We start from the raw sequence: 57,671 nt of genomic DNA, 5'->3' as shown, positions 1-57,671 counted from the left end.
TTCATAGAATCCGCCTGCTCCACTACATTTTCCAGGCTCCACCCAAGCAGTACCGTAACTGTCTGCAGTGCATCCTTTGTCCGTGAAAGTATCTGTTTCCACCCACGCTCTTCTTCCGTTCCTTTTAACATCTTCTGACCGTCACGGATCTCTTTCATTTTTTTAGTCAGATCCGGGATATAATTCCATGCCATTGTAATAAGAAGTGCGCTGGATGGAGCAATTTTCCCAAAAAGATAAAGAAATTTATCATTTGTCATCACTTTCTGATAACAGGCAAACCATAAAATAATCGCCGCCATCGACAAGCCCGATGTCAAACCATACCCAAACGCTTCCAGTGTGATCCACTGATTTCCAAGTTTGAATAACCGAGTCACACCTCTGTGATTCAGAAGCGGATTGACAACCGCTATAAAAAGCACGACTGGAAGCATCCATTTACACCACGAAAATGCACGTCTTCCTTCTATATTATATAGAAAAAACAGTGCACATGCACACGCCAGCACCATTGCCAGCGGATGATGGCAGAGAAAAAACAGTACCATCACTGCCACGAAATATGAAAATAAACATGCCGGGTGTAATTCTTCAAAACTACTCATTCTTTTCCTTCCACTCTTTTGCTTTCTCTTTATCGGTTCCTTTCAGATCAGCACCAAGATCACAACTGTAATTCCATTGCACTTCATCGCCATCTTTTAATGTATATTCACCACAGCTTACTTTTGCATATTTGCCGTTCACACTGTACATCCAACCGCTCCAACGTCCACCGTCCTGTTCATACAGGTTGCCGATTCCCTGAATATAGGCTGTCTTTTTGCCGCCGGAATATTCCATCTGTATTCCTTTGGCATCCTGCACTTCGCAGAGCAGATCAAATACGGAACTGCCCTTCTTCACCTGCATTTTTTCCTTTTTCAGCATGCAGCCATCTTTCGGCAACACACCTTTCCACTTTTTCTGTTTTGTCAGACCCTTTTTAATCGCCGTATCACAACGGATTTCCACAGATACGTCCATCTTTTCTTCACTGGTCTTTGAAGATCCGGCTCTGTCCGGTGTCTCCTGTGCACATCCTGCCAGCAGCAGACAAACGCTCAATATCGCTGTGATTTTCCACAATTTCTGTTTTATTTTTATCATTTTTCCACCTTGTTCTTACTTTTTATCCCCAATATATCTGCCTTCCTCCTCTGCTTACAAACAAACTCATTCAGAATCAGACCTTCTAACCTGTTATAAACTATTATAAATAAGTATAAAAAATAAGCCTCCGTCTTCATGCCTCCGGACTTCTCTTTTATGATCTCCAGATACCTGTATCCTGTCTCGCAGTTCCAACCTACTCACGTCCCTTCTCAAGAATCTCTCGTTCTCAATGGATCTGACGCTTTCGTCCTGATTACAGTAGGGATAAAGTCTGTGGCGGAATCTCACCGCATGTTCCTTGAAAAATATAATAAGCCACTGCAAAATCTGTTCGGGCTTCTGTATTTTCCTGCATCTGTACAGACGACCATTTTCATTCTGTTAATCCATATGAATCTTACTATCCCTGCCTGTGTTTGTCAAGCACACCACAGTTCCTGCCACCGACAGTTTTCTCCGGCTGCTATGGCAACAGAGACGAGATAACAAAAAGCAGAAGGACTTCCTGCCCACCGGACAGGCTGCCTTCTGCTTTTTATTATTCCTATATTATGATTCCTCACCCATGCTCACACGCTCAATGTGCATGGCAAGATAACCGATCTCCATATCTTCCAGAGTTACCCGGAGCGCCCTGCTCATATGCTCACAGACAGTCTTCGCCAGTGCATATGATTCTGGAAACTTATACTCTACATAATCATTCATGTTAATTTTCAAAGATTCTCCGTTAAGCGCTCTTGCCACCATATATTTGACATGATTCATAAGACGGTTATAACTCAGTGAAATAATATTAATATGGATACCTTTCTTTTCTTCAATCAGGGATACACACTCTCGCACAGCTCTCGCCATTTGCATCGAAACAGAAACCGACTCCTCTTCCAACGCAGAATGAATATGAAGCGCCACATAACCGACTTCATCATCATCGATCTCTATATTTTTTTCCTTTTTCAGCATCTCTTTCAGCATGCAGGCAATCTTAAATTCACTGTAAAATAAAGCCTGTATATCTTCCGTCAATGGATTCGATATCTGCTCACCGCGTTTAATTCGCTCTACAGCAAATGCAATATGATCTGCTATCGGGAATAAAATACTTCTGTCTACTTTTCCAAATTGTTCCTCCGCTGCATTCAGGATCTGATTCGCCATCTGAAAATACTCCGGTGCTACACTTTTGATCAAATCTGCCGCGTCACCTTTAGAAGATGTTTCCTGCAGGGAATAAACGGTGCAGGTTTCCGGTTTCTCCATCCGTTCACCGATTTTTCTTCCAAATCCTGCTCCTTTCCCGAGTAGAACATATTCTTTCTGATCATTCAGGTCAATTACGATCACACCATTGTGATTTAACACTTTGCTAATACGATACATGTTTTTCCTACCTTTATCTGCCTTTGACAGATTTCCTTCACTATTCCTAGTCTAACATATATCCTTCATATTCACAAATCTGTTTTCGAAGTTTTAACACCATAGACGGTGCTACGGAAAGTTCATCCACGCCAATTTCCATAAAAGTATCCGTCAATTCCAGATCTGCGCCAAGCTCACCGCAGATTCCAACCCATTTTCCATGTTTGTGCGCATTTTCTGTCACCATTCGGATCATACGGATAATTGCCTTGTGATGGGCATTATAAAAATCATCCAGCTTTGCATTCTGACGGTCGATTGCCATCGTATACTGCGTCAGATCATTCGTTCCGATACTGAAGAAATCAACCATCTGCGCCAGTTCATCGCTGACCATCACTGCTGCCGGTGTTTCAATCATAATTCCCTGTTCCGGAATCTGATATGGAACTCCCTCTTTTGTCAATTCGTTTTCTACTTCTTTTACAATTTTCTGGATTTTGGCAACTTCCTCTTCCGATATAATCATTGGATACATCACAGACAAGTTCCCATATACCGCTGCGCGAAGAAGTGCACGAAGCTGTGTTTTGAAGATTTCCGGCTGTTTCAGGCAGATACGGATGGCACGATATCCCATTGCCGGGTTTTCTTCTTCACCCAGTCCAAAATAATCCACCTGTTTATCTGCTCCAATATCCAGTGTACGGATAATCACTTTCTTTCCCGCCATTGTCTGTAATACCTGACGGTATGCATGAAACTGCTCTTCCTCCGTCGGAAAATCTTCTCTTCCCAGATACAAAAACTCACTCCGGAACAGGCCAACACCTTCTGCATCATTTTCCAGTACGGAAGGAATATCGCCCACGTTTCCGATATTTGCATACAGATGTACTTTTTTTCCATTTTTCGTACAGGTTTCTTTTCCTTTGTATTTTTGCAGAAGTGCTTCTTTTTCCTCTTCCTCCTGCATCTTTTCCTTTGCAGCCGCACACTGTTCTTCTGTCGGCTCTGTGATAAATGTTCCTGCAAACGCATCCAGGACAGCGGTCATTCCATTTTCCAGTTTATCCAGATCCATTTCTGTTCCGATCATTGCCGGAATATTCATCATTCTCGCAAGAATTGCCGTATGGGAATTGGAAGAGCCATGTACAGTTACAAATCCAAGAATTTTCTCCTTATCCAACTGCACGGTCTCACTCGGCGTAAGATCATCTGCAACAATAATAGATGCTTCCTCTCCTGCTTCCATTCCTATGCTGTTTCCATTTAAATTCTCAACCAGACGATTAGAAATATCTTTGACATCCGCAGCTCTTGCCTGCATGTAATCATCATCCATTGCCGCAAACATCTCTGCAAAATTATCACCTGTCACTGCGACGGCATAAGAAGCACTGACTCTTTCTGTACGGATCATATTGCGGATGGCATCCTGATAATCTTCATCTTCCAGCATCATCTGATGCACTTCAAAAATTGCCGCACTCGCTTCGCCAACCTCACTTAATGCTTTTTCATATAAATGCTGAAGCTGTTCTTTCGATGTCTCAACTGCTTCTTCTACTTTTTTAATCTCCGATTCCGGATCCCCTGCTTTTTCTCTTTTTACCTGTACATCCTGTTTTTTAAGGACTGTAACCGGTCCAAGGGCAATGCCCTTGAATACCGGTTTCCCTTTATATTCCTGTGCCATAGTTTTTACCTCAACGATATTTTCCACTCTTTTGCATTCTGCAAACTTTTACAGATTTGCCTCCAAAAATGCTTTGATTCCATCTGCTGCCGCTTCTTCATCCGGTCCTTCTGCTGTCACACGTACTTCCTGTCCGCATTTGATTCCCAGTGCCATTAAAGCCATCAATCTTGTAACTTCTGCAGATTTTTCATCTTTGTAAATCGTAATCTTACTTTCGTATTTTTTTGCCTCTTTCGCAAGCATTCCTGCCGGTCTTGCATGGATTCCCTGTTCGTCTTTTACTGTGTACATAAATTCTTTCATTTGTTTAATCTCCTTTTTTTCATTTTTCTTTATATAATGTTGGATCCTCCAACGGGTTTCTTAATATCTGTCTATTGCAAATAATGGTTCTCCGGCTTTGATCTCTCCTTTTGCCAGAAGTCTTACTTTATCACTGTCTTCCAGTTCTGCACAAAGGACCGGCGAACACAGAGACGGGGCATGTGCTTTCAGAAAATCAATATCAATTTCCATCAGTTTTTCGCCCTTTTTCACTTTCTGTCCATTTTCTACAAATACCTGGAAGCCTTCACCGTTCAGGCTTACTGTATCAATTCCGATATGAAGCAATAAAGATAAGCCACTGTCAGTTAAAAATCCAATTGCATGTTTCGTATCAAATACAAACACGACTTCTCCGTCCTCCGGCGCAACAATCTGTGCATTTTCCGGTGTCACAACTGCTCCATCTCCCATCATGCGTCCGGCAAATCCTTCATCCGGTGCAGTAGACAGGTCGGCTGCCAGACCTGTGATCGGACTGGACACGATAATTGTCTCTTTTACTTCTTTTGTTTCATTTTCTGCAGTTGTATTTTCTTCTTTTGTTACAGCAACTTCTTCTGCCTGCGGAACGATTTCTTCGTCCGGTGCTGTTTCTAAATAGTCTTCAAAGTTTGACTTGATCACTGTAACTTTCGGTCCGTAAATGATCTGCACTCCATTTCCTTTATGAACCACTCCGGAAGCTCCTGTCGCTTTCAAAATGCTATCCTGTACAAGCTCCGGTTTATAAACTGTGCAGCGAAGTCTTGTCGCACAGCAGTCTACGTCAGAAATATTTTTCTTTCCACCAAGTCCTACAAGAATTCCTTCTGATACTGCATCCTCTGGATTTGCTGCTGCACCTTCTTTTCTTGCGTTGACATCTGCTCTCGTATAAAGCTTTACTTCTTCCACATCGTCACGTCCCGGTGTTTTCAAATCCATTTTCTTGATCAGGAAACTAAACAAGAAATAATAAACGATAAAATATCCAACTCCGATGATCACGATCCAGATCCAGTTTGTCTTTTCATTTCCCTGTAAAATTCCAAACAGGAACATATCGATCAGTCCACCGGAGAATGTCATTCCGACACCGACTTTAAAGACGTGCATCAGCATATAAGCAAGTCCTGCGAATACACAGTGAATTCCATACAGCACCGGTGCAACAAATAAGAATGTAAATTCCAGTGGCTCTGTAATTCCTGTCAGCATAGAAGTCAGGGCTGCGGATAATAATAAACCTGCAACTGCTTTCTTCTTTTCCGGTTTTGCTGTCTTATACATTGCAAGCGCGGCTCCCGGCAATCCAAAGATCATAAGTGGGAATTTTCCACTCATAAATCTTGTCACAGATACTGCAAAATGTTTTACAGACGGATCTGCAAGCTGTGCAAAGAAAATATTCTGTGCACCTTCGATAGTTTTTCCAGCCACCTCTAATGTTCCGCCTACAGCAGTCTGCCAGAATGGAAGGTAGAATACGTGATGCAATCCAAACGGGATCAGCAGACGCTCCATAAATCCGTAAACCCATGTTCCTGCATATCCGGATTTCAAAACAAGATCTCCGATGTGGTAAATACCAGACTGGATCACCGGCCATACAAAGAACATTAAAATTCCGACTCCTACATAGACCAGACCGGAAATGATCGGTACAAATCTCGTTCCGCCAAAGAATGATAACACCTGCGGAAGTTCGATCTTATAAAAGCGGTTATGCAGCGCCGCAACTCCAAGCCCTACGATAATTCCACCGAACACACCCATCTGCAGGGAAGTGATTCCACATACATCTGCAACTGCTCCTTCTAACATCGCGTCTGCTCCACCGTTTGCCGTAATCAGCGCCCCGATGGAAGCGTGCATGATAAAAAATGAGATTACAGATGCAAGTGCTGCAACTTCTTTCTCTTTCTTTGCCATACCGATTGCAACACCCATTGCAAAAATCACCGGCAGATTCGTGAAAATAATATTTCCGGCTGCACTCATAACCTGCAGGATCAAGTTCAGCACCGTACCCGGTCCCATAATCTTCATCAGTCCATACGTTTTCAACATTGTTTCATTGGTGAACGATCCACCAAGCCCGAGCAGCAGTCCCGCTACCGGAAGAATTGCGATCGGAAGCATGAAGGATCTTCCTACTCTCTGCAAAACTCCGAAAATTTTGTCTTTCATAGTTTTTCTTCTCCTTTAGTTTCTTGTTATAGTGTATCCGTTTTTAACATTTATATAGGAGAATTCTCCGCTTCGCGCGAGTGGGCATCTTTTCAGAGAGGTTTATGCAAGAAAAACAAAGTATCATATATACAGCAAAAAAAAGACATTACCCCCACATAAATATCAAAATACTTATGCACGGTTAATGCCTGCTTACTCAGTTACACACCATGTATGCCATATTTATAACATATCAAAAAAAGAAAGTCAAGATGTAAATTTTATAGAAATCACATACAAAATTTACGTCCTGACTCACCTTTGTTGTACTGCGCACAGCTTTGGCGTGCTCATAATTTGTGATATCCAGCTTCTTCTCTGTTTTCTTTACAGATAGTTCATAAGAAGTCGCCTCCTGCCAGGAACGGCAGCGGATGTAAAGGCCTTCACCGGCGTTGACTTTTTGCCATAAAATTGGCGCTGTCCCTCAGCCTTACAGTTGAACCTGACGCTCCGGTCAGCGGCAGGTATATGTCAATTATAGCAACACAGCACGACCTTGAAAAGTAAAGAAAGCCGGAATATGAATTTTATAGAAATCACATACAAAATTCACATCCCGGCTGACTACCGTTATTTGTTCTTATTTACTACAGTTTTATTTACCATAGTAGCATTTCAGATACATTTCTTTGATTTCTTTCATCAGTGGATATCTTGGGTTAGCTGCTGTACACTGATCGTTAAATGCCTGCTCTGTCATCTCATCTAATGTATCAAGGAAGTATTTCTCATCGATACCATAGTCTTTGATCGTCTTCTTGATACCGATCTTCTCTTTGAGTACTTCCAGTTTTGCAAGGAAGTTTTCAAATACTTCTTCATCTGTATTTCCCTGGCATCCTGCGAAACGTCCAAGCTCTGCATAGCGGGCAAGTGCGTGTGGATACTGGTACTGAGAAAATGTTCCCATCTTTGTCGGTACTTCTGCTGCATTATATCGCATAACTTCTGTTAAAATAACTGCGTTTGCAACACCGTGTGGCAGATGGTGGAACGCTCCTAATTTATGAGCCATTGAGTGGTTCAGTCCAAGGAATGCATTTGCAAATGCCATACCAGCCATGCAGGAAGCATTTGCCATATGTTCTCTTGCAATCGGATCATTTGCTCCGTTTTCATAAGCAGATGGCAGGTTTTCAAATACCATTTTCACTGCTTTCATAGCAAGACCATCCGTGTAATCTGTTGCCATGATAGATACATATGCCTCGATCGCATGTGTCATAACATCAATACCGGATGCACTTGTCAGTCCTTTTGGGGCTGTCATTGCATTGTCAACATCTACGATTGCCATATTCGGAAGCAGTTCGTAGTCAGCAATCGGCCATTTTACACCAGTCTCTGCATCTGTGATGATCGCGAAAGGTGTCACCTCAGATCCTGTTCCAGAAGATGTAGGAATTGCTACAAAATATGCCTTCTCTCCCATTTTCGGGAATGTAAATACTCTCTTACGAATATCCATGAAATCCATTGCCATGTCTTCAAAGTTTGCTTCCGGATGTTCATACATCACCCACATAATCTTTCCGGCATCCATTGCAGATCCACCACCGAGTGCGATGATCGTATCCGGCTCAAATGCGCGCATCTGGTCTGCACCTTTCTGTGCACACTGTAATGTCGGATCCGGTGCTACTTCATAGAAGCATGTGTGCTGAATTCCCATCTCATCCAGTTTCTCTTCAATCGGTTTTACATATCCATTTTTATATAAGAAGCTGTCGGTTACGATAAATGCCTTTTTCTTATGCATTACGGTTCCAAGTTCATCCAGTGCTACCGGCATACAGCCTTTCTTAAAGTATACTTTCTCAGGTGTTCTGAACCACAGCATGTTCTCTCTCCTCTCAGCTACCGTCTTAATGTTGATCAAATGTTTTACGCCTACGTTCTCTGATACAGAGTTTCCACCCCATGAACCACATCCAAGTGTGAGAGACGGAGCAAGTTTGAAGTTGTACAGATCACCGATTCCACCGTGTGAAGATGGTGTATTAATAAGGATTCGGCATGTCTTCATTGCTGCTGCATGCTTTGCAATCTTTTCTGTCTGTGCCGGATGCACATATAAAGAAGCTGTATGTCCATATCCACCGTCAGCTACAAGCTGAGCTGCTTTTCCAAGTGCCTCATCAAATGTCTTTGCTCTGTACATTGCGAGTACCGGAGATAATTTCTCGTGTGCAAATTCTTCTGAAATATCAACGGATTCTACTTCACCGATCAGGATCTTTGTATTTTCAGGAACTTTTACACCTGCCAGTTTTGCAATCTCGTAAGCAGACTTTCCAGGGATCTTATTGTTCAATGCGCCGTTGATGATGATTGTCTTACGAACTTTATCAAGCTCTTCGCCTGGTTTCAGGAAATAACATCCACGGTATGCAAATTCTTTCTTTACTTCATCATAAATGCTGTCCAGTACAGTTACAGACTGCTCAGATGCACAGATCATACCATTATCAAATGTCTTAGAATGAATGATGGAGTTTACTGCCATCCTTACATCTGCTGTGTCATCAATAATAACCGGTGTATTACCAGCTCCAACTCCGAGTGCCGGTTTGCCGGAAGAATATGCTGCTTTTACCATTCCAGGTCCGCCGGTTGCAAGAATAATATCTGCATCTCTCATAACGGTATTCGTCAGCTCCAGTGAAGGTGTATCGATCCATCCGATGATTCCTTCCGGTGCTCCTGCTTTCACTGCCGCATCCAGAACAACTTTTGCTGCTGCAATTGTAGATGCCTTAGCTGCCGGATGTGGACTAATGATGATTGCATTTCTTGTCTTCAAGCAGATCAGTGTTTTGAAAATTGCTGTTGATGTCGGGTTTGTTGTAGGAATAACTGCCGCAACCAGTCCGATTGGTTCTGCAATCTTCTTAATTCCATATGCTTTATCTTCTTCGATCACGCCACAGGTTTTTGTATTCTTGTATGCGTTATAAATATATTCTGCTGCGTAATGGTTTTTAATAACCTTATCTTCAACGATTCCACGACCTGTTTCTTCGACTGCCTGTTTCGCAAGAGGGATACGCATCTTATTGGCTGCCATTGCTGCTTCGAAGAAAATCTTATCAACTTGTTCCTGCGTGTATGTAGCAAAGATCTTCTGTGCTTCTCTCATCGCTTTCATTTTTGCTTCAAGAGTTTCCACGCTATCAATGATTGTTGGTACTGTCTCTTTTTTCTTTGCCATCTTCTGATCCTCCTGTAAATGGTGTATGTGATTTCTTTCTATGTTTCATACTATACATGCTCGTTAATATTTTGTCAATTACTTTTGGTATTTTTTTAACATATTTGTTAATTTTTAAACAATCGCTTCGAAAAGCAATAATTTTCAGGAGGATTTTTGTATATATTTACCACACTATCAATGCGGTGTAATAAAGTAGCTATCGTTATTTGATCTTCTCATAAAGAAGTGCTTCCAATTCTTCGTAAGATTCTGTCCGGTTGATTTCATCTCTTAATTTGGATGAGCCTTTCATTCCTTTCGTATACCAAGCAACGTGTTTTCGCATCTCTCGGATACCGATAAAGTCACCCTTGTACTCCATCTGAAGTCTCGCATGTCTTAGCATTGTCTCGCGAATCACTTCCGGCGAAGGACGTTCCGGCAGTTTTCCAGTCTTTTCGTATTCCAGAAGTTCTCTGAAAATCCATGGATTTCCCTGGGCGCCTCGTCCGATCATTACGCCATCACAGCCGGTTTCTTCCCGCATCCGGATTGCCTGCTCTCCGGTTGTCACATCACCGTTTCCGATAACCGGAATAGACACTGCTGCTTTAACCTGTCTTATAATATCCCAGTCTGCTTTTCCGGAATAATACTGCTCTCTTGTTCTTCCATGTACGGCTACTGCTTTTGCTCCTGCTTCTTCTGCAACTTTTGCAATCTCCACTGCATTAATATGCGCATCGTCAAATCCTTTTCTGATCTTCACTGTCACAGGTTTCTTTATTGCTTTTGCCGTCTTTGACACAATCTCATAGACAAGCTCCGGTCTTAACATAAGTGCAGAACCTTCTCCGTTCTTCACGATCTTCGGTACCGGGCAGCCCATATTGATATCCAGGATCTGAAATGGAAGTGGTTCGATCATTTTCGCGATCTCACTGATGATATCCGGCTCCGATCCGAACAGTTGCAATGAAACCGGATATTCTTCCGGATGAATCGCCAATAAAGTCTTTGTATTTTTGTTTTTATATTGCAGTGCTTTCGCACTGATCATCTCCATACATAAAAGCCCTGCCCCCTGCTCTTTGCAGAGCAAACGAAAGGGCAGGTCTGTAACCCCCGCCATCGGTGCGAGGATATATGGATTTTCAAGCTTTACTTCTCCAATCTTCATGCTTAACGTTTCCTGTTCTTTTGATAAATAATATGAAGTCCTTTTAAAGTCAGCTGAGGATCATACACATCAATCGTATCTGTCTCTGCAGCAATGATTTTTCCAAGTCCTCCGGTCGCAACGACTTTTGCATTCTCATAACCAGACTCTTTTTTCAACTGATTGATGATATATTCTGTCTGTCCGATCTGTCCGTAGACCAGACCGCCCTGCATTGCCGAAATCGTCTCTTTCGCCAAAATAGATGCCGGTTTCTTAATCTCGATCGCCGGCAGCATATCTGCCTCACCCCACAATGCCTGCGCGGAAGTGCGGATTCCCGGAGCAATCACACCTGCTTCAAATGTGCCATCTGCTCCGACAATATCATACGTTGTCGCTGTTCCAAAATCTACAACAATAACAGGTCCTCCAAATAATGTATATGCTGCAACCGCATCCACGATACGATCAGCCCCTACCTGTCTCGGATTCTCTGTAACGATACGGATTCCGGTCTTAATTCCTGCTGAAACGACCATCGGTTTTACGCCAAAATATTTAATAATTGCGCTTCCTAAAGAATGCATGATATCCGGAACTACAGAGGCGATAATTACGTCTGTAATCTGTTCGCCTTCAATTCCATGTCTTTCCACCAATTCACGCAATGTGATTCCATACTCATCTGATGTACGCGGCTGTTTTGCCTTCATACGGAAAGTACCGGAGATCTTGTCTTCCGAAAAAATGCCGAGTGTAATGTTTGTATTTCCCGCATCTATAACTAATAACATATTTTCCTCCTACAGCTCTTCTCCCAGGAAGAACACTTTGTAATATAACTGCAGCGACTGCAGTAATTCCTGTTTTTCTCTCTGAAGCTGTTTGATTTTCAACTGGCTTCCAATATCATCAAACATCGGATCTCCCTCTTCAGATGTCACTTCAAAACACAGCTCTCCGTTTTCTTCATAGACCAGTGTCAGTATGCCACCTACGTCGTGTACATATAACACACACATGATTTTCAGTTCGTCTTTGATATGATCCGGTAGTCCTGAAAAATCAGGATTCAGATAATATTTTTCTTCATAAGAATTTGCCCCACAAAGGACGATTTTCTCTTCGTACATAATACCTCCGCTATTTTACAACAGTTTGTCCCGGCTGTCTATACATATCCGTAGATTCCTCGCACAGACACTTCTCCGGCATAGATTTCACGCTCAGTGCCATCCGGCAGAACTACGATCAGCTCACCGGTATCGTTAATTCCTTTTGCGTGTGCTTCATATGCTCCCGCCGGATCCAATACCCGCACATCCCGGTCACGATTAACCAGACACGCTTCATATGCCTCCCGGATTCCGGACAAATCTTCCTGCTGCACAAACTGTTCATAATATTGTTCAAATCTTTCCATAACCGTCGCAATAACTCCGGCACGCTTTACAGGCTTACCCGTCTCCACCTTCAAAGATGTTGCCGTCTCTTTGATCTCATCCGGAAATGTTTCCTGATTGACGTTGATCCCGACTCCGATCACAACATAATTGATATAATCAATTTCCGTACTCATCTCCGTCAGGATTCCGCAGATTTTCTTCTTATTCAGTACGATGTCATTCGGCCACTTGATTCCCGCGTCCACACCAAGCACATCCCTGATTCCATCTGCTACCGCAAGCGCCATTACAAGTGTCAGCATCGGTGCTTTCACCGGCGGTATCTCCGGTCTTAATAAAATAGTCATGGAAACACTGTTCCCAGACGGTGACTCCCAGCCGCGTCCGCGTCTTCCTTTACCGGCAGTCTGTCGATCTGCGACAAACAGTGTACCGTGTACTTCACCTTTCTCACCTGCCGCTTTCGCCTGATTATTCGTGGAATCCGTCTCGTCGTAGTAAACAACCTGTCTGCCCGCCCATTTTGTCGTAACCAGACTTTCAATTTCTGCTTTTGACAAAACATCCGGACTATCCAGAAGGCGGTAGCCTTTATTGCGTACCGCCTCAATTGTGTAACCTTCTTTTTTTAACTGTTCCATTACTTTCCAGACTGCAGTCCTTGACACCTGAAAATGATCACAAAGCTGCTGCCCGGATATATAAGAGCTGCTCTCTTTCAGCAGTCGTAAAATCTCTGCTTTCATCTTATCGCTCCGACTTTCTATCTCTCACCAAGTGTTGCAACCATAACCGCTTTGATTGTATGCATACGGTTCTCTGCCTCATCGAATACCTTGGACTGTGAAGATTCAAATACTTCATCTGTTACTTCCATATCTGTAAGACCATATTTTTCATAAATTTCTTTACCGATTTTGGTCTTCAGATCATGGAATGCAGGCAGGCAGTGCAGGAAGATTGCTTTCTCTCCGGCATTATCCATTACTTCCTTCGTAACTTTATATGGTGACAGTTCTTTGATTCTCTCTGCCCATACTTCATCCGGTTCACCCATAGATACCCACACGTCTGTATAAATAACATCTGCACCTTTGGTTCCGGCTTTTACATCCTCTGTCAAAGTAATGGTTCCGCCGCTTTCTTTTGCATAGCCTCTGCATGTTTCAACAAGCTCTGCATCCGGGAAATATTTTTCAGAAGTACATGCTGTAAAATGCATTCCCATCTTCGCACACGCAATCATCAGAGAGTTACCCATGTTATACCTTGCATCGCCCATGTATACAAGATGGATATTTTCCAGTGTTCCAAAATGCTCACGGATCGTCAGCAGATCTGCCAGCATCTGTGTCGGATGATACTCATTTGTCAGGCCATTCCATACCGGCACACCTGCATGTTTTGCCAGTTCTTCTACACGTTCCTGACCGAATCCACGATATTCGATACCATCAAACATTCTTCCGAGTACTCTTGCTGTATCTTCAATACTCTCTTTCTTGCCAATCTGGGATCCACTTGGATCCAGATAAGTGGTTCCCATTCCCATGTCATGTGCCGCCACTTCAAAAGAACATCTGGTTCTTGTACTTGTCTTTTCAAAAATAAGCGCAACATTCATGCCTCTGTATTTATCTACCGGAATTCCTTTTTTCTTCTTATCTTTCAGATCTGCTGCCAGATCCAGCATGTAGGTAATCTCTTCCTTTGTAAAATCTTTCAGTGTTAAAAAATGTCTGCCTTTTAGGTTCATCCTTCGCGTCCTTCTTTCCTTATTGTCCAGTCAGCCTTTTTGGCCGTTGTTTAGCCGTTGTTTATTTTATTTATCTTTTCCACCAATCTCTGCCATGGACTTCACCAGTCCTGCCATGCCCTGGATCTCGGATGGAATAATAATCTTGGTTGCTTTTCCGTCTGCTGCCTTCTCAAATGCTTCCAGGCTCTTCATTGTCAGCACGGCTTCATCTGCTCCTGCTTCTTTCAGGAAACGAATACCGTCTGCATTCGCCTGCTGCACCTTTAAGATTGCTTCTGCTTCACCTTCTGCTTCACGGATCATTGCTTCCTTCTGTGCCTCTGCTTTCAGGATTGCTGCCTGTTTCTCTGCTTCCGCATCAAGGATTGCCGATTCTTTATGACCTTCTGCTACCAAAATTGTTGACTTCTTCTCACCTTCTGCACGCAGGATTGCTTCACGTCTCTCACGCTCTGCTTTCATCTGTTTCTCCATTGCGTCCTGAATAGCTGCAGGTGGTATGATATTTTTCAGCTCTACACGATTTACTTTAATTCCCCATGGATCTGTTGCCACATCCAGGGAAGCACGCATCTTCGTATTGATCGTCTCTCTGGAAGTCAATGTCTGGTCAAGTTCCAGATCACCGATAATATTACGAAGTGTCGTTGCTGTCAGATTCTCAATTGCCATGATCGGATTGGCAACTCCATAACAGAACATCTTCGGATCTGTGATCTGATAAAACACAACTGTATCGATCCGCATTGTTACATTATCTTTTGTAATAACCGGCTGTGGCGCAAAATCTACAACCTGTTCTTTCAGATCAACACGTCTTGCCACACGGTCAAAAATCGGAACTTTAAAATGAAGTCCCGTACTCCATGTTGCCTGATAAGCCCCCAGTCTTTCGATTACAAGTGCCTCTGCCTGTCTGACAATCTTCACACAGGATATAATAAGCATCACAACAATCAATATTAATATTGCTAAAAAAATCGTATTTAGTGCCATCATCTTTACTCCTCCTCTTTTCTTCTCTCTCTGACAATAAGCTTCACACCTTGGATACCTTCCACTACAACGATCGTATCTTTTGCGATCTTTCCATCCGGTTCGTCTGTCTTTGCCGACCATTCCTGTCCACGGATTTCTACATGTCCTGCTGCCTGCAGTGTATCAATATCTTCTGTCACCAGTGCCTGTTCCCCAATAAGACTCTCAGCGTTCGTCTTCTGCCGCTCTTTATTAAAATACTTCACGGCAAGTGGTCTTGTAAGCACCAGTAATATAACAGAAACTATGAGAAATGCAACAACCTGCACAGGCAGACCGAAGCCGATCACTCCGCTCACAAATGCCACCAGCGCTCCGCCGGCAAACCAGATTGTCGTAAGTCCCATAGTCAAGATCTCGATAATTAATAATATTACAAATAATATAAGCCAGTATACAGTCTGCATAAATATTCCTCACTTTGCTCCGTGCTTCGCACTCCCTCATATCGGGGCGAGCCCCAAAGTCTTGCATCCACTTATGAGTAAACTCATGTGGATGCCGGACTTTTTGTCTCTGGTATCATTATCTTACTATATTTTCTCCGATAACGCAATTCTAACTGTCTACTGACTTCCTTATGATTTTATGAATTTTTCTCTGTATTTCTTCTCTGTCTCTTCACTTCAAACATCAATACCGAAGCGGCTATTGCGGCATTTAACGACTCCACCTCTCCGCTCATCGGAATAATGATATAGTGATCTGCCATTTTCGAGGTTTCTTCACGCAGCCCGTTCCCCTCATTTCCAATCAGGAATGCACAGGAGAAAGCATAATCTTCTTCATCATAAGACTTCTCCCCGTCCAGATGCGCCGCGTATACTTTAATCCCGGCATCTTTGATCTTGCGGATTGCCTTCAGGATATCTTCCGCATAATAAAACGGCATCCGGTAAATAGAACCCATCGTTGAACGGATTGTTTTCGGATTGTAAATATCCACACAGTCACGGCTCATGATCACACCTGTTACACCTGCGCCTTCTGCAGTCCGCACGATCGTACCCATATTTCCCGGATCCTGCAAATTATCCAGCACTAGCAGATGCCTCTTTTCGCCTTTTAACAGATCCTCCAGCTTATAGGATTTCTGCCGCACAACACAGAGAACACCCTGTGGTGTCTTTGTATCCGATGCATGTGCAAATACAGTATCCGTCAGCACTTCTATGTGCACTCCGGCTTGCCCTGCAATCGCATTTACCAGCACTTTTTCTTTTTTATAAAAAGATTCAGATACATATACTTCCTGTAATTCATCCACCGGCACTTCCCGGAACATCCGGATGCCTTCCACAAGAAATACATGTTCTTCATCTCTTAATTTTCTCTTCTTTTTTAAATTAATCAGTCTTTTAACTTTTCCGTTTGCTGTACTTGTAATCATTCTCTCTGTCCCTTAATAACTATAATATTGAAGCACCCCTGATTATGGTGCCTGCAAATCGCTTTTTACTTCACCTTTTTCACAATAATTGTTATACTTTGAAACGGTATCCGACACCCCAGATTGTCTCGATATACTGAGGGTTGGATGTGTCCATCTCGATCTTTTCACGGATTTTCTTAATGTGCACGGTTACAGTTGCGATGTCACCGACAGATTCCATATCCCAGATTTTCTGGAACAGTTCATCTTTGGAATACACATGATTCGGGTGTGCCGCAAGAAATGACAACAGATCAAATTCTTTTGTTGTAAATGTTCTCTCTTCTCCATTTACCCATACTCTTCTTGCAGTCGTGTCAATCTTAAGTCCTCGAATCTCGATCACTTTATTTTTTTCTGCCATGCTTCCGATCAACCGATCATATCTTGCAAGATGTGCTTTCACACGTGCCACCAACTCGCTCGGGCTGAACGGCTTTGTCATATAATCATCCGCTCCCAATCCCAGTCCACGAATCTTATCAATATCATCTTTTTTTGCTGATACCATAATGATTGGTGTGTTCTTCTCATCTCTGACCTTCCGACAGATTTCAAATCCATCTACCCCCGGAAGCATCAAATCAAGAATCAGAAGATCATATTCTTCCTGAAGTGCTTTCTCAAGTCCACTGTCTCCATCATTTGCAACTTCCACTTCAAATCCGCTCAGTTCCAGATAGTCTTTCTCCAGATCTGCAATCGTCTCTTCGTCTTCAACTATTAAAATCTTACTCATTCAATGGTACCTCCTGATATTTTCTCAAAACAAAATACATCGTTGTTCCTGTGTCTTCTCTGCTGGTTGCCCAAATCTTACCACCATGCTCTTCCACAATCTTCTTAACAATAGAAAGCCCGATACCGCTTCCGCCTTTGGAAGAATTTCTCGAAGCATCCGTTCTGTAAAAACGGTCGAAAATATTTGGCAGATCCTTGGCTGCAATTCCTTTGCCGTTATCTTCCAGTTCAACCTGAATAAAGTCACCGACATCTTTTACACGAAGGTTGATGATCGGTTTTCTTTTATCCATATATTTCAACGAATTATTTACAATATTATGCACAACACGCTTGATCTGTTCCGCGTCTGCAATCACTTTCACTTCTGGATCTACATAATTAAAATATCCAAATTCTACATTTTTTGACTCCAGTTCCAGCGACAAATCTTCTGCACAATCTGTGAAATAATCATTTACAGATATAATATTGAAGTTATATGGAATACGGTTTGTGTCAATCTTGGAATACAATGTCAACTCATTGATCAGTGTATTCATCTCATTCGCTTTATTATAGATCGTGCGGATATATTTGTCCATTTTCTCCGGTGTATCCGCTACTCCGTCCATGATTCCTTCTGCATATCCTTTGATTGCTGTCACCGGTGTCTTAAGGTCATGGGAGATATTACTGATCAGCTCTTTGTTCTCCTTGTCAAACTGAATCTTCTCTTCTGCACTGTCCTTTAACCGCTTACGCATATCTTCCAGATCACTGCAGAGCTGGCCGAGCTCATCATCAGACTCCGGTTTGATCTCAAAATCCAGATTACCTTCTTTGATATTATAAGCTGCCCTCTTCATCTTTGACAACGGACGCATGATTCCGCGGTAGATCCACATGAGCAAAATAAATGCCGTTGCGATTAAAACAATAACAACCACACAGATCAAGTCTACAAAAAGCTCCTCCACTTCTGGTATAACGTTCTTCATGTCTGTAACGATAAATGCGCTTCCTTTTTCTCCGCTTCGATATTTAAAATCAATCTGCTTGATCAGTACCTGAGCATTGCCACCCAGATAAAGTCCATTTTTCGCATCGGCATCTGCCTCACCATACTTCGGAAGCTGACGGATCACATATTTTGTTTTCCCACTGTCTGTACCAATGTAAACAATGGTATTTCCTTTTCGCACAAGCAGATAGGCTTTTTTCTTTTCCAGTTTTTTATTTACTTTCTCAAGTCTGGTCGCATCGCCCATCTCTTCCGGATCTTCGGCAATAATCTTCTTTAGTTCTTCATACGGCTTCTCAGTTACTTTTGACAATACCTGCATAGAATTTGATAAGCTCTCCCAGGTTGTATCGGTAACTCCATATGTCTTTTCGATTGAGCTGATCTGATGTCTGCACAGGACTATTCCCATAGTTGTTGTCAATATAATCGGAATCAGCGTAATCGTTAAAAATGCTATCACAAGTCTTGTTCTTATTTTCATAGGAACACCTCCAGACTCAAGTATAGCATGAAAAAAGGCGCTTCACATCAAAGCGCCTGTAAACATTTCTAAAAATTTTATAAATATGCTTTCAGTACATCCACCTTATCTGTCTTTTCCCAGGAGAGGTCGATGTCTGTACGTCCAAAGTGTCCGTAAGCTGCTGTCTGCTTGTAAATTGGTCTTCTCAAATCCAGCATTTTGATAATTCCTGCCGGGCGGAGATCAAAGTTCTCGCGGATGATCTCAACCAGTTTTTCATCAGATACTTTACCGGTTCCAAATGTATCTACCATAATGGAAGTCGGATGAGCAACTCCGATTGCGTAAGAAAGCTGGATTTCACATTTCTTGGCAAGTCCTGCTGCAACAATATTTTTCGCAACGTAACGTGCCGCGTACGCTGCTGAACGGTCTACCTTTGTGCAGTCTTTACCTGAGAAAGCTCCGCCGCCGTGACGTGCCATTCCACCGTAAGTATCTACAATGATCTTGCGTCCTGTCAGTCCACTGTCTCCGTGTGGTCCACCGATAACAAAACGTCCTGTCGGGTTGATAAAGAATTTTGTATTCTCGTCTACCATCTCTGCCGGAAGTACTGTATCAAATACATATTTCTTAATATCTTCGTGAATCTGCTCCTGTGTCACATCCGGATCGTGCTGTGTAGATAAGACAACTGCATCCAGACGTTTCGGAACATCATTTTCATCATATTCTACTGTAACCTGTGTCTTTCCATCCGGTCTCAGATAAGAAAGCGTTCCGTTCTTCCTTACTTCTGTAAGTTTTCTTGCCAGTTTATGCGCCAGAGAAATCGGATATGGCATCAGTTCCGGAGTCTCATCCGTTGCGTATCCGAACATCATACCCTGGTCGCCGGCTCCGATCGCATCAATCTCATCATCGCCCATTGTATGCTCTTTTGCTTCCAACGCTTTATCAACTCCAAGAGCGATATCTCCAGACTGCTCGTCAATTGCTGTGATCACACCACATGTCTCTGCGTCAAATCCAAATTTTCCTCTTGTATAGCCAATCTCTTTTACTGTATCGCGTACGATTTTCTGAATATCAACATAAGCATTTGTAGTAATCTCACCCATAACGAGAACCATACCTGTCGTTGTTGTTGTCTCACAAGCCACACGGCTCATCGGATCCTGTTCCATCAGTGCATCAAGAATCGCGTCTGAAATCTGGTCGCACATTTTATCCGGATGTCCTTCTGTAACGGACTCGGATGTAAATAATCTTTTTTCCATGTCATTCTCCCTTCTACTTTCTCCCGGGGACGGGGATTTTCTAGAAAATCCCCGTCCCCTTTTAAAAAAGACCTGTCCCTTTTTATGTTATCCACATAATCATCCACAATGCGAAAAAAACAGTCCACAACAAGTGGACTGTTTATATTCTCATATATCAATCTTCTTATTGTTCGATTACTCGCTCAGGTTGGCACCTTCCCATGATGGGGGTTGCCGCAGCTTCACAGATCCTTTGTACCTCCACTGCTCTGAATAAGAGAAAGTTAGCAATATTTATTATTTTCTTTGTTACCTTATAAGACTTTACACGTTTTAACTGTTCTTGTCAACTGATTTATCCAACTTTTAATTTGAATTTCTGAATTTCTTTCTCAGTTTCTACTTTTTCGATGATACCGCCAAGACCTCTGAGCTTCTCTTCGAATCTCTCATATCCTCTTTGGATATATACAATATCATCTACAATTGTAATGCCTTCTGTTGCAAGTCCTGCAATACAAAGTGCAGCTCCTGCGCGGAGATCCGGTGCACTCACTCTTGCTCCGCTGAACTTCTCAACACCTTCGATAGTTGCTGAGTTGCCTTCCACTTTGACATTCGCTCCCATTCTGGCAAGTTCGTCCAGATATTTGAAACGATTTTCAAAAATACTCTCTGTAATTGTGCTTGTTCCCTTGCAAAGTGCAAGCGTCACACCAATCTGTGGCTGCATATCCGTTGGAAATCCAGGATATGGAAGTGTTTTCACATGTGTACTTGTAAGATCTCCCTTGGATACAACACGCACTGCATCGTCAAATTCTTCTACCTCACAGCCAATCTCTTCCAGCTTGGCAATCGTAGCTTCCAAATGCTTCGGAATGACATTCAATACTGTCACATCTCCTCTGGTTGCCGCTGCCGCAAACATAAATGTTCCGGCCTCAATCTGATCCGGAATAACCGAATACTCTGTACTGTGAAGCTGTCTGACTCCACGAATCTTGATCACATCTGTTCCTGCACCACGAATATTCGCTCCCATGCTGTTCAGGAAGTTTGCCACGTCTACAACGTGTGGCTCTTTAGCCACATTCTCCATAATTGTAAGACCGTCTGCCATCGCAGCCGTCATCATTACATTGATCGTAGCGCCTACACTGACAACATCAAAATAAATATGTTTACCAACAAGCTTCTCAGCTTCTGCCATGATCTTACCATATTCAATCTCTACTTCTGCGCCCAGTGCACGGAAACCTTTCAGATGCTGGTCAATCGGTCTGCTTCCGATATTACATCCTCCCGGCAGTGCCACTTCCGCATGTTTGTACTTTCCGAGCATCGCGCCAAGTAAATAGTAAGATGCACGGATCTTTTTAATATAATCATATTCTATACTGAAATCATGAATGCCTCTTCCGTTGATCGTCACAGTATGACGGTCAATTCTATTCACTGTCGCTCCGATTCCGGCAATTGCGTCCAGTAATACATTAATATCGTTGACATCCGGAAGATTATCAATCTTAACTGTCTCATCTGTCATGATCGCAGCCGCAAGAATTGCAAGTGCCGCGTTCTTTGCTCCCCCTATTTCGACCTCTCCGACTAACGGATGGCCACCTTTAATAATATACTGTTCCATTAACCACACCTCTATATAATATTGCTGTCTATGATATAAGCATATTGGATATAGCAGTTATGCCCATTTTGTTCTCTTAAAAATCTAAAACAGGAAGACTCCCACTTCCTGAGTCTTTGCTATTATAGCACAAATCCAACATTTGTAAAATATTTTTTAATTTTATGTAATTATTTTGTAACATTTAATCCGTTTTCAAGCACACGAAGAACTTCCTCGATTGTCTCTTCCAGATCCCGTCCTTCCTCACTGATCGTGAGATCTGCATACCGTTCAAATAATGCGGTACGCTCCTCATACAGATCTTTTAATGTCTGACCGTCTTTTAACACAACACCTCTGTTTTTAGCATTATGGAGTCTGTTATTTATTGTCTCATACGACGTATGTAAATATACGATCATTCCGGTCTCTTTGTAATGCCTCATTGCATTCTCACAATATACAACACTTCCTCCCGGCGAGATAACAGCACGCTCTTCCTGAATCTCCGCATTCACCCGGTCTTCAATCCGTAAGAAACCTTCATTTCCTTCTTCTGCAATAATCTCTTTAAGCAAACGCTTCTCCACTTCCTGGATTACCAGATCTGTATCTACAAACTTATATCCCAGTCTCTTAGCAACAACAACACCGACTGTGCTTTTCCCCGATGCCGGCATTCCGATAAATACGATATTCTTCATATTTTTCATCCTTTAGTCTGTATTTGTTTGAAATCTTTTGATACTTATTACATTTTAATCCTATCCATTTTAACATAAGATTCCTTTTTCGTCCACTTCTTGCTTCAGAATCTACTGCCTTTACAAGATTCGAACTCATTTTTTATCATTTTCTGACCAATTCTACCAATACCGCTCTGCCTGATCTGCCAACGGATACTTTACCATAAAAAATAAGAACCGGAAATCCTTTTATTCCTCCGGTTCTTATTTTGTATAAATTATCTCTTCAGGATACACTCTCATTCAGAAAATAATATTTTCTCTGAAAGTTTCTCCGCTCCTGCCTTCGGCGGCATATCTCCTGACAGGTCATTACCCACACCAGCTCACGAAGCCAGTCATCTTCCATTTTCGTCGGAAGATCATCTGTTTTATCCTTCTGCTTATCTGCAAAGTCGATCTGACCTTTCACATTTGCATAAACACGACCGCATATCATCTGTATTTGCAAACGATCCGGATACTCATCATAAATCATACTGACGTCATATTCCAGCCGGTCGCATTCTGCCTCTACATATGGCAGAATCTTTTTCACTTCGGCCGGATACATACTCTTCATATAAGATACATCCCGGCTGTTTTCCCGCTCCCAGGCTGTATCGATTGGCAGCTGATTTTGATATGCCATATAAAAAGGCAGTTTCTCGCTCATCGGTTCTGCTCCTTCCAGGGAAATTATCTGCTTTATTATATGCATTTTTTCATAAGCTGTTCCCTGAAATCTTTTCTGTTATTCATTTTTTGCGGCTTCAAAATTCCGATGCAGAAGTTTGTGTTCTTTTCCTTTCAGCAAGCCATCGTACAACGTCTGAACCAACGGATTTTCATTGGACTTCTTAATCTGGGTATTCACATCTGAATCATAAAGACCCTTCATTCTTGCTGATTTTGTTCTCGGTCCGGCCGGTACCGGCTGTCCACCACCCATGACACAGCCTCTGTAACATGCCATTACTTCTACGAAATCATAGTGTACTTCCCCGGCCTTGATCCGCTTCAAAAGTGCATCTGCATTTCCGAGACCACTTACGATTGCCGCACGAATGGTTCTGCCGTTGTAATCAAATTCTACTTCTTTCAGGCCTTTCTCTCCACGCACACCGCTGAATTTGATATTATCCATATCTACACGGTTATGTCCTTTACGCAGACGTCTCAAAACCGCTTCGGTCACACCGCCGGTTACACCAAAGATCACTCCGGCACCGGATCCGATTCCAAATGGCATATCTGACGCTTCAATTTCCAGATTCTCAAAACGGATACCAGACTTGCGAATCATGGAAACGAGCTCGGTTGTTGTCAGTACATAATCGATATCCTGCTTACCGTTTGTTGAAGATTCCGGTCGTAAAATCTCATCTTTCTTCGCTGTACAAGGCATAATAGATACAGATACCACTCGTTTTCCGAGATTCTTCTCCGGATCTTTATAATATTCCCGTACTACAGCGCCGAACATCTGCTGTGGTGACCGGCAGGTCGAAAGATTCTCGGCAAATTCCGGATAACGGTTTTCACAATATCTTACCCATGCAGGACAGCAGGATGTAAAGAGTGGCAATTTTTCTCCGGATTCCAGCCGATTCAAAAGTTCTTCCGACTCTTCTATAACTGTAAGATCCGCACCGTAAGATGTATCAAATACTTCATCAAATCCCATACGATGCAGGACATTTACCAATTTACCCATAACATTTTCGCCACGCGGCAGACCGAACTGATCTCCTACTGCCACACGGACTGCCGGTGCGATCTGTGCGATCACTTTAGTATCTTTATCTGCAAGAAGATCCCAGATAACATCCATGTTGGTCTTAATACTGATTGCGCCTGTCGGACATACAACCCGGCATTGTCCACAGTTCACGCAGTCGGTCTCTGCAATTTTCTTATCAAATGCAGGTGTTACCAGCGCTTTTGTTCCTCGATATGCAAAATCAATTGCATTTACTGCCTGCACATTGTCACACATACGTACACAGTCACCGCACAAAATACATTTATTCGGATCTCTCACGATCGCCGGCGAACTGTCATCGATCGGCTGTAATTCTTTCGTATTTTCAAATCGGACATCCATAACACCCATCCGGTGCGCAAGGCTTTGCAGCTGACATTCTCCACTTTTGATACAAGTTGTACAGTCTCTGCAGTGCGCTGCCAGAAGTAACTCCAGAATTAATTTCCGATACTTCATCAGGCGCGGTGTATTTGTATAGATCACCATTCCGTCTCTCGGTGGTTCGGAACAGGATGCAAATGTTTTTCCTTTATCATTTTCTACTGTACATAAACGACAGGCACCATATACAGACAGTTCTGAATGGTAACATAAGGTTGGTATATCAATATCTGCTTTACGAATGACGGTAAGAATATTCGGTTCATCCGTAAATTCTACTTTTCTTCCATCTATAGTCATTACTCCCATGACGTTTCCTCCTATCTGGCAACAGAAATTGCCTTAAACGGACACTGTTCCATACAGGCTCCGCACTTAATGCATTTCTCCTGATTAATGTGATACGGTGATTTCAACTCACCTTCAATTGCTCCAGCCGGACAATTTCTTGCACACTTGGAACATCCTTTACAGATGTCCAGATCAATCTGGAACTGTCTGAGATTTGTACAAACCCCTGTTTTACACTTCTTATCCTCAATATGTTCTCTATATTCTTCTGCAAATGCATTCAATGTACTGATAACCGGTTTTGGCGCACTCTTTCCAAGTCCGCATAACGCGGTACTCTCAATCATATCGGCCAGTTCACGCAACTCATCTATATCTGTCGGTTTTCCATTTCCGGCTACGATTCTTTCAAGAATCTCCAGCATTCTTTTTGTACCTTCTCTGCATGGCACACATTTTCCACAGGATTCTCTCTGCGTAAAGCTCATAAAGAACCGGGCTACTTCTACCATACAGGTATTTTCATCCATAATAACAAGTCCGCCGGAACCGATCATCGCTCCGATCTTCGCCAGCGAATCAAAATCCATCTTGCTGTCCAGCTGTTTCTCTGTCAGACATCCGCCCGATGGTCCGCCGATCTGAACCGCTTTGAACTTTTTACCGTTCTGAATGCCTCCACCGATATCATAAATAACTTCCCGGAGAGTAATTCCCATCGGCACTTCGATAAGTCCTGTGTTTCTTACATTACCTGTCAATGCGAATGCTTTTGTTCCCGGGCTTTCCGGTGTACCGATACCCAGATACCACTCTGCGCCGTTTTGAATGATCATTGGTACATTTGCGTAAGTCTCAACGTTATTTAATACTGTAGGTTTTGCCCAGAGTCCCTGCTGTACTGTACGCGGCGGTTTTACTCTCGGCATACCACGTTTGCCTTCAATAGATGCTGTCAGCGCACTTCCTTCGCCGCAGACAAATGCTCCGGCTCCTCGGTTGATATGTAAACGGAAGCTGAAGTTTGTTCCCAGGATATGATCTCCTAAAATTCCAATCTCTTCCGCCTGATGGATTGCCGTCTCCAGTCTCTGGATCGCGAGCGGATATTCGGCACGGACATAAATATATCCTTCCTGCGCCTGAACCGCATATGCAGCGATCATCATACCTTCGATCATGCGGTGCGGATCACCCTCCATAATACTTCTGTCCATGAATGCGCCCGGGTCACCTTCGTCACCGTTACAGACTACGTAACGAATCTTTTCCTTCTGGGATGCTACCTGTTTCCATTTACGTCCGGTACGGAATCCTGCACCGCCACGTCCTCTTAAATTTGACTCATAAATCATATCGATCACGGATTCCGGTGTCATCTCAAACAATGCTTTTTCTAATGCAGAATATGCTCCGACCACCATCGCTCCTTCGATGTGATCGGCATCGATATGTCCGCAGTTTTTCAATACAAGTCTCGTCTGCTTTGCGTAAAATGGGATCTCTTCCTGTGAAGCATAGACCTGTCCGTCCATATGATATAACAAACGTTCAATCGATTTTCCTTCGCAGATTGTTTTCTGATAGATCTCTTCACAATCATCCGGCGACACTTTAATATATAAATAATTATGTGGTTCGATTCTCACCAGCGGTCCCATTTCACAGAATCCGTGGCAACCACTCTTCATAACCTTGGTATGTGCAATCTCTGCGCCGAACTCCACCGATACATTCCCGTCATTCTTTGTCAGTTCCAGCATTTTCTGGTAAATTTTATCTGAACCCCCGGCCAGACATCCTGTTCCACCGCAGATCAAAACGCGACATTTCGCACGCTGCCGCTTCTGACATTCAGTACGATATTCTTTTAATTCCGTTCTGTTCTCTATCTTCATGTTATTCTCCTCTCAACTCTTTCAGCAGATCCACTACTTTTTCCGGTGACATCTTAGGATACACAACATCATTTACTGTAATCGCCGGTGCCAGACCACATGCCCCCAGACAGGACACCGTCTCCACAGTAAAATACAGATCGTCTGATGTATGCTTCTTATCATTTAATCCGAGTTCCTTATACAAACGTTCCAGGATCGGAATGGATTTTCTCACATGACAGGCTGTTCCATCACAGACTTTAATGACATATTTGCCTTTCTGCTCGAAAGAAAAATTCTCATAAAAACTTGCCACGCTGTACGCCTTTGCTTCCGTAATCCCGATCTGTTTTGCCACATATGTCAGAAGTTCCGGTGGCAGGTATCTGTACTCCTCCTGAATATCCTGGATAATCGGGATCAATGATCGTTCTTCTCTTGTGTGTCTTGCTATGATTTCATCTGCTTTCTCATAATACGATGTATCTAACATAATATCCTCATCCTCCTTTTTGTTCATTTTCCCCTGATATTGGCTATTTTTTATCAATTTATTGTATATTATATCATAGAAATTATTGATATGTTTATATCAATATCCGATGTCTTCCATATAGAATTTTATATATCCTAAAAAAAGATGCACCCTCAGGCACACCTTCTTTCTTCTAGACAATTATATTTCTTCAATTTTCCTTCTCAGATGCTCAAGAAATTCTTTTTCTTTCTGATTCATCACATATCCTTTTTTATATATCAGTGCATCCCTCATTTTATGTCTTAGAAATCCGACTTCCTTCTGCACAAGATGATACCGTTCCAGCATCTTTTCCGGCAGCGGAGATACCCACATATAACTGTTCTTCACTTCTCTTAAAATATCAAACTGACTTCCTCTTTCAAAAATATATATTTTCTTTTTCGGATGATAGGCTTCCCTTCCTTCCCGGTAAAATTCAATATATTCTCCGTTCGGGAGCCTGGAATCTCCATGTAAGATTTCTACTCCGTCCGATAATTCTCCCGGAGACTGAAAATCCTTTTCTGCAAGTTCTCCGTCTGCGGAAGTCAAAAGTAAATAATCAAATTCATTGATCACCTGCATTTCCAGATTCCGAAGCTGAAGAAGCGATTGGTAATCCTCCTGCTTTCTCCGCTGATACCGTATAATTCCAAGATCATATCCATTCTGACCGATACTGTCGATTGCCGTCATCGTACTTGTCTCCCGGAAATCCACATCCATCTCCATCTGGTCATCCTGGTTGCTGATATACTCGGCAAAAGCATGCGCAATATAGCTGGCCCGGGGCACACAAAATCGAAGTGTCAGCTTTTCACTGCGTTCTTTTCCATAATGTTCCCTTAGCTCATCAACATCCCGGATGACTTTTCTGGCATATTCCAGAAAATTCTGTCCGTCTCTTGTCGCCTGTACTCCTTTTGAGGAGCGTTTAAAAATCTGTATGCCAAATTCTGTTTCTACATTTTTAATTGCTTTGCTTAAGTTTGGCTGCGCAATGTAAATCTCTTTTGCAGTCTGTGAAATCGATCCTCTTTTATCTATTTCAATAATGTATTTGAAATCCGTCAAATTCATTTGTATCTCTTCCCTTTTCCATGATGCCGATGTTCCGTTCCGCCTTATTCTCTACGCGAAACGAAAAGGCGACACATCTTTTGTATCGCCTTTTCATTCTAAGCTCTTTCGCTGTAGTGATGTGCTTCTTCAAGCATCATATCTTTTACTTTCATCAGACGGATCTGAGAGCTTCTCTCGTTCTCGTCCAGCTTCATCGTGATGTATTTGATTGTCTCCTGAGCCTCCGGAATTGTCACATGCTCCAGCGCATTTACACGACGTCTTGTCTTCTCGATCTCAGCCGCCATAAGCTGGCATGCTTTTTCTGTCTCCGCAAGTTTCAACATATCCGGCAGAATGTCCGCCAGTGATTTTACAGCACCATCCAGATCACTGGATGTAAATGCAAATCCATAAGAATAAATATCATTGGCATCAGCAGTCCTTGTCTTCGTATTGAACACAGGAATGTCAACGCTCATAACATTTTTATTGCCTACTTCCAGATTTACTTCCTGTTTTGGTGCCATCAGTGCGGTATTCAACGTAGCCTCATCCATTCCGGCTTTGGCTATAACAAAGTTCTTATTTGCAGAGAGGATTCCGGCTTCTACTTTCTGACGAAGTGCCATGTTCTCCTTTACCAGCTCCAGAAACTGACGCATCAGCTCATCACGCTTGTCTTTCAGGAGCTTATGTCCCCTTCTTGCTGTAACAAGCTTCTTCTTCGTCTTGGTCAGTTCCATCCGGGTAGGAGTGATCTGTTTCGATGCCATTCGCTACCTCCTTATTTCCATTACCTGATTATTGCTTTCCATAATACTGGTCTAAGAATTTGTCGTCGATACGTTTCAACTCTGCTCTTGGCAGCATAGACAATAATTTCCAGCCAATTTCCAGTGTCTCCTCAATAGATCTATCGTTGTCATATCCCTGGGAAACATATTCTTTTTCAAATGCTTCTGCAAATTCTGCATATTTCAGGTCAATCTCTGTTAAGGCAGCTTCTCCTAAGATTGTCATCAGTTCTTTTGCATCTTTTCCACGGGAATACGCAGCAAATAACTGGTTCATCGTATTGGCGTGGTCTGCTCTTGTTTTGCCTTCGCCGATACCTTTATCTTTCAGACGGGAAAGAGACGGTAATACATCAATCGGCGGCTGTAATCCTTTACGATACAGCTCACGACTTAAGATTACCTGACCTTCTGTGATATATCCGGTAAGATCAGGAATAGGATGTGTCTTATCATCCTCAGGCATAGTCAGGATTGGGATCATAGTGATACTTCCGTCTTTACCTCTCTGACGTCCGGCTCTTTCATACATTGTTGCAAGGTCTGTGTACATATATCCTGGATATCCACGACGTCCAGGTACCTCTTTCTTCGCTGCGGAAATTTCACGCAGCGCATCTGCATAGTTCGTGATATCTGTCAGGATAACCAGAACGTGCATATCTTTTTCAAATGCCAGATATTCTGCTGCTGTCAGTGCCATACGAGGAGTTGCGATACGCTCTACAGCCGGGTCATTTGCAAGGTTGATAAACAGAACGGTTCTGTCAATCGCACCTGTCTCTTTGAATGACTCGATGAAGTAGTTAGACTCTTCGAATGTAATACCCATTGCAGCAAATACAACGGCGAATTTCTCATCTGTTCCACGTACCTTTGCCTGTCTTGCAATCTGGGCTGCCAGCTGGGAATGTGGCAGACCGGAACAAGAGAAGATTGGCAGTTTCTGTCCACGAACCAATGTGTTCAGACCATCAATGGCAGATACACCTGTCTGGATAAACTCTTCCGGGTACACGCGGGCTGCCGGGTTCATAGGCAGACCATTAATATCTCTTCTTTCCTCCGGCAAAATCTCCGGTCCATCATCAATCGGACGTCCCAGTCCATCGAAGACACGTCCCAGCATATCCGCAGATACACCAAGTTCCATGCTTCGTCCGAGGAAACGTACTTTACTGTTACTTAAGTTAATACCGGCAGCATTCTCATAGAGCTGTACTACTACGTCATCTCCATCTACTTCCAGTACTTTACAGCGTCGTTTTTCTCCGCTTGCGAGTTCGATTTCACCAAGCTCGTCGTATTTAACGCCTTCTACACCTTTTACCATCATCAGCGGTCCGGCAACTTCCTGTATTGTTCTATATTCCTTTGGCATAATTAGAAGTCCTCCTTCCCGATCGTTCCTGCTACTTCTTTACCGAGTTCATCCATGATCTTCTCATATTCTGTCTCAATATTTTCAGCTAATGTATATTTATAACGACCGATTTTCTCTCTGACATCCATTACAAGAAGATCTTTCATGGATGCACCTTTGTTCAGAGCTTCTGAAGCCTGATCATAGAATGCAAGAACCAGTTTCATCATCAGATACTGTTTACGAAGTGGTGTGTAAGTATCTACTTCGTGGAAAGAGTTCTGATGCAGGAAATCTTCACGGATAGATCTTGCTGCTTCCATCTTCAGACGGTCAGACGGAGACAATGCATCCATACCTACCATCTGTACAATCTCTTCCAGTGCTGCTTCTTCTGTCAGAAGGCTCATCATTCTCTGACGGTCATCCATCCAGTCCGGAGCAACGGTTTCATTAAACCAGTCTTTCATATTATCCAGATACAGCGAATAACTGGTCAGCCAGTTAATAGCCGGAAAATGTCTCTTATATGCCAGTGCGGAATCCAGTCCCCAGAATACCTTAACGATACGAAGGGTTGCCTGTGATACCGGCTCTGATGTATCACCACCCGGAGGAGATACGGCTCCGATTACGGACAGGGAACCTTCTCTTGCATCTTTACCGATGGAAACTACACGTCCGGCTCTCTCGTAGAACTCTGCCAGACGGGAACCTAAGTATGCCGGGTAACCTTCCTCACCAGGCATCTCTTCCAGACGTCCTGACATCTCTCGAAGTGCCTCTGCCCAACGGGATGTAGAGTCTGCCATCAATGCTACAGAATATCCCATGTCACGGAAATACTCTGCAATCGTAATACCTGTATAAATAGATGCCTCACGGGCTGCGAAAGGCATATCGGATGTGTTCGCGATCAGAACGGTTCTTTCCATAAGGGAACGTCCTGTCTTCGGATCCTTCAGTTCCGGGAACTCATTCAGAACGTCTGTCATCTCATTTCCACGCTCTCCACAACCGATGTAAACTACGATGTCAGCTTCTGCCCATTTTGCAAGCTGATGCTGGATAACTGTCTTACCGCTTCCGAAAGGACCCGGAACGGCTGCAACTCCACCTTTTGCAATTGGGAAAAATGTATCAACAACACGCTGTCCTGTTACAAGCGGTGCATCCAGCGGTAGTTTCTTCACATATGGACGTCCTGTACGAACCGGCCATTTCTGCATCATTGTCAGCTCTTTGTCTCCGTCCTTCGTCTCCAGAACTGCAACAACTTCTTCTACCGTAAATTCACCGGATTTGATCTCTTTGACTGTTCCGCTTACTCCATAAGGAACCATGATCTTCTGCTCAACAACTGCTGTCTCCTGAACAGTACCGAGCACATCTCCCGCTCCAACTTCTTCTCCGACTTTTGCAACCGGAACAAATTCCCATTTCTTGTCTCTCTTCAGGGAAGCAACTTCAACACCACGCTGTAAGTTATTTCCCGAAATCTTCATAATATCATCCAGAGGACGCTGGATACCATCATAAATGCTTGTGATCAGACCAGGGCCAAGTTCTACTGACATTGGTGCCCCTGTTGATTCTACCGGTTCTCCCGGTCCAAGTCCTGATGTTTCTTCGTATACCTGAATTGATGCCTCATCACCGTGCATCTCGATGATCTCTCCAATCAGACGCTTTTCACTAACACGTACAACGTCACGCATGTTAGCATCTCGCATTCCGGATGCGATGACCAGCGGTCCTGCTACTTTTTTAATCGTACCTGTACTCATTTGGACGAATCACCCTCCATTTCTTATTTTATTGTTGCGAAAACAGAATATCAGAACCGACAGCCACTTCCACAGACTTCTTAACGCCCGCGACTCCTGCTCCCGTATTACCGGCAATGCCAGGAATCTGGATGATCGCCGGGATGATTTCTTCCTGATATCTTGCAATTTCATGTTTTAACTGATCGGCCCAGGCTTCTGTAATATAAATAATTCCGTAACCACCTGTTGCCAGTTTGTGAAGCTCTTCGGCAGCTTCTTCATGGGTAGTAACCGGAAATGTGTCAAGCCCCAGTGTAGCAAAGCCGTAGATGCTGTCATAATCGCCTAATACTGCAATCTTATACATACATTTCCCTTACCCTTTCCCGAATAGAATCATCCGGCAGGTCGTTAAGCTTACCGGAAAGAATGATTCGTACCGTTTTTATTTCATTCTGTCTTGCAATTACATAGGCAATTACCGGTCCTATTGTAAATGCATTATATTTCTGCGGGCTGATCGTCTGGATGATCCGGTTGTCGCACCACCGTTCAAATGCGGATGGAGATTCCAGAAGTGCCTGCGCACCTTCTGCATATGCCGTTCCCATCAGATAATCACGAAGCGCTTCCTTACCGGAAAGTGCCGCTTTGGAAAGCTGATCCACACTGACACTGTCGCACTCCGCCATTGCCCTTTTCATAAAGTCTATAGATTTCGCGGTTTTCTGTGATCGCACTGCAATCTTAATATCTGCAACTGCAACCGTTGATTCTGCATAATCCCGGATGATCTGGGCTTTTGACGCTTTACCTGCCGCATATACGGCATCCAGCGTTGCTCTGTCGATCATCACGTCGCACAACTGACCATCTCTTGTATGAAGCAGTGTCTCATAAGCATCCGCTGCCACATGCTGCATGTAGTCCGGAAGTCTGGTAAACGCTTTCTCTCTTACGATCTCCAGCATCTCATCCCCCGGAATCGCTACATCATCATAGAAAATGTGCCGGTTCTTTTTCTCCGTGCATACTTCCTTGATCGCAGCTTTCAGATTATGGAAAAGTTTTGGATAGGAAAGTACTGCAAAGTTCTCCATGTCAATGGAAAGATCCTTCACTACCTCCCAGATTTTCTCTTCCTCTCTGGTCAGTATCGCCTCTGCATCTCCGGAAGTATCTGTGCCTCCCCACCCCTTCTCTTCCAGGAACTGCAGGCACTGATGATAATTCTGGCATGCAATCAGCTGGTCGATCGTGCTGTTTGAAAACAGTGACACTTCCAGTGCACGTATGCGCGCAACCGCGTAGGTATACTGTTCACTCATGTTACTTCCTCCTGTCACGCGTTACGCAAATAATATATGGTATACTTTGTCAGACAATTCGTCTTTTTTCTCATCGAACATTGCCTGTAAAGTACAGTTCTCTTCTATCCCGCCATAGGCAAGAACAAATCCATTCTCAATCTTTCTTTCTTCTGCGGAAATCTTAAGGCTTCCGCCTTTGTCCCGCGCAGTGTTCTCCACTGCATTTTTAAAGTCGTCAGACATTCTCTGGAGATCTCCTGCGGAAAAGAAGATTTCTCCGTCCTGCGGCAATGCATATCTTGCAAGTAATTTTAATAAAACTCCAAAATACTCTTCCTCATTCATAGACTCCAGAGACTGATATGCCTTATCCAGCACGTTCTGGATCATCTCCTGTTTTGCTGCCAGAAGTTTTGTTCTTCTCTGCAGATCCATGGAAGATGCCGTACGCTCTTTGTAATTCACTGTATCCAGTTCGGATTTGTGGGCAATCGTCTCGGAAATCTTCTTAGCATCTGCCTCAGCCTGCGCTACAATCTCGTCCGCTTTTGCCTTTGCTTCTGCAATCTTGCTGTCTGCTGCCGCTTTTGCTTCATCCAGGATCTGACTTTTTATTTTTTCTAATCCTGTCATCGCTTCTTTGCTCCTTCCTGTTTTATACCTGAATTGCTGTTACTGCCAGAATAGAAATCAGGAGTGCAAGAATTGCGTATGTCTCAACCATTGCAGGGAACAGCATTGCTTTACCGAACTGCTCCGGTTTTTTAGCTACAATTCCGATTGCTGCCGCTGCTGTCTGTCCCTGTGCTTTACCAGAGATCAGTCCAACGATTCCGATTGGCAGACATGCTGCAAGGATCAGAAGTCCTGTCTGTGGATCAAGATCTGCTGCGCCGCCGCCAAGGAGACCAATCTTGGATAATGTAATGAAACCAACCAGCAGTCCGTAAATTCCCTGTGTACCAGGAAGCAGCTGCATGATCAATACTTTTGCAAATTTGCTAGGGTCTTCTGTTACAACTCCGGATGCTGCCTGACCTGCGATACCAACTCCGATTGCTGATCCTGCTCCTGCGAGAAATACTGCTACTGCTGCGCCAAGTAACGCATATACAAGTCCTAAATTACTCCAAATACTCATGATAAAGTTTCCTCCTTAATATCTACATATTTTGTATCTGATTCAAATGGTTCAAATGGTTTTCCACCGCCTTCGTAGAATTTTCCGAAAAATTCCACAAACTGAAGACGGTTCGTGTGCACATATGCACCAAGTAAGTTGATCGCAAGATTCAAAGTATGTCCCACCACGAACACAATCGCAAATCCGATCGCACCAACCACGCCTTTTCCAAACATGCTACCCATCTGGTTTACAACAGATGCAATAACACCGGTTGCAAGTCCGAGAGCTAACAGACGTGAATAAGATAATACATCACTGAGCCATCCGGTAATATTATAGATGTCATACGCTCCAAGCGCGATCCTGAGAACCGGATTTTTATTTGCTCTTCCTGACATCAGAAGCAGTCCCAGTGCACCGATAATCGCAAGCGCTTTTGCAAGCGTATTCACAAACGGTGGAAATACGATTTTTGCCTGTGCTATAGAAGCAAAAATATCAGATGGGATCAGCATCAGTAAAAGTCCTGCCAGAAATACATACCATAAAATAACATCACAGAAAAAGTCTAATACTTTTCCTTCTTTCAGAAGCATGTAACCTTTGATTCCAAGGCCGACGAACAAATGTACAAGTCCGAATGCCATGGAATAGATCAACAGCTTCATCGGATTATTCAGCGGCGCAAACCATAATGGCTTGATCGTTATATCTTTATTAAAGAATGTCTTTCCTACAACATCGACAACGTCTCCGAAGTAACCGCCAAATAATACACCCCACACAAGTGTAGATAAACCACAGAACATAAACATCTTCATGGACTTTCTCATACTCTTGCTCATCCGTGGGAATTTCTTCAATACTACAAAACATGCAATTGCAATGATCGCACCGTATGCAGCATCAGATAACATCATACCAAAGAAGAATACATAGAAAAACGACATGATTGTCGTCGGATCAAACTCTCCTTTATGCGGAAGTCCGTAGGATTCCAGAACACCTTCTACACTGTCTGAGAAAGCATTGTTCTTTAAAATAACCGGCGGTTCTTCCTCTTCCTTTAACTCTTCCACATCCATCACACAATCGTATCTGTCTGCGATTGCTTTCTTAAGGACAGGAACTGTTTTCTCTGCAACATATCCGCTAATTACGAATGTTCGCTGTGACTGTGGAAGTGTGCCAAGCACTTCGTACTTCTCTGCACGGAGTCTGAAATAATCCCCCACTACTTTCAACTCTTCTCTGCTTGTGGCATATCCTTTGATCTCTTCCTCTGTCACTTCAATCTCTTTGTTCAGTTTCTGGATCTCGGCTTTCAGATTCTCTTTTTCCTTCGCCGGGATCTGGTTGGATATCTGCGATGGTCTTGCAAATCCTCCAGCTCTCAGAGCTTCTTCGGTCTTCTCTGCCTCTTTTTTCAGACAAAATACAGCAAGATAAACCGCGTCTGCATCTTCGGAAATGATCTGCACATCCAGTGCTTCAATCTCCGGACACTCTGCAGCTACCTTTTCATGAATAGCCGCTTCATCTGTGCCCGCCGGCATCGTTCCAAGTAACATTGCTGTTCTGGCTGTACCTGCATAATTCATAGGTGCATCCAACGAAAGCCACGGTTCAAGCGATTCAATCCGATTTTCAATCTTCACAATATTTGCTTTGATCTCTGCAATCTCTTTGCTCTTTGTGAGCAGAGCATCTGCTTTTTCGATGACTTCGTCTTTTTTCGCTGTGATTTTCTGGAATTCATCCTGACTGACAAGCTCTTTTCCCGCTAACCCGGACAACATTGACTGCTTCTGCGGTGCATATATATCAAGGATACCCAGCGCCGTCTCTGTAAGCTGTGCTTTCTTCTCAAAGCTAAGCTTCGCATTCACTGTGTCCATCTTTTCAAAGCCTTCTTCATCAGCGATCTGGTTCATCTCCATAACGCCGAGTGCCTGCAGCTTTTCCAGAATTGCTTTGCGGTCTTTTTTAAGTGCGCAGATACTGACTCTTTGCATCTGCAATACTGCCATAGATCTATCCCTCCTTTACATTTTCTTTCCGGTTAGATCTTGATCAAACCAGCTGTGCAATAACTGCTGCTATTGCTTCGGCTTCTTTACTGCCCGCTTCCCGCTTTAACGAAACAATCTCTTCATCTACTTTCTGAAGTGCGTCCTTTACCGCTTCTTCTCCGGCTTTCTTTGCTTCATTCATTGCGAACTGCGCATTTTCTTTTGCTTTTGCTTCTGCTTCTTCTTTTATCCTCCCTGCAGATGCATCCGCTTTTTCAAGAATCTCGGCACATGCTGCATCGGCTTCTTTCATGGCCTTATCTGCCTCACACTCCGTGTCCTTAATGGTTCTAATGGTCTCTTCTACCATTCCTTCACCACCTCCCTCGCGTTCGTTAAAACTTTGTTGTAAGTTTGATTATAATACCGCAATTATCAAATGTCCAGAATAATTTGTATTCAGGCAGGAACAAGCGCGCTTATTGTTGTGGAATTTACATAATTTTTATATATTTTTCAAATAATTCAGACATTCCAGTGCAAATGATGCAAATGTCCTTCCAGATTCATTCCCGGGAAATTATTTTGCCGCAACGCTTCATATAACACGATAGCGACTGAATTGCCCAAATTCAGAGAGCGTATGTCTCCCAGCATCGGAATACGGATGCAGTCCTCCTCATGATTCACTAATATTTCTTCCGGAATTCCTGCGCTTTCCTTTCCAAACATGATATAGCAGTCCGGCTCATACTGCACGTCTGTATATACTTTATGCGCCTTTGTTGTAGCCATATAGATCTTTGCTCCCGGATTCTTCTCCATAAAATCATTAAAATCAATGTAAGTCGTCACATCCAGATCTTTCCAGTAGTCCATTCCTGCTCTTTTTAAGTTCTTTTCATTCAAACGGAATCCTAACGGCTCAATCAAGTGCAGCCTTGCATTTGCTGCCACGCAGGTTCTTCCGATGTTTCCTGTGTTCGCCGGGATCTCCGGCTCATGTAATACAATGTTTAACATAATCTCTCCTCTTTTCTGCATAACTTAATTTTATAATACTATATAATGGATACACTTTCTACAGCAATAAAAAACGATCCCATACAAAAGATTCATCACCTTCATTTACAAGCGCAAATTCTTTATATGAGATCATTCTATTATTTTTCTTTTGGCTCTGAGAAAATACAATACACCGCATCCGGTGCCGGGCGGTCAATGTAACGTATTTCCTCTCCATTTCTTATAATCTTGTCATTGTTATCTGTAAAATATCCGATCATTGAGACCGGAATTCCTGCCTCTTCCATCTGACGCAGAAATGCTGACTGGTCCGATACTACCGCAAGAAAACTTCCTGTTGATGTCATCTGATACGGATTCAGATGGAACTGTTCACAGACTTCGACTGTCTCCTGCAAAAGGCTGATGTTATGAAGTTCCAGATCAAGACCCAGCCCTTCTTCCTTTGCCATCCGGTAAAGTTCGGCAAGAATACCGCCTTCTCCGATCTGGCGCAATCCAAATGCTCCTGCTTCGCGTGCTTTTCTCATTTCTTTTATCGAAAATACCTGCGGTGCATAGCTTTTGATCTGCGCAAGAAATGCTGGTGAAAATCGTTCCTTAAGCTGCTCCTCTTTCTCTTCTGTCACACGCAGCATTCCTTCCATTCCTGCCCATTTTAGCAGAACCACTGCCTGTCCGGCTTCCGGCTTACGCGTCTTAGTCTCAGCGACAGCAGCTACACCGTTTACGACAACCTGTGCAAAACGGAGCACCGGACTTTTTCCGGACTTTACTTCCAGAAGTTCCAGATCTTTTTCTTTGCAGATTTTCCGGATAGACTTTTCCAGTCCATGAATCCTCGACTGGTATCCATAATCCGGAATCTGTATCTGTACACTGATTCCGATATGCTCTGCACCTTCTGCTGCCAGTGCATTTGCCACAGCCGCAACACCGTACACACCAATCTGCTTTGAATATCCACATATCACTGTCTGTTCACTTATTATATGGCCATCTTTTGTTTCAAATCTCATTTATGCCTCTCCATCTTTTCCTGCATTTATTCCGACACATACGCTCTGTTTCCTGTTCCATGATTATTCCAGAGCCTGCGCCTGACTAATCGCCGCATTAATCTTACTTCTGTTCTGCAAACCGATCGCATTTCTTACAATCGCTGAAGCCTGTGCATTTGACGACTTCGTTCCCACTGAAATCACCTGATCCGACTTATTGTAAGTGCTGTTATTAATAACTTTCCGGCTCACTTGCTTTCCATCCTGTATTACAATCTTCCACAGTCTTGCTGTACGGCCGGTATGCCCGCCACCGGCTGCAACGATCGAACCAATCGCCGCATCCGCATTTGCCTGATATCTCACACCCGGTTCTTCTGTATGCGTCGTCTCACTTTCAAATTGGATCTTACGACTTTCTTTTCTTGTTTCTTTGCCATAAATTGAAAATGTCAGCTGGTTTGCTCCATCAATTCCACCTTCAATATATATTGGATCTTTGTAATTGTTCTGGAATCTGAAATCTTTATAATCGCCTGCGATCGCCGCATCCCTGGACGGATCTACATATGCTACTGCCATAGAATGTGGAAAACGCTTTATCACTTTTAATTCCGCATACAAAACGGCATTATACAATGTCGTAGATACCTGACAGATTCCTCCGCCGTAAGAATCTACAACCTGTCCATTCTCATAAGAACCCGCCAGTGCATAGCCGTGTTCTGCATCATATGGAGAAGTAATATCATGTACCGATACGACGTCTCCCGGCATCAGAATCGTGCCATTTAACTTCTCTGCTCCGTTTTTCAGATTCTTCCAGCGCTCACCTCCACCGGCATCGGTCGAAAATGTTCCCAGGCAGTCTTTGATATTTTTCAGATCTGCTGCTTTGATCCTCGGATGTTCTGTCTTCTGCGGAAGTGTAACCTCAAGCTTTTTATGATTCCATTTCCGGTTCAATGTTTGCACCAACAACTTTTTTGTTTCTTTTATATCGATTGTTTTTCCTTTTTTTTCCGATGTAATCTGAAATTCTCCGTTCACACGCGCAATCGTTGCATCCGTTGCATGCGGTGCAAGCGGGACCGCCTGTTTTTTCAGAACTTTCTCTGTCTTATCCGCATCAAGCGCCAGCTTCATATTTATCTTTGTTTTTTCTTTTTTCAGTCTGCGAAGTTTGCGGTATCTGCTAAGAAGTGTTCCTTTTTTTCCATAAGAAACTGCTTTCTCGATTGCCTGATCTTCTTTTTTATATTGAAACCCAAGATCTTTCAGCGTTGTTTCTGTCTCTTTCTCCCCGGTTTTCAATACAACTGCCTGCTTCTCATCTTCAGCGAAATGTTCTTCCATCGCACGCTTTGCTTCTTCCCGTGTCATTCCGGACACATTTACCACATTAATATATACGTTATCGCAAATCTTCTTCTCCGGATATTTTGACACATAACGATAGAGTGCCAGATAAGCGGCACCCCATACTAATACAACCAGGACAACTGTCATCAGACCAATGAGCTGTCTTCTTTTTCTCCTTCTTCGTAACATCCTTCTGGAAACTCTTCCGAAGCCCTGTCTTCTCCTGTCTCCTGTCTTTTCCCCCACTGCTCTTTTGTCTCCTTCTATAACGATCTTATACCATTGCCGGCAAAATCATAGTAGCTACCATAGCTACAATCACAATCATAATGATAACTGCGACTGCTTTTTTTACTCTTTTATCATTAAAATTCATATTTCTTCCTTCCTCTCTATGCGTTATGCGTTTATATTTTACCCTCTTTTTCTATGCTTTGCAACGATTTTCCCCACAATCTGCCAGACTGTCGATCAGACAGATTCTTGCATCCTGCGTAAGAGGATTTCGTTCCAGATAATCAAACAAAACTGTTTTCTGTAATCTTGAAAATCTTTCCAGATGCGTCATTTTACGCAGCTGGTTTTTGTCATATTTATCATAGGAAGTAAGATAACGCCTTTCTTTATCTTCTGTTTCATAAAACTGACGGTATTCTTCCTTCGTAAGCACTTCTTTTCCTGCAAATGCCGGTCTGGATTTTGCATTTTCACGCAGATAATAATCATACGTCAGCAATTCTCTGTAGTATTCCACTTTTTCCGGATGATATTCACGTACAAATCCAAGCAATATCTCATAGCGCTCACTTCGTTTATGATTAACCTGATGATAATTTTGTTTCTTATAATAACTCCAGAGTTTCTCATACATGGTAAATGCACTCTCATATTCTTTTCCCAGTTCTTCAAGCGTCTCTTCAAATTGTCTGCTGTTATAATAAACTTCAACCATTTCTTCAATGCCTTTTAGATGTAAGATTTCCTCATAAGAGATCCATCTGGTCGAAAGCACTTCGTATGGCGGTGTACTTTTATACTGCAATCCATAATTTTCTTTTTTTGTTTCCATATAAGAACCTTTCAGAACTTTCAGGAAACCAAGCTGCAACTGTTCCGGGCGCATTCGGTATACATCATCAAAAGACACTGCAAAACTTTTGATATCCTCAAATGGCAATCCGGCAATCAGATCCAAGTGTTGATGGATATTTCCTGCCTGATTGACTCTTGCCACTTTTGCAGCAAGCTTATCAAGATCCATTGTTCGGTGAATCTCCCGGATCGTATCCGGATTCGTTGACTGTACGCCGATTTCCAACTGGATCAATCCCGGACGCATAGCAGTAATAATCTCAAGTTCTTCTTCATTTAACAGATCCGCCGACACTTCAAAATGAAAATTCGTAATTCCATTATCGTGTTCTTCCAGATATTTCCATATTGCCAGTGCATGGTCATGCTTGCAATTAAATGTACGGTCTACAAATTTAACCTGCGGAACTTTATGATTCAGGAAAAACTGTAATTCTCGAAATACAAGATCAAGGCTGCGGAAACGAAGTCTCTTATCTATAGAAGAAAGGCAATAGCTGCATGCAAACGGACAGCCTCTGCTTGTCTCATAATAAATGATTTTATGTTCAAAATCTTCCAGATGTTCATATACAAACGGGACTTCGCTCAGATCGATCGGCTGCCGCCACGGTGTTTCTACTACTTCGCCGTTACTGTCACGAAATGTAATTCCATCAATCCCGGCCAGCACATCATCCGGGATCTCATATCCGGTCATTTCCTGTTCTGTCTGTACATATGCTTCACACAATGCATGAAAAGTCAGTTCGCCTTCTCCTTTCATTACACCGGTAACTTCCGGCAGTCTTCGAAGTACATCCGGTGCGTCATAAGAAACTTCCGGGCCGCCGGTCCAAATCTTAAGATTCGGACGGACTTTTTTTATTTCCCGGATCAGTTCTTCAACATATTTTAAATTCCAGATGTAACATGACAGACATAAAACGTCGGGCTGCCTTTCGTAGACATCCCGCATAATATCATCCATCTGCTGGTTGATCGTATATTCTCCGATCTCAATCTGTAATTCATTATTTTCCTGTTCTGTGTGGCAGTGCAGGTCAGCGTATGCTTTCAGACAATAGACTGCTAAATTTGAATGTATATATTTGGCATTGATCGCTGCCAGCAAAATCTTCATTGTATATTTCCTCCAATTCCGGTATTTCCATTGACAATTCGGGCAAAACACGTTAAAATATAGACTCGTGCAGCCGGGGTGTTAGCGGTACCTTGTACCTACAATCCGCTATAGTAGGGGTGATATTGCGCAGAGGGCATTTTTCTTTCGGAGCTGCCCTTAATAAGTGGCGTTGATGACTGGGTCTTACGCGACGGGAATCTGTGAACCGTGTCAGGTCGGGAACGAAGCAGCACTAAGCAGAACCTCCCGGGTGCCGTAAGGCAGCCTGGTCTGAGTTAACTGTTAAGGTAACGTCCGGGAGAAAGTGTTCGAAGCGCAATGCACGTTTTTTATTTCTTGTTTTTATTTTCTCCCTGTTTTTTCAATTTCTTGGTTTCTCTTAGTTCTCTGAAAAAATCTTTCATCATCTGACTGCATTCTTCTTCTAAAACTCCTGTTTCCAGCTCAACTTGATGATTAAATTCCGGCATCTGCAAAAGATTCAAAATAGATCCGGCACATCCGGCTTTTGGATTCATACAGCCGACCACGACCCTGTCAATCCTTGACTGCACCAGTGCACCGGCGCACATCTGACAAGGTTCCAGTGTCACATACATCGTACAACCTTCCAGCCGCCAGTCATCTAATTTCTTACTCGCTTTTTTAATCGCCGCCAACTCTGCATGAGCCAGTGTATTCTTATCAATCGTCCGGCGATTATATCCCCTGCTGATGATCTTCCCGTCCCGGACAATTACACAACCAATCGGTACTTCCCCGATCGCATATGCTTTATTTGCCTGTCTGATTGCCTCTTTCATGTATTTTGCATCTGTATCTGTCATCTTCCGCTGTCCTTTTTCTTTATTTTCTGACACGCCTGCACCAGTATCCAAATCGCTCTTCTTCACTGTCTGCTGCCTGCGCTTCTTTTTTGTCTATGTTATCATCTACAATTGTTTCTGCAGTTTTATTTATATTTTCATCTATATTATTGTCAAATGCCAGTTCCTCTGCCATAACAAATTTCCCAAATCCGAAAACGCCTGCTGCCTGCGCTTCTTTCTCATGATACACTCCCGGTACTCCCAGATAACAGCCATCCTCTTCTTCCAGGAAAAGTAAATGCCCGTAATTATAATAGCCATGTAATAGAAAGCGGTTATTCGCTAATTTCCATTCGCACCGCGGCAGCCTTGCGATCTCCCGTCTTGTGATTCGGTGTGCATTACATTTTTCCATGTGCTCTGTGGCTGCTTCAGATGCGGATATCTCCGGGGAAAAATCGGTTTCTGTTTCTGAACTTATTTTCTCCGATGGCTTTATGTCTTTACCTGAAGCATGATCTGAAGTCAGTACCGGTTCATCTTCTATACCATCTTTTGTATCTAAATTAAGACTGGGCTCTGTATTCGACTTTTCTTTTTTAGATATACTTTCACTTTCCTCACCCAGCCACAAGCGCTCCGGCACCACCGGCATGTCATTCCACAATGCCGCATAATAATTATTTCCTTCTTTCATAAGGAGTACGCCGCACACAGTATGGCCTTTCATTTCATAACAAAAGCGATAATTAACAGCAGGGTTGATATTTCCAATCTCACCCTGCCTAATTCCAACGTAGCCTCTGTCTTCTTCACAAAGCAGGTACAGGAACAATGTCCGTTCACTTCCGAGGCGCAGTCCCTTTCCGTGAATGTGTACCATTCCTCTTGCTCCGCTTTGTTCCACTTTTACAAAACCTACATTCCTTATTCTTTTTCCCTGATCGTATTCATACAGATATCGGATAAATTGCTTCACCATTCCACATCCTGTCTGGTTTATTTATCACAATCTATTCCATGTCCTGTTAAAAAATACCACTCCACGGCCAATCCATTGCTTTGAGTTCTTGATACAGCTGTTTGGCGTAGCTGTCTGTCATTCCACAAATATAATCAGTCACCAGAAGCAGTCTTAAATACAGCCGTTCAATATCTGATTTTCCTTCTGCCTGCAAATGATACGCACTTTTATAATTGCTCGATATAAAAGAAACCATACGCACATCCAGCGATTCTAACTTCTCCGGCTCATCGTCATAGCTGATGATCGCATGCATGAACTTGTCCATCAGGAAATCCAGAACAGCCTCTTCTGCAACTTCCATCCGGTAGATCACATCGGACGTAAACACTTCCCGGTATGCCAGCTCTCCGAGCATGTCCATTAATTTCTCCGCTTCTGTATGATAAAACAGATCATGCGGATATTTTCCTGCCATAATCTGATCATAATTAGAAGTAAATCCATAAGTTGCCTGACCGATGAGAAATCCCTGCACACATATGATCCAGTTCTTAATCGCATACGCTTCCGGATGTGCGACATTTTTTTCTTTCCCACGTAAATACAACTCTTCCAGTACATCTGCCGGGGAAAATGTCTCTGTCTGCTCCGATTTCGTTAATCCTTGCACTTCTTTCAGCTCTTCCAGCAATGTATGGTAACTGATAAATTTCTTAATAAACGCATCTTCAATATCTGCTGTCTTGTACGCGATATCATCTGCCGCTTCCAATATATATGTCAGCGGATGACGGTTACCGTTTGTTCCGGTTTCTTTTTCAATCTCCCGGAAAATCTCCTCATCCGCATAATAATATCCCATTTTTTTCTTCTTAATATCTTCTGAATGAGGATCCATCTGATGGGACGGCACAGGATACTTTACAATTGTATTCAATAACGCATATGTCAGGTTCATTCCATGCTCATCCACCAGAAAGTGTAATTTCGTTACCAGTCTGAGTGCCTGCGCATTTCCTTCAAAATGATACAGATCTGCAAGCATCTGTTCATTCAGAAGCTGATCGACCGGGCGTCCGTGAAATTCGATCTTTGAAAGATTTCTTTCAAACCACTCTCTTATCGCAACCTCACCGTAATGACCAAACGGCGGATTGCCAATGTCATGGATCAATCCGGCACACTGCAAAATATTACAGATATCTTCCTTCATGTGCGGTTTGAAGCCCTCATCCTTTTTATATAACAGAATATTTTCCGCAATATTCTGTCCCAACGACCTGGCAATCGAAGATACTTCCATAGAGTGTGTCAGCCTTGTCCGTATAAAATCGCTCTTGTCCAGTGGGAACACCTGCGTCTTATCCTGCAAACGGCGGAAAGAAGCGCTTCCGATAATTCTGTGATAATCTTTTTCAAATTCACTTCTCAGATCCGTATTGCCATCCGTCCTGCGGCCGGATCCGGACTCTCTGCTTCGCTTTGTCGATAATAGCTGTTCCCATTTCATATATCTTCACGCTTTCTAATCGAGGTAAATCGGTGAAACATAATCATCACCAAGTTCTACTTTCTTTCGTTCCTGCTCACCAAGAAATGCCCACTCTGTCATATCCTGCCATTTGTGATCTTTGCGGCTGTAAACCTGTACATAACCGATACGTTTCGGATGCATCCGCACACTGTTGGACTCATATTCACGACCGGTATATGGATTCATCTCACCAATGGATAAATCCTCTGTCTCTTCTTCCTGCTCGTTCTCTTTCGCAACAGCTTCCTCAAATGCTTCTGCAAATTCCTCTTCTACCGGTGATACTTCTGCTTCTGGTTCTGTAAATTCTTCACCGAGTTCTTCCTTATATTCTTCTTCCGGTTCTGTTATTTCCGGTTCCGGCACTGATTCCTGTTTAGGCGACTGTTCCTGTTCCGGTTGCTGTTTCTGTTCTTCCACTTCCGCCTGCTTTACGCCTTCTGCTTCCTTGTCTGCATGTTTGCCAGTCATTCTCTGGAAATAATCCTTCCAGCTGTGGTGTTTCTTTTTCTTCACCGGTTCTTCTGATTTTGCTGTCGGTTCTTCATCTTCCGCTGTTGACTCTGGCTCTTCCGGCTCCGATGTTGTCTCTTCTGCTTCTCCTGTTGTGACCTCTGAAACTTCTTCCCGGTTCTCCTCTTCAAATGTTTCCCGGATCAGTTCCTCTGTCTCTCGGAAATCATCATATTCCTCTACAAGTTCTTCCACAGGCTCTTCTACAGGCTCTTCGTAGATTTCTTCCGTTACTTCTTCCACCGGTTCTTCTTCATAGACTTCCTCCACGATCTCTTCTGTCGGCTCTTCGTAGATTTCTTCCGTTAGTTCTTCCACCGGTTCTTCTTCATAAAATCTCTCTTCCGTTGGTTCTTCGTAGACTTCCTCTTCCGGCTCTTCGTAAACTTCTTTCGTTGGTTCTTCGTAGACTTCCTCTTCCGGCTCTTCGTAAACTTCTTCTACTGTCTCTTCTACAATCTCTTTTTCCGACTCTGCTGCCACTTCCTGTATATGTTCCATGCTGTCATTTTCAGCAGCTGTATCCTCTCCCAGAATATTCAATTGAAAAGGACAGCCTAATATACTCGCGATCGCTCGCATATCCTGCTCTTGAAAATTATCGCGATTCAGTCTCTGCGTCATATTCTGACGGGACATCTTCTTTCCCGTCTGCTCTTCAATGAGCTTTGCAAGCTCTTTGATCGTCATACCTTTTCTCTTTAAGATAATCTTGACTTGCTCTCCAAATGTCAAATCCAGCATAGCTTATCCTCCTTATTCTATTCCATAAAAGCTCCCCATATTTACCTTATTTATTCTATCAAATACATAAACGAGCGTCAACTTGCACACAGCTATAATACGGAAAACATATCATGCCGATTTTTGCATCAAAACAGACTTTTCTCTTAATATAAAAATGCATACCTAAATAAAGACGGATACCAATTCGTTCATTGATATCCGCCTTTATTCTGATTGTTCTTCCATCTTCATTACCTTCTACCTTTTGGTGGCCCGTACCTTCCTTTCTTAGTATCGTTGTCCTCCTGCGTTACACCTCGGACACTTTCAATTGTATAATTGAAATCATATAACAAATGAATTATTTACAGCTCGCGTCTGTCATATAATTTCGATTTGTTATTTTGTGATTACATTATAGCCTTATATTATATATTTGTCAATATATTTTTTGTATTTATTTTCATTTTCAGATTATTCGAGGGCATCAGACGCTGTCCAGTGTAGGATCTTCTATCTCTTCCAGCTCCACAATATCTCCCAGCGGAATTTCCATCCCGTCTTTTAATACCAGGTGATTTGTCTCAGAATTTATCCTTTTAAATATTCCTGTTGCGATTTTGTAATCTCCGCCATCTTTTTCTTTGTCTGCGACAAAATATTCACACCTGATATAAATCTCCCCTTCACTCTGGCAAATATGATCTAAGGCATAATCCAGTTCTTCCCGGTAACCTTCATCCTGTATAATCTTATGCTTTGTCAACCGGCGTTCCTCCTGCAATTCTTCTTTATGACCGGTCAGGGCTGCAAATGGTGCAAACTGTGCTGCTCTTGCTTCCAGCGACATGCGGGGATGCTTCCTGGATGTTGGATGTGGAAGATCTATGATATCTTTATACTTTTTTTCTGCACTCTCAAATTTTCCATACACGCTCATGCTTTGTGTCCTCCAATCTGGCTGTTTCGCTCCACTGCCGTCGCGCCTTCCTGCAGATTCATGCCTTTTAAGATTGCATTTTTCCCATATTTTTTCTTAATATCCAGCACTGCCTTCTGCATTTTCTTTTCCCGTTCCAGCTCTTCCTGCTCCTGTTGCTTCTTCTGCGGTTCATCCGGATCATTATCAAATAGCGAAAGCTGTTCAAAGCCGTTCTTTTCCTGCGCCGCAGATTCCGACACTACATGATTCGCTGTGATTGTAATACGTCTGACTAGAAGTTCCGGATCTACGATCCGGTCATATAATTCCAATACCGCTTCCATAATTTTTTTCGTTGAAGATGTCCACTTTTCTAAATTTGCCGTACCATGAGCATGCTTTGGCACTTTGCGTCCATAACGATCCGTCGCTACTTCACCTTTAAATTGACTTTTTCCTTTTTGATTCGCCAGATTCTCCCTGTCAAAACCAATCGTCAGGACAATCTGATCTGTCACCAGCTGCTTTTCCACCAGATCCAGAACTAACTGGTCTGTCATTTCCTTTACAACAAGTTTTGCCTGTTTCCCGGAATAAGGACAATGCAATACCTGTCCGGCGCCCATACTGTTCTGCTCCGGCTGATAAGATTTCACAAAATCCATCGTACATGGCTCATAACCCCACGCATGATCAATCAATAATTCTGCATTCACGCCAAACATCTTGTATAAAAGTTCTTCATTATAATATTCATTTTCTTTTCCAATGGAACACCTCGCAATATCTCCCATCGTGTAGAGCCCTGCAGCTTCTAATTTCTGTGCATATCCATGACCTACCCGCCAAAAATCCATAAGTGGTCTGTGATCCCACAATATTTTCCGGTAAGATCTTTCATTTAATGATGCAATTCTCACACCGTTTGCGTTCGGCTCGATATGTTTCGCCACAATGTCCATTGCCACTTTGCACAAATACAGATTCGTCCCAATCCCTGCCGTAGCCGTAATTCCGGTTTCTTTCAGTATATTCTGTATGATCTTCTCTGCCAGTTTCTTCGCCGTTAATCCATACGTTTTCAAATAATGTGTCACATCCAGAAATACTTCATCAATCGAATATACATGCATGTCTTCCGGTGCGATATATTTCAGATATATACCGTAAATCCGGCGGCTGTAATCCATATAAAGCGCCATCCTCGGAACAGCAATAATGTATTGTAATTCCAGTTCCGGATGCTGCTTTAACTCTTCCATATTATAGGAATCTCCGGTAAACTTTCTTCCCGGAGCCAGACTTTTTCGCTTCCTGTTTATTTCGCTGACTTTTTGTACTACTTCAAATAAACGTGGTCTTCCCGGAATTCCACATTTTTTTAAAGAAGGAGAGACTGCAAGACAGATTGTTTTCTCTGTACGACTTGGATCCGCAACAACCAGATTCGTTGTCATCGGATCTAAATCACGTTCCTGACATTCCACAGATGCATAAAATGATTTTAAATCAATCGCTATATAAGTGTGTTCCATCTCGCATTCTCCCTCTTTCTTAAATCAGAACATATGTTCGTCTTATTATAATCTATTTTTCATATTTCGTCAAATATCTGAACCTACCGGATCTGCCACCGGTAACTTCCTCGTCGCTATAATCGAACAGGCTAACTCCTGTTCGATTCGTATACCATCTCGCTTGGCAGCTCGCTGATTAACGGTCGTCAAATGTTGCTATGCAAGCATAGCACATTTTCCTCGTCGCCATAACAAAAAGTATACTCTCCACCGGAAAGTATACTTTCATTATCTATCATATCTTAAGATCTCATACACATACTACTTCTTCAGTTCTCTTACCAATGCATCCACGCCGATCTTCACATTTTCCGGCGATGTAGCCAGATTCATACGGATAAATGTGCCAAATCTGCTACCACCGAACCAGTCACCAAAATCAACTGCCAGATGACATCTTTTCTGCACAACTTCTTTGACTTTTTCTGCCGGAACATATGCGCCCAGATCGATCCAGCACAAATATGTTCCCTCCAACGGCGAGACTACTACATCCGGAAGTTCTTTTTCAAATGTTTCTCTGACATATGCTTCATTTTCACAGATCTGTGCTTTCACACTTTCCAACCAGGAAGCTCCTGTCCGGTATGCCGCCTCTGCCGCGATATATCCAAACGGATTACCACTTCTGACACGGATTCCATCTACAAATGTATCCCATTTCTTCCGGAGCTTATCATCTGGAATGATCACAATGGAATTCTGTCCGCCGGCAAGGTTAAATGTCTTCGACGGCGCTGTGATTGCTACCATCATATCTGCATACTCGCCAACAGATAAAGACGGTACATGCGGATGTTCACTGAAGATCAGATCATGATGAATTTCGTCCGAAATCACATATACCTGATGCTTTCTGCAGATTTCAAATAATGTCTTTAACTCCTCTTTTTTCCATACACGTCCTGCCGGATTGTGCGGTGAACACAGAATAAATATTTTCACCTGATTCTCTACAATTTTCTTCTCAAAGTCTTCATAATCTATATGATATTTTCCGTCTTCGTTGATCAGATCTGAACAGATCAGCTTCCGGTTATTATTTTTCACTGCATGCAGGAACGGATAATATACCGGCGTATTGACGATCACTGCATCCCCCGGCTCTGACAGAATCTGCACAAACCAGTGAAATGCCGCAACCACACCAGGTGAAAATCGCATCCATTTCTTCTCTATCGTAAATCCGTGCTGCTCCTTTTCCCATTTTATAAATGCTTCATAATAGGACTCCGGTATTTTATAATATCCAAATACTCCCTGCTCTACATATTCTTTCAGGGCATCCACCACCCCCTGCGGCACGCGGAAATCCATATCTGCCACCCACATTGCATGTAAGCCTTCCTCGCCAAACATGCCTGTCTGACCATCCCATTTGTTACAGTTTGTATTTTTACGATCTACATATACAAGTTCTTCCATACCATATACCATCCATTTCTTTTGTACTTGCATTTACAATGCTAACGTCATTATAGCACGATTTTTTCTGTTCCCCTATCCCCCAATATATCCTATCATCTTTTTACACAAATCATGCTGCAGAGTTTCTAAAATGTGCGCTTCATATTAATGAAAAAATTTACGCAAAAAGGCCCTAAAGTCTTTCTTGCATGAGTAAACTCATACAGAATTTAACCTTAGGGTCCCTTCTATCATTATCTCAATTTATCCGCAAAGCTGCTGCCGTCACCGGTATAATCAATCTGGAACAACTCACCGATCGTAGCTGCAATATCTGCATACGTGTCCCTCGTTCCAATGTTGATTCCCCGTTTCCATGCCTTGCTGTATCCAAGAAGCGGCACAGCCTCTCGTGTATGATCTGTTCCCTTGTATCCCGGATCACATCCGTGATCTGCAGTAATAAAGAGCACATCATCATCCCGCATATTTGCAAGAAATGTTCCGAGTGCTTCATCAAATTCATTCAACGCATTTGTATAACCCGGAATATCTCTGCGGTGTCCATACATCATATCAAAATCAACCAGGTTGATATAGCAAAGTCCGTCAAAATCTTTTTTCTGGATTTCGAATACTTTCTCCATATTTTTTGCATTTCCATGATTCGGTGTTGTCTCAGTCAGTCCCTGACCTGCAAAAATATCATAAATCTTTCCGACACCGATCACATCTTTTCCTGCTGCCTTTAACTGATCCAGAATCGTCGGTTTCGGAGGCACCAGTGAAAAATCATGTCTGCGGTCTGTTCTTGTAAAGTTCGGATACTCACCGACAAATGGTCTCGCAATAACTCTCGCTACTGCATGATCTCCCATCAAAATCTTTCTTGCAATCTTACAGTATTCATATAATGTCTCAATCGGTACGACTTCCTCATGGGCTGCAATCTGAAATACACTGTCCGCAGAAGTATACACGATCAGCGCGCCTGTCTCCATGTGCTCTTTTCCATAGTCACGGATTACATCCGTTCCGGAATATGGCTTATTACAAAGCACTTTCCGTCCAGTCTGCTTCTCAAATTCTGCCAGCACCTCCTCCGGAAATCCATCCGGGTAAACCGGGAACGGTTTTGGTGAGATCACACCTGCCATCTCCCAGTGACCGATGGTTGTATCCTTCCCCTGGGAACTCTCATACAGTCTTCCATAGCAGCCTTCCGCTGCCTGATCCTGATTTCCATATCCCATATCATCAATATGATAAATGCCAAGTTTCTCCATATTCGGAATGTTCAATTTTCCTGAATCATAACAGGTCTTCCAGGTATTACTTCCTTCATCTCCAAACTGCGCCGCATCTGGTGCTTTTCCGATTCCTGCGCTGTCCAGTACGATCCAAAATGCTCTCATCCCGGTCCCTTCTTTCTTCTTACTATTGATTCGCTTTCTTATAAGCGACAAAATCTTCTGGGTTTAAAAATGCTTCTTTATATCCAAGTTCGTAACAAAGCTGCATGGTGTATGGCTGCTCCAAATATGCCTTCTCAAGAATATCCTTTTCCTTGAACACGCTTTTCACATCTCCGTCCAGCAGTGCATCTCCTTTTGCAAATACGATTGCCCGGTCAAATGTTTCCGCAACGAAATCCATATCATGCAAAATAGAAATCACAATCTTATGCTGTCTCTGTAATTCCTTCATGATAGCCTGAATTCTCTTCTTGCCCATGTAATCCTGTGCGATCGTCGGCTCATCAAAAATAACTACCTTTGTATCCATCGCAACGATCGCTGCGATCGATACCATCTTACGCTCAGAGAGTCCCAGATCATACGGATTAATCTTCTCTGTTCCCTTTAAGCCTACCATATCCAATGCTTTTAACGCAACTTCTTTTGCTTTATCTTTGCTCATGCCGATCTGCATCGGTCCGAACATTACTTCATCCAAAACTGTATTTTTGAAAATCTGGTCATTCGGATTCTGGAAAATAAGTCCAATATCTTTTGCTAGGGTTGCAACTGTCTGTTTGGAAATATCCTGCCCGTTAAATAAAATCTGTCCTTCTGTCGGACGCAAAAGTCCTTTTAATAATTTTACAAATGTTGTCTTTCCGGCACCGTTCTGTCCGATAATCGCAGTGGAGCGTTCATCAATCGTCAGATTCAGTCCCTTCAGGATCTCTTCTCCTGCATTGTATGAGAAATGCAGATTTTTTATCTCGATCGTATTCATAATGTCCTCCATTTCCACTACTTACATGCCAGCAGTTTGTGTGCTTCGTCCAAAGTTACCGGATAATAATCTGTTCCCGGAACACGAAGTCCCAGATCTTTGCAGATTCTTGTATAAACCGGTGCAACTACACCATGTTCATCCAGATCTTCTCTTGCGAAGATTTCCTGTGGTGTGTCAAATGCAACCAACTTACCGCCATCTAATAACATAATTCTGTCGCTGTAAGCTGCAATTTTTTCAATCTTATGCTCTACCATGATGACTGTAATACCTTTTTCACTCAGCTTGGCAACTGCTTTAAATACTTCCTCGCTTCCCTGTGGATCGAGCTGTGAAGTTGGCTCATCTAATACAATAATTTCCGGATTCATCGCGATGATACTTGCGATCGCCATTCTCTGCATCTGTCCACCGGAAAGATCAAACGGAGCACGGTCTCTGTATTTTGCAATATCAAGAAGTTCCAGCGCATCATCGATTCTCTTCTTCATTTCGTTTCTTGGAATACCAAAGTTTTCCAGTCCGAAAGCAATTTCTTCATATACCGTCAATTTTGAACCTGTTACCTGATTAAATGGATTCTGGAACACCATTCCAACTTTCTGGCAAAGTTCGTCTACTTCCACATTGCGTACTTCAATATCATCAATAAAAACTTTTCCGCCGTAAGCGCCACGGTAAAAGTTTGGCACCAGTCCGATAAGGGACTGGCAAAATGTACTTTTCCCTGATCCGTTACGTCCGATCACGCCGATAAATTCTCCCGGCTTAATATCGCAGGTGATTCCATCCAGTGCAAGTTCTTTCGTATCCGGATATCTGTATTTTAAATTTTCAATTTTAATCTCAGCCATTGTCTGTCTCTGTCCTTTCTGCGTATTTTATGCAAACATCATCACAAGTTTCCATACTACAGATGCCACTGTGGCAATTAATAAAATCCAGTAAATCGGACGGCTTGCAGCATTTGCATGGAATACATTCAAAAATGATTTCTTTTCTTTTGAGTTAAATCCACGAACTTCCAGCGCGATCGCACGCTCTTTTGTATCAATAAAAGAACTCATGATCACAGGAGAAATCAACGGAATAAATGCCTTCATTCGGATTAATAGACTTCCCTCAGTTTCCATACCACGGCTTCTCTGCGCATCTGTGATTGTAGACATACGCTCTGTCATCTGCGGAATCAACTGGAACAGGGATACAAATACATATCCGATTCTCGGTGAAAATCCGCGGCTTACCATACTCTCAATAATATCAGAAGGTTTTGTTGTCAGAACGAGTACACAGAAAGCAAAAATAATATTTAACACATTAATTGCAATATCTGCCGCAAATATTAAACCTTCTTTATAAAATGCAACCGGTCCAAGATCCAGTACTACAGTCTCGTTACCTGCACGGAACAATCCCTGAATAATAATTACAGTGATCAATACAAATCCAGATACTGCAAGGATTGGCAGTGTTCTGCGGATTACTTTTGACTGGGTAAGAAGTAAAATACTTAAAACAATAAATCCGATACTGATCAGTTTATTTCCCAGCATTGCCGGAATTACAAGTGCTGCAATAATGTAAAAAGCCTTGCATCCCGGAGTCAGTCCATTTAAAAAGGACTGTTTATCTTCATACAAACTCAAACTTTTCATGATTAGCCTCCATTCTCTTTTCTGTCCTGCCTAGTCCAGGCTCTCGATTCTGTGATTGCTCTGATACAGGGACATCAGACTCTTCGGAAGTCCTTTGAAAAGAGCTGCTACCAACAGAAGTACTACAATTTTATCCGGGATATCTACAATGATCTCATCGATCGTAGATGCCTGCCACAGAGGGAAATGTTTGGCAACTGCTGCCGCATATGCCAGGTCTCCCCAGAGGTTACCGGTTGTTCCTCCCCAGAAAATAATATTTAACGGGGTAGAAATCACAACTGCCGCTGCACCACCAAATATACCTGTAAGCAACGTACCCTTTAAACTCTTAAGTGCTCCGTAATATGCCATCAGCCCTACTACGATTCCGATTCCTGCCTGCGAAAATGCATAGACAGTAGAGATCGGATCCATAGTTACACCATAAATAATATTGTTAATTGCTCCGGAAATCGCTCCGACAACCGGCCCTGCCAATGCTGCTGCAAGACAGGTTCCGATGGAATCCAGCCATAATGGCAGTTTTAACATTCCTGCAAATAATTTCCCAATATAATTGATACCTACTGCCGCCGGGATCAATACAAGTGATGCCGTATTGATTTTCAGCGACCATGGGCTGTTATTATTTTTATTTTTCATTTTTCTGCCTCCGTCCTTTGTGTCTCAGTTTTTTCATAGCTTACTTGACACTACCTTTGTATCTTTCGCTCTCTTAATTCTTCTTGTCCATACGAACGATTGTTTCCAGTGCAGCAATGATTTCATGCTCTTCGCCAACTGCTGCTGCGTTGTCCGCATCTACATAATTATTAATCTCTTCTTCCAGATTTCCTTCATACAGGCTGACTGTATTTAAAATAGAAGCTGTCTTAACACCTCTTAAACCGCCAATGATAAATAAAGCGGCTGTTTCCATATCTGCACCAAGGATTCCTTTGCCTGACCAGTAGTGATCGATCTCATCCTCACGGTCTGTGTAGAAACTATCATGACTTCTTCCACGTCCTACATGGTAAGCATATCCGAGATCCTTCGTTGCTTCGATCAGATTCATCAGTACTCCTGTATCTGGAATTGCCGGATAAATCTCTTCGATATAAGCTTTGGAAGCTCCCTCATCACGGACAGCTCCGTTAATGAGGATCAGATCTCCCATATTGATCTCCGGTTGTAATGCTCCACAGCTTCCGATACGAATCATAACTTCAACACCGATATTATGAAGCTCCTCTACTGTAATTCCTGTAGACGCTCCTCCCATTCCGGTAGAAACTGCCATCACCTTTACACCTTTATAATATCCGCTGATACTCTTCATCTCACGGTTAAATGCGATCTCTTTCACATCTGTTAAATGCTCTTTGATACGGTCTACTCTCGCCGGATCTCCCGGAAGAATCGCATATTTTGCCGCATCTTCCTCGCTGCATCTGATATGTGGCTGTAATGTACTCATAGTTCTCAATCCTTTCTTAATATATCTTCCAAAGACTGTTGATCGCAGATTGATATTTTCCCTTTCTCGAGTTCAATAAATCCCTGTTCTCTTAACTGTTTTAATACCCGGTTGACACTTCTTGTTGTCACCGCCATCTGCTGACTTAAAACTTCTGAAGAAATCATGACAAATTTTGCATCCATTTCCATATTACGAAGCAGATACTGACAAATTCTCTGCTTTAATGTATATAGTGTATTTTCTCCCATATTCAGACACATCCGGTATGAATTATCACACAGTGTACGAATCATATATTCATTAAAATTCTTATCTGTCCGGATCCATTGTAAAAAGAACGTTCGATCCAGTTCCAGAATCCGTACTTTTCCACGCGACTGTATCCGGCTGATGTAACCTGTCTGTTTGAAGATTTCCAGTTCGCCAATATAATCGCCTTTCATATATGTGCAAAGAAGATAACGTTTTCCATGCGCTGACTCTACATAGATATCTACATACCCGGAAGCGATGATATAAAATCTGTTATGAATCTCACCCTGGTTCAGTACAAACTGGTCTGCCTCATAATCCTTTACTTCAAAACGTCTCAAAATCTCATATGGGCACTGACGCAACATCTGAAATATTTCTCTGTCTTTTTCCAAAAGTTCTACTAGTTTTTCTAAATTTTGATCCATTTTAGTCTTCCTTCCTCACTGCAGTTTATTGGCATCAAAGAATGAAATGGATATTTCCTTATTTCCATTTCCTATTATAAAAAAATAGCGCAAAAATGTGTAGGAATTATGTCCGGCAGTTTTACTCTGTTAAAATAAAATCAAATTATTTCTGCCATGAATTCGGGACATTTGTCCTTTTGTGCTTTTATACTTTTATACTTTCGCAAACATTATTTATAGCACGCCCTTTTAAATTTACTCATTTACGTAACTATTGTCACTTCAAACGAATCCTTTTTTCTTAAAAAGTTATATACGATAATGGGAAAATTTCAACGAAAAATCTTAGAAAATCTCGTGTAAATATATTTGAAAACAAGAACATTGCTCTTATCTGCCGAATCTGCCATTGAGTGTTTCTACACTACAGTTTCTATAACACAATATCTTACAATATAGTAAAAACCTGTAAAGCTTATGCCTTACAGGTTTACAAACTCCCCGAGTTGGGCTCGAACCAACGACCCTTCGGTTAACAGCCGAATGCTCTACCACTGAGCTATCGAGGAATACTTATATAGTATAAACCCATGCAATATATTTTGCAAGGGGTTATAACAAATTTTTTATATACCTTCAAAACTGCATACAAGAAATACTCTTCATCCTTTACCTATCACCTTGCTTGGTCATGCCCTCGACCGATTAGTAT

The 57,671-nt window shown here is 42.7% G+C and carries 52 protein-coding genes, 1 tRNA gene, 1 other RNA gene and 2 riboswitches (1 of these 56 running past the window's edge); of the genes, 1 reads left to right on the top strand and 53 read right to left on the bottom strand.

All coding sequences use genetic code 11. From position 1 onward, the window contains the following. The 38 genes from DW152_RS12035 to DW152_RS11850 all read right to left on the bottom strand — a co-directional run. Positions 1–608: the 5' portion of an energy-coupling factor transporter transmembrane component T gene (locus DW152_RS12035; RefSeq protein WP_118288720.1), read on the bottom strand. Its footprint begins 283 nt before the window's first position; 608 of the gene's 891 nt are visible here — the first part of the coding sequence; it begins with the start codon at positions 606–608; its stop codon lies off the left edge, out of view. After that, complete coding sequence (locus tag DW152_RS12030; protein ID WP_118288719.1) at positions 601–1,152, bottom strand: DUF4430 domain-containing protein; 552 nt, start codon at positions 1,150–1,152, stop codon at positions 601–603. Before DW152_RS12030 ends, DW152_RS12035 begins: the two co-directional genes overlap by 8 nt. Positions 1,153–1,307: 155 nt before the next feature. Then, positions 1,308–1,492: riboswitch (cobalamin riboswitch) on the bottom strand. A gap of 215 nt (positions 1,493–1,707) precedes the next feature. Beyond that, entirely contained in the window at positions 1,708–2,541 is an 834-nt protein-coding gene (locus DW152_RS12025) for a PRD domain-containing protein (protein WP_021860207.1), read from the bottom strand. Positions 2,542–2,587: 46 nt separating this feature from the next. Then, positions 2,588–4,225 carry a phosphoenolpyruvate--protein phosphotransferase gene (gene ptsP, locus DW152_RS12020; RefSeq protein WP_118288718.1) on the bottom strand — a complete coding sequence of 546 codons (1,638 nt, stop codon included), beginning with the start codon at positions 4,223–4,225 and terminating at the stop codon, positions 2,588–2,590. A gap of 48 nt (positions 4,226–4,273) precedes the next feature. Beyond that, the gene (locus DW152_RS12015) at positions 4,274–4,531 is read right to left on the bottom strand and encodes an HPr family phosphocarrier protein (RefSeq protein ID WP_021860209.1); all 258 of its coding nucleotides are present in this window, start codon (positions 4,529–4,531) and stop codon (positions 4,274–4,276) included. Positions 4,532–4,591: 60 nt separating this feature from the next. After that, entirely contained in the window at positions 4,592–6,724 is a 2,133-nt protein-coding gene (locus tag DW152_RS12010; RefSeq protein ID WP_118288717.1) for a PTS transporter subunit IIABC, read from the bottom strand. A gap of 640 nt (positions 6,725–7,364) precedes the next feature. Then, positions 7,365–9,980, bottom strand: a complete 2,616-nt coding sequence (gene adhE, locus DW152_RS12005; protein WP_021860211.1) for a bifunctional acetaldehyde-CoA/alcohol dehydrogenase — start codon at positions 9,978–9,980, stop codon at positions 7,365–7,367. A gap of 205 nt (positions 9,981–10,185) precedes the next feature. After that, a complete protein-coding gene (dusB, locus tag DW152_RS12000; protein WP_117538314.1) occupies positions 10,186–11,142 on the bottom strand; it encodes a tRNA dihydrouridine synthase DusB in 957 nt (318 codons plus the stop codon). A gap of 2 nt (positions 11,143–11,144) precedes the next feature. Beyond that, positions 11,145–11,918 (bottom strand): type III pantothenate kinase, encoded by a 774-nt coding sequence (locus DW152_RS11995; RefSeq protein WP_021860213.1) that lies wholly within the window; start codon positions 11,916–11,918, stop codon positions 11,145–11,147. Between the two features lie 9 nt (positions 11,919–11,927). After that, positions 11,928–12,257: a DUF6145 family protein gene (locus tag DW152_RS11990; protein ID WP_021860214.1), complete on the bottom strand. Its 330-nt coding sequence runs from the start codon at positions 12,255–12,257 to the stop codon at positions 11,928–11,930. Between the two features lie 38 nt (positions 12,258–12,295). Beyond that, positions 12,296–13,276 carry a biotin--[acetyl-CoA-carboxylase] ligase gene (locus DW152_RS11985; RefSeq protein ID WP_118288716.1) on the bottom strand — a complete coding sequence of 327 codons (981 nt, stop codon included), beginning with the start codon at positions 13,274–13,276 and terminating at the stop codon, positions 12,296–12,298. 17 nt (positions 13,277–13,293) lie between these two features. Next, positions 13,294–14,286, bottom strand: coding sequence for an ornithine carbamoyltransferase (gene argF, locus DW152_RS11980; protein ID WP_021860216.1), 993 nt, complete (start codon positions 14,284–14,286; stop codon positions 13,294–13,296). A 66-nt stretch (positions 14,287–14,352) separates the two neighbouring features. Beyond that, positions 14,353–15,285 carry an SPFH domain-containing protein gene (locus DW152_RS11975; RefSeq protein WP_408640168.1) on the bottom strand — a complete coding sequence of 311 codons (933 nt, stop codon included), beginning with the start codon at positions 15,283–15,285 and terminating at the stop codon, positions 14,353–14,355. Positions 15,286–15,290: 5 nt separating this feature from the next. Then, on the bottom strand, positions 15,291–15,734 hold the full coding sequence (locus tag DW152_RS11970) for an NfeD family protein (protein WP_021860218.1): 444 nt from the start codon (positions 15,732–15,734) through the stop codon (positions 15,291–15,293). Between the two features lie 179 nt (positions 15,735–15,913). Then, a complete protein-coding gene (locus DW152_RS11965; RefSeq protein WP_021860219.1) occupies positions 15,914–16,717 on the bottom strand; it encodes a TrmH family RNA methyltransferase in 804 nt (267 codons plus the stop codon). Between the two features lie 91 nt (positions 16,718–16,808). Then, positions 16,809–17,498: a response regulator transcription factor gene (locus DW152_RS11960; protein ID WP_021860220.1), complete on the bottom strand. Its 690-nt coding sequence runs from the start codon at positions 17,496–17,498 to the stop codon at positions 16,809–16,811. Continuing rightward, a complete protein-coding gene (locus DW152_RS11955; protein ID WP_118288714.1) occupies positions 17,491–18,987 on the bottom strand; it encodes a HAMP domain-containing sensor histidine kinase in 1,497 nt (498 codons plus the stop codon). Before DW152_RS11955 ends, DW152_RS11960 begins: the two co-directional genes overlap by 8 nt. A gap of 77 nt (positions 18,988–19,064) precedes the next feature. Continuing rightward, on the bottom strand, positions 19,065–20,252 hold the full coding sequence (gene metK / locus DW152_RS11950; protein WP_021860222.1) for a methionine adenosyltransferase: 1,188 nt from the start codon (positions 20,250–20,252) through the stop codon (positions 19,065–19,067). A gap of 163 nt (positions 20,253–20,415) precedes the next feature. Continuing rightward, a riboswitch (SAM riboswitch) is annotated at positions 20,416–20,514 on the bottom strand. A gap of 75 nt (positions 20,515–20,589) precedes the next feature. Beyond that, positions 20,590–21,882 (bottom strand): UDP-N-acetylglucosamine 1-carboxyvinyltransferase, encoded by a 1,293-nt coding sequence (locus DW152_RS11945; RefSeq protein ID WP_021860223.1) that lies wholly within the window; start codon positions 21,880–21,882, stop codon positions 20,590–20,592. Positions 21,883–22,052: 170 nt separating this feature from the next. Beyond that, positions 22,053–22,568: a shikimate kinase gene (locus tag DW152_RS11940; protein WP_118288713.1), complete on the bottom strand. Its 516-nt coding sequence runs from the start codon at positions 22,566–22,568 to the stop codon at positions 22,053–22,055. A 268-nt stretch (positions 22,569–22,836) separates the two neighbouring features. After that, positions 22,837–23,265, bottom strand: a complete 429-nt coding sequence (locus tag DW152_RS11935) for a hypothetical protein (protein WP_021860225.1) — start codon at positions 23,263–23,265, stop codon at positions 22,837–22,839. Positions 23,266–23,343: 78 nt separating this feature from the next. Then, entirely contained in the window at positions 23,344–25,047 is a 1,704-nt protein-coding gene (locus DW152_RS11930) for a [FeFe] hydrogenase, group A (protein ID WP_021860226.1), read from the bottom strand. 11 nt (positions 25,048–25,058) lie between these two features. Next, the gene (locus DW152_RS11925; RefSeq protein WP_021860227.1) at positions 25,059–26,927 is read right to left on the bottom strand and encodes an NADH-quinone oxidoreductase subunit NuoF; all 1,869 of its coding nucleotides are present in this window, start codon (positions 26,925–26,927) and stop codon (positions 25,059–25,061) included. A 1-nt stretch (position 26,928) separates the two neighbouring features. Further along, entirely contained in the window at positions 26,929–27,402 is a 474-nt protein-coding gene (locus tag DW152_RS11920) for a complex I 24 kDa subunit family protein (protein ID WP_117538307.1), read from the bottom strand. Between the two features lie 183 nt (positions 27,403–27,585). Continuing rightward, positions 27,586–28,509 (bottom strand): LysR family transcriptional regulator, encoded by a 924-nt coding sequence (locus DW152_RS11915; RefSeq protein WP_021860229.1) that lies wholly within the window; start codon positions 28,507–28,509, stop codon positions 27,586–27,588. Positions 28,510–28,607: 98 nt separating this feature from the next. After that, complete coding sequence (locus DW152_RS11910; RefSeq protein WP_021860230.1) at positions 28,608–29,267, bottom strand: V-type ATP synthase subunit D; 660 nt, start codon at positions 29,265–29,267, stop codon at positions 28,608–28,610. A 28-nt stretch (positions 29,268–29,295) separates the two neighbouring features. Further along, entirely contained in the window at positions 29,296–30,669 is a 1,374-nt protein-coding gene (locus DW152_RS11905; RefSeq protein WP_118288712.1) for a V-type ATP synthase subunit B, read from the bottom strand. A gap of 2 nt (positions 30,670–30,671) precedes the next feature. Next, positions 30,672–32,438 (bottom strand): V-type ATP synthase subunit A, encoded by a 1,767-nt coding sequence (locus DW152_RS11900; RefSeq protein WP_118288711.1) that lies wholly within the window; start codon positions 32,436–32,438, stop codon positions 30,672–30,674. A gap of 28 nt (positions 32,439–32,466) precedes the next feature. Continuing rightward, positions 32,467–32,787, bottom strand: a complete 321-nt coding sequence (locus DW152_RS11895; RefSeq protein WP_021860233.1) for a V-type ATP synthase subunit F — start codon at positions 32,785–32,787, stop codon at positions 32,467–32,469. Further along, positions 32,780–33,748, bottom strand: a complete 969-nt coding sequence (locus DW152_RS11890; RefSeq protein ID WP_118288710.1) for a V0D/AC39 family V-type ATPase subunit — start codon at positions 33,746–33,748, stop codon at positions 32,780–32,782. The genes DW152_RS11895 and DW152_RS11890 overlap by 8 nt, the downstream gene beginning before the upstream one ends. Positions 33,749–33,769: 21 nt before the next feature. Further along, complete coding sequence (locus tag DW152_RS11885) at positions 33,770–34,363, bottom strand: V-type ATP synthase subunit E (protein WP_118288709.1); 594 nt, start codon at positions 34,361–34,363, stop codon at positions 33,770–33,772. 22 nt (positions 34,364–34,385) lie between these two features. Next, positions 34,386–34,871 carry a V-type ATP synthase subunit K gene (locus DW152_RS11880; protein WP_021860236.1) on the bottom strand — a complete coding sequence of 162 codons (486 nt, stop codon included), beginning with the start codon at positions 34,869–34,871 and terminating at the stop codon, positions 34,386–34,388. Further along, positions 34,868–36,886 carry a V-type ATP synthase subunit I gene (locus tag DW152_RS11875; protein ID WP_117538303.1) on the bottom strand — a complete coding sequence of 673 codons (2,019 nt, stop codon included), beginning with the start codon at positions 36,884–36,886 and terminating at the stop codon, positions 34,868–34,870. The genes DW152_RS11880 and DW152_RS11875 overlap by 4 nt, the downstream gene beginning before the upstream one ends. 43 nt (positions 36,887–36,929) lie before the next feature. Beyond that, positions 36,930–37,238, bottom strand: coding sequence for a hypothetical protein (locus tag DW152_RS11870; protein WP_117538302.1), 309 nt, complete (start codon positions 37,236–37,238; stop codon positions 36,930–36,932). Between the two features lie 155 nt (positions 37,239–37,393). Next, on the bottom strand, positions 37,394–37,891 hold the full coding sequence (locus DW152_RS11865) for a tRNA (cytidine(34)-2'-O)-methyltransferase (RefSeq protein ID WP_021860239.1): 498 nt from the start codon (positions 37,889–37,891) through the stop codon (positions 37,394–37,396). A 140-nt stretch (positions 37,892–38,031) separates the two neighbouring features. Further along, positions 38,032–38,913 carry an AIR synthase-related protein gene (locus DW152_RS11860; RefSeq protein WP_118288708.1) on the bottom strand — a complete coding sequence of 294 codons (882 nt, stop codon included), beginning with the start codon at positions 38,911–38,913 and terminating at the stop codon, positions 38,032–38,034. Between the two features lie 63 nt (positions 38,914–38,976). Beyond that, a complete protein-coding gene (locus tag DW152_RS11855; protein ID WP_243059938.1) occupies positions 38,977–40,503 on the bottom strand; it encodes a VanW family protein in 1,527 nt (508 codons plus the stop codon). Between the two features lie 181 nt (positions 40,504–40,684). Continuing rightward, positions 40,685–42,472 (bottom strand): B12-binding domain-containing radical SAM protein, encoded by a 1,788-nt coding sequence (locus DW152_RS11850; RefSeq protein ID WP_118288707.1) that lies wholly within the window; start codon positions 42,470–42,472, stop codon positions 40,685–40,687. Between the two features lie 65 nt (positions 42,473–42,537). Here DW152_RS11850 and ffs point away from each other — a divergent pair. After that, an RNA gene (gene ffs / locus DW152_RS11845) (signal recognition particle sRNA large type) lies at positions 42,538–42,801 on the top strand. A 3-nt stretch (positions 42,802–42,804) separates the two neighbouring features. On the opposite strand, the gene tadA is transcribed toward ffs, so the two are convergent. The 15 genes from tadA to DW152_RS11770 form a co-directional block, all read right to left on the bottom strand. Beyond that, positions 42,805–43,302, bottom strand: a complete 498-nt coding sequence (gene tadA, locus DW152_RS11840; RefSeq protein ID WP_118288737.1) for a tRNA adenosine(34) deaminase TadA — start codon at positions 43,300–43,302, stop codon at positions 42,805–42,807. A gap of 19 nt (positions 43,303–43,321) precedes the next feature. Further along, positions 43,322–44,266, bottom strand: a complete 945-nt coding sequence (locus tag DW152_RS11835; protein ID WP_118288706.1) for a DUF6128 domain-containing protein — start codon at positions 44,264–44,266, stop codon at positions 43,322–43,324. A 46-nt stretch (positions 44,267–44,312) separates the two neighbouring features. Then, on the bottom strand, positions 44,313–45,761 hold the full coding sequence (locus DW152_RS11830) for a deoxyguanosinetriphosphate triphosphohydrolase (RefSeq protein ID WP_118288705.1): 1,449 nt from the start codon (positions 45,759–45,761) through the stop codon (positions 44,313–44,315). 15 nt (positions 45,762–45,776) lie between these two features. After that, positions 45,777–47,042 (bottom strand): hypothetical protein, encoded by a 1,266-nt coding sequence (locus DW152_RS11825; protein ID WP_118288704.1) that lies wholly within the window; start codon positions 47,040–47,042, stop codon positions 45,777–45,779. 469 nt (positions 47,043–47,511) lie between these two features. Continuing rightward, complete coding sequence (locus tag DW152_RS11820) at positions 47,512–47,964, bottom strand: hypothetical protein (protein WP_118288703.1); 453 nt, start codon at positions 47,962–47,964, stop codon at positions 47,512–47,514. Then, positions 47,961–49,481: a Y-family DNA polymerase gene (locus DW152_RS11815; RefSeq protein ID WP_118288702.1), complete on the bottom strand. Its 1,521-nt coding sequence runs from the start codon at positions 49,479–49,481 to the stop codon at positions 47,961–47,963. Before DW152_RS11815 ends, DW152_RS11820 begins: the two co-directional genes overlap by 4 nt. A gap of 303 nt (positions 49,482–49,784) precedes the next feature. After that, positions 49,785–50,948, bottom strand: a complete 1,164-nt coding sequence (locus DW152_RS11810) for a MalY/PatB family protein (protein ID WP_118288736.1) — start codon at positions 50,946–50,948, stop codon at positions 49,785–49,787. Positions 50,949–51,184: 236 nt separating this feature from the next. Then, complete coding sequence (locus DW152_RS11805; RefSeq protein ID WP_118288701.1) at positions 51,185–52,345, bottom strand: phosphopentomutase; 1,161 nt, start codon at positions 52,343–52,345, stop codon at positions 51,185–51,187. Positions 52,346–52,367: 22 nt separating this feature from the next. Next, positions 52,368–53,171, bottom strand: coding sequence for an energy-coupling factor ABC transporter ATP-binding protein (locus tag DW152_RS11800; protein WP_117538293.1), 804 nt, complete (start codon positions 53,169–53,171; stop codon positions 52,368–52,370). A 17-nt stretch (positions 53,172–53,188) separates the two neighbouring features. Continuing rightward, positions 53,189–54,028 (bottom strand): energy-coupling factor ABC transporter ATP-binding protein, encoded by an 840-nt coding sequence (locus tag DW152_RS11795; RefSeq protein WP_118288700.1) that lies wholly within the window; start codon positions 54,026–54,028, stop codon positions 53,189–53,191. A gap of 27 nt (positions 54,029–54,055) precedes the next feature. Beyond that, positions 54,056–54,832: an energy-coupling factor transporter transmembrane component T family protein gene (locus tag DW152_RS11790; protein ID WP_117538291.1), complete on the bottom strand. Its 777-nt coding sequence runs from the start codon at positions 54,830–54,832 to the stop codon at positions 54,056–54,058. Positions 54,833–54,862: 30 nt separating this feature from the next. Then, the gene (locus tag DW152_RS11785; protein WP_117538290.1) at positions 54,863–55,477 is read right to left on the bottom strand and encodes an ECF transporter S component; all 615 of its coding nucleotides are present in this window, start codon (positions 55,475–55,477) and stop codon (positions 54,863–54,865) included. A 73-nt stretch (positions 55,478–55,550) separates the two neighbouring features. After that, positions 55,551–56,294 carry a nucleoside phosphorylase gene (locus tag DW152_RS11780; protein ID WP_021860256.1) on the bottom strand — a complete coding sequence of 248 codons (744 nt, stop codon included), beginning with the start codon at positions 56,292–56,294 and terminating at the stop codon, positions 55,551–55,553. A 5-nt stretch (positions 56,295–56,299) separates the two neighbouring features. Next, complete coding sequence (locus DW152_RS11775) at positions 56,300–56,977, bottom strand: Crp/Fnr family transcriptional regulator (protein WP_118288699.1); 678 nt, start codon at positions 56,975–56,977, stop codon at positions 56,300–56,302. 479 nt (positions 56,978–57,456) lie between these two features. Beyond that, positions 57,457–57,528, bottom strand: a tRNA-Asn gene (locus DW152_RS11770). Positions 57,529–57,671 lie beyond the last annotated feature (143 nt).

The organism is Dorea sp. AM13-35 (assembly GCF_003473885.1).
Lineage (GTDB): Bacteria > Bacillota > Clostridia > Lachnospirales > Lachnospiraceae > Dorea_D > Dorea_D hominis.
This window is presented reverse-complemented; position numbering and strand designations above follow the sequence as displayed.

Coding starts and splice junctions, on each gene's coding strand:
- DW152_RS11870 (WP_117538302.1), bottom strand. CDS start 37,238: ATGGTAGAAGAGACCATTAGAACCATTAAGGACACGGAGTGTGAGGCA.
- DW152_RS11805 (WP_118288701.1), bottom strand. CDS start 52,345: ATGAGAGCATTTTGGATCGTACTGGACAGCGCAGGAATCGGAAAAGCA.
- DW152_RS11925 (WP_021860227.1), bottom strand. CDS start 26,927: ATGAAGATAGAGAACAGAACGGAATTAAAAGAATATCGTACTGAATGT.
- DW152_RS11985 (WP_118288716.1), bottom strand. CDS start 13,276: ATGAAAGCAGAGATTTTACGACTGCTGAAAGAGAGCAGCTCTTATATA.
- DW152_RS12030 (WP_118288719.1), bottom strand. CDS start 1,152: ATGATAAAAATAAAACAGAAATTGTGGAAAATCACAGCGATATTGAGC.
- DW152_RS11900 (WP_118288711.1), bottom strand. CDS start 32,438: ATGAGTACAGGTACGATTAAAAAAGTAGCAGGACCGCTGGTCATCGCA.
- DW152_RS12015 (WP_021860209.1), bottom strand. CDS start 4,531: ATGAAAGAATTTATGTACACAGTAAAAGACGAACAGGGAATCCATGCA.
- DW152_RS11905 (WP_118288712.1), bottom strand. CDS start 30,669: ATGCCAAAGGAATATAGAACAATACAGGAAGTTGCCGGACCGCTGATG.
- tadA (WP_118288737.1), bottom strand. CDS start 43,302: ATGACAGATACAGATGCAAAATACATGAAAGAGGCAATCAGACAGGCA.
- DW152_RS11940 (WP_118288713.1), bottom strand. CDS start 22,568: ATGAAGAATATCGTATTTATCGGAATGCCGGCATCGGGGAAAAGCACA.
- DW152_RS11875 (WP_117538303.1), bottom strand. CDS start 36,886: ATGGCAGTATTGCAGATGCAAAGAGTCAGTATCTGCGCACTTAAAAAA.
- DW152_RS11915 (WP_021860229.1), bottom strand. CDS start 28,509: ATGAATTTGACGGATTTCAAATACATTATTGAAATAGATAAAAGAGGA.
- DW152_RS11965 (WP_021860219.1), bottom strand. CDS start 16,717: ATGATTACAAGTACAGCAAACGGAAAAGTTAAAAGACTGATTAATTTA.
- DW152_RS12010 (WP_118288717.1), bottom strand. CDS start 6,724: ATGAAAGACAAAATTTTCGGAGTTTTGCAGAGAGTAGGAAGATCCTTC.
- DW152_RS11775 (WP_118288699.1), bottom strand. CDS start 56,977: ATGGATCAAAATTTAGAAAAACTAGTAGAACTTTTGGAAAAAGACAGA.
- DW152_RS11990 (WP_021860214.1), bottom strand. CDS start 12,257: ATGTACGAAGAGAAAATCGTCCTTTGTGGGGCAAATTCTTATGAAGAA.
- DW152_RS11995 (WP_021860213.1), bottom strand. CDS start 11,918: ATGTTATTAGTTATAGATGCGGGAAATACAAACATTACACTCGGCATT.
- DW152_RS11820 (WP_118288703.1), bottom strand. CDS start 47,964: ATGAGCGTGTATGGAAAATTTGAGAGTGCAGAAAAAAAGTATAAAGAT.
- adhE (WP_021860211.1), bottom strand. CDS start 9,980: ATGGCAAAGAAAAAAGAGACAGTACCAACAATCATTGATAGCGTGGAA.
- DW152_RS11785 (WP_117538290.1), bottom strand. CDS start 55,477: ATGAAAAATAAAAATAATAACAGCCCATGGTCGCTGAAAATCAATACG.
- DW152_RS11955 (WP_118288714.1), bottom strand. CDS start 18,987: ATGAAAATAAGAACAAGACTTGTGATAGCATTTTTAACGATTACGCTG.
- DW152_RS11850 (WP_118288707.1), bottom strand. CDS start 42,472: ATGAAGATTTTGCTGGCAGCGATCAATGCCAAATATATACATTCAAAT.
- DW152_RS11880 (WP_021860236.1), bottom strand. CDS start 34,871: ATGAGTATTTGGAGTAATTTAGGACTTGTATATGCGTTACTTGGCGCA.
- DW152_RS11800 (WP_117538293.1), bottom strand. CDS start 53,171: ATGAATACGATCGAGATAAAAAATCTGCATTTCTCATACAATGCAGGA.
- DW152_RS11825 (WP_118288704.1), bottom strand. CDS start 47,042: ATGCTGGATTTGACATTTGGAGAGCAAGTCAAGATTATCTTAAAGAGA.
- DW152_RS11945 (WP_021860223.1), bottom strand. CDS start 21,882: ATGGAACAGTATATTATTAAAGGTGGCCATCCGTTAGTCGGAGAGGTC.
- DW152_RS11860 (WP_118288708.1), bottom strand. CDS start 38,913: ATGAGATTTGAAACAAAAGATGGCCATATAATAAGTGAACAGACAGTG.
- DW152_RS11830 (WP_118288705.1), bottom strand. CDS start 45,761: ATGAAATGGGAACAGCTATTATCGACAAAGCGAAGCAGAGAGTCCGGA.
- ptsP (WP_118288718.1), bottom strand. CDS start 4,225: ATGGCACAGGAATATAAAGGGAAACCGGTATTCAAGGGCATTGCCCTT.
- DW152_RS11895 (WP_021860233.1), bottom strand. CDS start 32,787: ATGTATAAGATTGCAGTATTAGGCGATTATGACAGCATCTACGGCTTT.
- dusB (WP_117538314.1), bottom strand. CDS start 11,142: ATGAAGATTGGAGAAGTAAAGCTTGAAAATCCATATATCCTCGCACCG.
- DW152_RS11935 (WP_021860225.1), bottom strand. CDS start 23,265: ATGAGCGAGAAACTGCCTTTTTATATGGCATATCAAAATCAGCTGCCA.
- DW152_RS11885 (WP_118288709.1), bottom strand. CDS start 34,363: ATGACAGGATTAGAAAAAATAAAAAGTCAGATCCTGGATGAAGCAAAA.
- DW152_RS11910 (WP_021860230.1), bottom strand. CDS start 29,267: ATGGCATCGAAACAGATCACTCCTACCCGGATGGAACTGACCAAGACG.
- DW152_RS11920 (WP_117538307.1), bottom strand. CDS start 27,402: ATGTTAGATACATCGTATTATGAGAAAGCAGATGAAATCATAGCAAGA.
- DW152_RS11815 (WP_118288702.1), bottom strand. CDS start 49,481: ATGGAACACACTTATATAGCGATTGATTTAAAATCATTTTATGCATCT.
- DW152_RS11790 (WP_117538291.1), bottom strand. CDS start 54,832: ATGAAAAGTTTGAGTTTGTATGAAGATAAACAGTCCTTTTTAAATGGA.
- DW152_RS11865 (WP_021860239.1), bottom strand. CDS start 37,891: ATGTTAAACATTGTATTACATGAGCCGGAGATCCCGGCGAACACAGGA.
- DW152_RS11810 (WP_118288736.1), bottom strand. CDS start 50,948: ATGGAAGAACTTGTATATGTAGATCGTAAAAATACAAACTGTAACAAA.
- DW152_RS11960 (WP_021860220.1), bottom strand. CDS start 17,498: ATGAGTAAGATTTTAATAGTTGAAGACGAAGAGACGATTGCAGATCTG.
- DW152_RS11795 (WP_118288700.1), bottom strand. CDS start 54,028: ATGGCTGAGATTAAAATTGAAAATTTAAAATACAGATATCCGGATACG.
- DW152_RS11890 (WP_118288710.1), bottom strand. CDS start 33,748: ATGAGTGAACAGTATACCTACGCGGTTGCGCGCATACGTGCACTGGAA.
- DW152_RS11835 (WP_118288706.1), bottom strand. CDS start 44,266: ATGGTGAAGCAATTTATCCGATATCTGTATGAATACGATCAGGGAAAA.
- argF (WP_021860216.1), bottom strand. CDS start 14,286: ATGAACCTAAAAGGCAGACATTTTTTAACACTGAAAGATTTTACAAAG.
- DW152_RS11975 (WP_408640168.1), bottom strand. CDS start 15,285: ATGGCACTAAATACGATTTTTTTAGCAATATTAATATTGATTGTTGTG.
- DW152_RS11930 (WP_021860226.1), bottom strand. CDS start 25,047: ATGGGAGTAATGACTATAGATGGAAGAAAAGTAGAATTTACGGATGAA.
- metK (WP_021860222.1), bottom strand. CDS start 20,252: ATGGAAAAAAGATTATTTACATCCGAGTCCGTTACAGAAGGACATCCG.
- DW152_RS11970 (WP_021860218.1), bottom strand. CDS start 15,734: ATGCAGACTGTATACTGGCTTATATTATTTGTAATATTATTAATTATC.
- DW152_RS11780 (WP_021860256.1), bottom strand. CDS start 56,294: ATGAGTACATTACAGCCACATATCAGATGCAGCGAGGAAGATGCGGCA.
- DW152_RS12025 (WP_021860207.1), bottom strand. CDS start 2,541: ATGTATCGTATTAGCAAAGTGTTAAATCACAATGGTGTGATCGTAATT.